Origin of the sequence: Ilumatobacter sp. (genome assembly GCF_046290335.1) — a bacterium.
GTDB lineage: Bacteria > Actinomycetota > Acidimicrobiia > Acidimicrobiales > Ilumatobacteraceae > Ilumatobacter_A.
The window spans coordinates 631417-689087 of record NZ_JBKAGH010000002.1; the positions used below are offsets into that span (position 1 = coordinate 631417).

Annotated in this window: 57 protein-coding genes and 4 pseudogenes (2 of these 61 only partly in view); 23 read left to right on the top strand and 38 right to left on the bottom strand. The window is 63.4% G+C overall.

What is annotated here, in order from left to right:
- A protein-coding gene (locus ACE37B_RS11375; protein WP_409923437.1) for a type IV secretory system conjugative DNA transfer family protein crosses the window boundary here: on the bottom strand, positions 1-1055 show its 5' portion. The gene continues 1048 nt to the left of window position 1, outside the view; 1055 of the gene's 2103 nt are visible here — the first part of the coding sequence; the start codon lies at positions 1053-1055; its stop codon lies off the left edge, out of view.
- Between the two features lie 393 nt (positions 1056-1448).
- Here ACE37B_RS11375 and ACE37B_RS11380 point away from each other — a divergent pair, with 393 nt between their 5' ends.
- The 3 genes from ACE37B_RS11380 to ACE37B_RS11390 are packed head-to-tail and all read left to right on the top strand — an operon-like array spanning position 1449 to position 3776.
- The gene (locus tag ACE37B_RS11380) at positions 1449-2231 is read left to right on the top strand and encodes a hypothetical protein (protein WP_409923438.1); all 783 of its coding nucleotides are present in this window, start codon (positions 1449-1451) and stop codon (positions 2229-2231) included.
- Positions 2221-3228 (top strand): hypothetical protein, encoded by a 1008-nt coding sequence (locus ACE37B_RS11385; protein WP_409923439.1) that lies wholly within the window; start codon positions 2221-2223, stop codon positions 3226-3228. Before ACE37B_RS11380 ends, ACE37B_RS11385 begins: the two co-directional genes overlap by 11 nt.
- Positions 3225-3776 carry a hypothetical protein gene (locus tag ACE37B_RS11390; protein ID WP_409923440.1) on the top strand — a complete coding sequence of 184 codons (552 nt, stop codon included), beginning with the start codon at positions 3225-3227 and terminating at the stop codon, positions 3774-3776. Before ACE37B_RS11385 ends, ACE37B_RS11390 begins: the two co-directional genes overlap by 4 nt.
- 1 nt (position 3777) lies before the next feature.
- Here the strand turns inward: ACE37B_RS11390 and ACE37B_RS11395 are convergent, their stop codons facing one another.
- The 6 genes from ACE37B_RS11395 to ACE37B_RS11420 form a co-directional block, all read right to left on the bottom strand.
- A complete protein-coding gene (locus ACE37B_RS11395) occupies positions 3778-4605 on the bottom strand; it encodes a toprim domain-containing protein (RefSeq protein WP_409923441.1) in 828 nt (275 codons plus the stop codon).
- A gap of 369 nt (positions 4606-4974) precedes the next feature.
- Entirely contained in the window at positions 4975-6366 is a 1392-nt protein-coding gene (locus ACE37B_RS11400; RefSeq protein WP_409923442.1) for a hypothetical protein, read from the bottom strand.
- On the bottom strand, positions 6366-7874 hold the full coding sequence (locus tag ACE37B_RS11405) for an SCO6880 family protein (protein WP_409923443.1): 1509 nt from the start codon (positions 7872-7874) through the stop codon (positions 6366-6368). Before ACE37B_RS11405 ends, ACE37B_RS11400 begins: the two co-directional genes overlap by 1 nt.
- Positions 7874-9259: a hypothetical protein gene (locus ACE37B_RS11410; RefSeq protein WP_409923444.1), complete on the bottom strand. Its 1386-nt coding sequence runs from the start codon at positions 9257-9259 to the stop codon at positions 7874-7876. The genes ACE37B_RS11405 and ACE37B_RS11410 overlap by 1 nt, the downstream gene beginning before the upstream one ends.
- Entirely contained in the window at positions 9259-9969 is a 711-nt protein-coding gene (locus tag ACE37B_RS11415) for a hypothetical protein (protein ID WP_409923445.1), read from the bottom strand. The genes ACE37B_RS11410 and ACE37B_RS11415 overlap by 1 nt, the downstream gene beginning before the upstream one ends.
- A 6-nt stretch (positions 9970-9975) precedes the next feature.
- On the bottom strand, positions 9976-10392 hold the full coding sequence (locus ACE37B_RS11420; RefSeq protein WP_409923446.1) for a hypothetical protein: 417 nt from the start codon (positions 10390-10392) through the stop codon (positions 9976-9978).
- A 133-nt stretch (positions 10393-10525) separates the two neighbouring features.
- Here ACE37B_RS11420 and ACE37B_RS11425 point away from each other — a divergent pair, with 133 nt between their 5' ends.
- The 4 genes from ACE37B_RS11425 (at position 10526) to ACE37B_RS11440 (ending at position 13462) form a co-directional block, all read left to right on the top strand.
- Positions 10526-11641: a M23 family metallopeptidase gene (locus tag ACE37B_RS11425; RefSeq protein WP_409923447.1), complete on the top strand. Its 1116-nt coding sequence runs from the start codon at positions 10526-10528 to the stop codon at positions 11639-11641.
- A 118-nt stretch (positions 11642-11759) separates the two neighbouring features.
- A complete protein-coding gene (locus ACE37B_RS11430) occupies positions 11760-11975 on the top strand; it encodes a hypothetical protein (RefSeq protein ID WP_409923448.1) in 216 nt (71 codons plus the stop codon).
- Positions 11976-12403: 428 nt separating this feature from the next.
- On the top strand, positions 12404-13201 hold the full coding sequence (locus ACE37B_RS11435; protein ID WP_409923449.1) for an IS1380 family transposase: 798 nt from the start codon (positions 12404-12406) through the stop codon (positions 13199-13201).
- Between the two features lie 42 nt (positions 13202-13243).
- Positions 13244-13462 (top strand): hypothetical protein, encoded by a 219-nt coding sequence (locus ACE37B_RS11440; RefSeq protein ID WP_409923450.1) that lies wholly within the window; start codon positions 13244-13246, stop codon positions 13460-13462.
- 76 nt (positions 13463-13538) lie between these two features.
- On the opposite strand, the gene istB is transcribed toward ACE37B_RS11440, so the two are convergent.
- Positions 13539-14327 (bottom strand): IS21-like element helper ATPase IstB, encoded by a 789-nt coding sequence (gene istB, locus ACE37B_RS11445; RefSeq protein WP_409923451.1) that lies wholly within the window; start codon positions 14325-14327, stop codon positions 13539-13541.
- Positions 14324-15637, bottom strand: a complete 1314-nt coding sequence (gene istA, locus ACE37B_RS11450) for an IS21 family transposase (RefSeq protein WP_409923452.1) — start codon at positions 15635-15637, stop codon at positions 14324-14326. The genes istB and istA overlap by 4 nt, the downstream gene beginning before the upstream one ends.
- A gap of 122 nt (positions 15638-15759) precedes the next feature.
- Between istA and ACE37B_RS11455 the strand changes: the two genes are divergently transcribed.
- From ACE37B_RS11455 to ACE37B_RS11465, 3 genes and pseudogenes are all read left to right on the top strand, one after another.
- Positions 15760-16044, top strand: a complete 285-nt coding sequence (locus ACE37B_RS11455; protein WP_409923453.1) for a transposase — start codon at positions 15760-15762, stop codon at positions 16042-16044.
- Between the two features lie 331 nt (positions 16045-16375).
- A pseudogene (locus ACE37B_RS11460) lies at positions 16376-16873 on the top strand (hypothetical protein); the annotation flags it as partial.
- 252 nt (positions 16874-17125) lie between these two features.
- Positions 17126-18391, top strand: a complete 1266-nt coding sequence (locus tag ACE37B_RS11465; RefSeq protein WP_409923454.1) for an ISL3 family transposase — start codon at positions 17126-17128, stop codon at positions 18389-18391.
- 886 nt (positions 18392-19277) lie between these two features.
- On the opposite strand, the gene ACE37B_RS11470 is transcribed toward ACE37B_RS11465, so the two are convergent.
- From ACE37B_RS11470 to ACE37B_RS11500, 7 genes are all read right to left on the bottom strand, one after another.
- Positions 19278-20513 (bottom strand): MFS transporter, encoded by a 1236-nt coding sequence (locus tag ACE37B_RS11470; RefSeq protein ID WP_409923455.1) that lies wholly within the window; start codon positions 20511-20513, stop codon positions 19278-19280.
- A gap of 67 nt (positions 20514-20580) precedes the next feature.
- Positions 20581-21231 (bottom strand): TetR/AcrR family transcriptional regulator, encoded by a 651-nt coding sequence (locus ACE37B_RS11475; RefSeq protein ID WP_409923456.1) that lies wholly within the window; start codon positions 21229-21231, stop codon positions 20581-20583.
- Between the two features lie 62 nt (positions 21232-21293).
- The gene (locus ACE37B_RS11480; RefSeq protein WP_409923454.1) at positions 21294-22559 is read right to left on the bottom strand and encodes an ISL3 family transposase; all 1266 of its coding nucleotides are present in this window, start codon (positions 22557-22559) and stop codon (positions 21294-21296) included.
- A gap of 207 nt (positions 22560-22766) precedes the next feature.
- Positions 22767-24065 (bottom strand): ABC transporter substrate-binding protein, encoded by a 1299-nt coding sequence (locus ACE37B_RS11485; RefSeq protein ID WP_409923457.1) that lies wholly within the window; start codon positions 24063-24065, stop codon positions 22767-22769.
- Positions 24062-24826 (bottom strand): ABC transporter ATP-binding protein, encoded by a 765-nt coding sequence (locus tag ACE37B_RS11490; protein WP_409923458.1) that lies wholly within the window; start codon positions 24824-24826, stop codon positions 24062-24064. Before ACE37B_RS11490 ends, ACE37B_RS11485 begins: the two co-directional genes overlap by 4 nt.
- A gap of 55 nt (positions 24827-24881) precedes the next feature.
- Complete coding sequence (locus tag ACE37B_RS11495; protein ID WP_409923459.1) at positions 24882-27665, bottom strand: ABC transporter permease subunit; 2784 nt, start codon at positions 27663-27665, stop codon at positions 24882-24884.
- 211 nt (positions 27666-27876) lie between these two features.
- Positions 27877-29142: an ISL3 family transposase gene (locus ACE37B_RS11500; RefSeq protein ID WP_409923454.1), complete on the bottom strand. Its 1266-nt coding sequence runs from the start codon at positions 29140-29142 to the stop codon at positions 27877-27879.
- Positions 29143-29216: 74 nt separating this feature from the next.
- Here ACE37B_RS11500 and ACE37B_RS11505 point away from each other — a divergent pair, with 74 nt between their 5' ends.
- Positions 29217-29744 carry a transposase gene (locus tag ACE37B_RS11505; protein ID WP_409923460.1) on the top strand — a complete coding sequence of 176 codons (528 nt, stop codon included), beginning with the start codon at positions 29217-29219 and terminating at the stop codon, positions 29742-29744.
- 153 nt (positions 29745-29897) lie between these two features.
- On the opposite strand, the gene ACE37B_RS11510 is transcribed toward ACE37B_RS11505, so the two are convergent.
- From ACE37B_RS11510 to ACE37B_RS11575, 14 genes and pseudogenes are all read right to left on the bottom strand, one after another.
- A complete protein-coding gene (locus ACE37B_RS11510) occupies positions 29898-30092 on the bottom strand; it encodes a hypothetical protein (protein WP_409923461.1) in 195 nt (64 codons plus the stop codon).
- A gap of 150 nt (positions 30093-30242) precedes the next feature.
- A complete protein-coding gene (locus ACE37B_RS11515; RefSeq protein ID WP_409923462.1) occupies positions 30243-30533 on the bottom strand; it encodes a hypothetical protein in 291 nt (96 codons plus the stop codon).
- Between the two features lie 49 nt (positions 30534-30582).
- Positions 30583-31302 (bottom strand): Phenylacetic acid catabolic protein, encoded by a 720-nt coding sequence (locus tag ACE37B_RS11520; RefSeq protein WP_409923463.1) that lies wholly within the window; start codon positions 31300-31302, stop codon positions 30583-30585.
- Positions 31303-31605: 303 nt separating this feature from the next.
- Positions 31606-32446, bottom strand: a pseudogene (locus ACE37B_RS11525) (IS256 family transposase).
- Between the two features lie 27 nt (positions 32447-32473).
- A complete protein-coding gene (locus tag ACE37B_RS11530; protein WP_409923454.1) occupies positions 32474-33739 on the bottom strand; it encodes an ISL3 family transposase in 1266 nt (421 codons plus the stop codon).
- A gap of 137 nt (positions 33740-33876) precedes the next feature.
- Positions 33877-34255, bottom strand: a pseudogene (locus ACE37B_RS11535) (transposase); the annotation flags it as partial.
- 479 nt (positions 34256-34734) lie between these two features.
- A complete protein-coding gene (locus ACE37B_RS11540; protein ID WP_409923464.1) occupies positions 34735-35376 on the bottom strand; it encodes a TetR/AcrR family transcriptional regulator in 642 nt (213 codons plus the stop codon).
- 399 nt (positions 35377-35775) lie between these two features.
- Entirely contained in the window at positions 35776-36774 is a 999-nt protein-coding gene (locus ACE37B_RS11545; RefSeq protein WP_409923465.1) for a phosphotransferase family protein, read from the bottom strand.
- Positions 36771-37814: a TIGR03857 family LLM class F420-dependent oxidoreductase gene (locus ACE37B_RS11550; RefSeq protein ID WP_409923466.1), complete on the bottom strand. Its 1044-nt coding sequence runs from the start codon at positions 37812-37814 to the stop codon at positions 36771-36773. The genes ACE37B_RS11545 and ACE37B_RS11550 overlap by 4 nt, the downstream gene beginning before the upstream one ends.
- Entirely contained in the window at positions 37811-38023 is a 213-nt protein-coding gene (locus ACE37B_RS11555) for a hypothetical protein (protein ID WP_409923467.1), read from the bottom strand. Before ACE37B_RS11555 ends, ACE37B_RS11550 begins: the two co-directional genes overlap by 4 nt.
- Positions 38020-39378, bottom strand: coding sequence for a phenylacetate--CoA ligase family protein (locus tag ACE37B_RS11560; RefSeq protein WP_409923468.1), 1359 nt, complete (start codon positions 39376-39378; stop codon positions 38020-38022). Before ACE37B_RS11560 ends, ACE37B_RS11555 begins: the two co-directional genes overlap by 4 nt.
- Before the next feature lie 30 nt (positions 39379-39408).
- Positions 39409-40200 (bottom strand): enoyl-CoA hydratase/isomerase family protein, encoded by a 792-nt coding sequence (locus tag ACE37B_RS11565; RefSeq protein WP_409923469.1) that lies wholly within the window; start codon positions 40198-40200, stop codon positions 39409-39411.
- Positions 40197-40550 carry a MaoC/PaaZ C-terminal domain-containing protein gene (locus tag ACE37B_RS11570; protein ID WP_409923470.1) on the bottom strand — a complete coding sequence of 118 codons (354 nt, stop codon included), beginning with the start codon at positions 40548-40550 and terminating at the stop codon, positions 40197-40199. The genes ACE37B_RS11565 and ACE37B_RS11570 overlap by 4 nt, the downstream gene beginning before the upstream one ends.
- Positions 40547-40921: a MaoC family dehydratase N-terminal domain-containing protein gene (locus ACE37B_RS11575; protein ID WP_409923471.1), complete on the bottom strand. Its 375-nt coding sequence runs from the start codon at positions 40919-40921 to the stop codon at positions 40547-40549. The genes ACE37B_RS11570 and ACE37B_RS11575 overlap by 4 nt, the downstream gene beginning before the upstream one ends.
- A 163-nt stretch (positions 40922-41084) precedes the next feature.
- Here ACE37B_RS11575 and ACE37B_RS11580 point away from each other — a divergent pair, with 163 nt between their 5' ends.
- Entirely contained in the window at positions 41085-41861 is a 777-nt protein-coding gene (locus ACE37B_RS11580; protein WP_409923472.1) for an alpha/beta fold hydrolase, read from the top strand.
- 2 nt (positions 41862-41863) lie between these two features.
- Positions 41864-42919 carry an alpha/beta fold hydrolase gene (locus tag ACE37B_RS11585; RefSeq protein ID WP_409923473.1) on the top strand — a complete coding sequence of 352 codons (1056 nt, stop codon included), beginning with the start codon at positions 41864-41866 and terminating at the stop codon, positions 42917-42919.
- Positions 42920-43443: 524 nt separating this feature from the next.
- Here the strand turns inward: ACE37B_RS11585 and ACE37B_RS11590 are convergent.
- Positions 43444-44118 (bottom strand): annotated as a pseudogene (locus ACE37B_RS11590) (transposase); the annotation flags it as partial.
- A gap of 54 nt (positions 44119-44172) precedes the next feature.
- Between ACE37B_RS11590 and ACE37B_RS11595 the strand changes: the two are divergent.
- Positions 44173-45519, top strand: a complete 1347-nt coding sequence (locus ACE37B_RS11595) for an IS256 family transposase (protein ID WP_409923670.1) — start codon at positions 44173-44175, stop codon at positions 45517-45519.
- On the opposite strand, the gene ACE37B_RS11600 is transcribed toward ACE37B_RS11595, so the two are convergent.
- Positions 45485-45991, bottom strand: a complete 507-nt coding sequence (locus tag ACE37B_RS11600) for a transposase (RefSeq protein ID WP_409923474.1) — start codon at positions 45989-45991, stop codon at positions 45485-45487. The two genes, ACE37B_RS11595 and ACE37B_RS11600, sit on opposite strands and share 35 nt — an antisense overlap.
- Before the next feature lie 376 nt (positions 45992-46367).
- Between ACE37B_RS11600 and ACE37B_RS11605 the strand changes: the two genes are divergently transcribed.
- The 3 genes from ACE37B_RS11605 to ACE37B_RS11615 are packed head-to-tail and all read left to right on the top strand — an operon-like array spanning position 46368 to position 48271.
- Positions 46368-46622, top strand: coding sequence for a hypothetical protein (locus tag ACE37B_RS11605; RefSeq protein ID WP_409923475.1), 255 nt, complete (start codon positions 46368-46370; stop codon positions 46620-46622).
- Positions 46619-47431, top strand: a complete 813-nt coding sequence (locus ACE37B_RS11610) for a transposase (protein ID WP_409923476.1) — start codon at positions 46619-46621, stop codon at positions 47429-47431. The genes ACE37B_RS11605 and ACE37B_RS11610 overlap by 4 nt, the downstream gene beginning before the upstream one ends.
- Before the next feature lie 51 nt (positions 47432-47482).
- On the top strand, positions 47483-48271 hold the full coding sequence (locus ACE37B_RS11615) for an inositol monophosphatase family protein (protein ID WP_409923477.1): 789 nt from the start codon (positions 47483-47485) through the stop codon (positions 48269-48271).
- Between the two features lie 19 nt (positions 48272-48290).
- On the opposite strand, the gene ACE37B_RS11620 is transcribed toward ACE37B_RS11615, so the two are convergent.
- Complete coding sequence (locus tag ACE37B_RS11620) at positions 48291-49088, bottom strand: inositol monophosphatase family protein (protein WP_409923478.1); 798 nt, start codon at positions 49086-49088, stop codon at positions 48291-48293.
- Between the two features lie 337 nt (positions 49089-49425).
- A complete protein-coding gene (locus tag ACE37B_RS11625) occupies positions 49426-49863 on the bottom strand; it encodes a VOC family protein (RefSeq protein WP_348479356.1) in 438 nt (145 codons plus the stop codon).
- Between the two features lie 96 nt (positions 49864-49959).
- Between ACE37B_RS11625 and ACE37B_RS11630 the strand changes: the two genes are divergently transcribed.
- From ACE37B_RS11630 to ACE37B_RS11655, 6 genes are all read left to right on the top strand, one after another.
- The gene (locus ACE37B_RS11630) at positions 49960-50364 is read left to right on the top strand and encodes an Rrf2 family transcriptional regulator (protein ID WP_348479355.1); all 405 of its coding nucleotides are present in this window, start codon (positions 49960-49962) and stop codon (positions 50362-50364) included.
- A 181-nt stretch (positions 50365-50545) separates the two neighbouring features.
- Positions 50546-51256 carry an iron-sulfur cluster repair di-iron protein gene (gene ric, locus ACE37B_RS11635; protein ID WP_348479354.1) on the top strand — a complete coding sequence of 237 codons (711 nt, stop codon included), beginning with the start codon at positions 50546-50548 and terminating at the stop codon, positions 51254-51256.
- The gene (locus ACE37B_RS11640; protein ID WP_348479353.1) at positions 51253-51738 is read left to right on the top strand and encodes a group III truncated hemoglobin; all 486 of its coding nucleotides are present in this window, start codon (positions 51253-51255) and stop codon (positions 51736-51738) included. The genes ric and ACE37B_RS11640 overlap by 4 nt, the downstream gene beginning before the upstream one ends.
- Before the next feature lie 36 nt (positions 51739-51774).
- On the top strand, positions 51775-52527 hold the full coding sequence (locus ACE37B_RS11645) for a DUF1971 domain-containing protein (protein WP_409923479.1): 753 nt from the start codon (positions 51775-51777) through the stop codon (positions 52525-52527).
- A gap of 44 nt (positions 52528-52571) precedes the next feature.
- The gene (locus tag ACE37B_RS11650) at positions 52572-52868 is read left to right on the top strand and encodes a hypothetical protein (RefSeq protein WP_348479351.1); all 297 of its coding nucleotides are present in this window, start codon (positions 52572-52574) and stop codon (positions 52866-52868) included.
- A gap of 121 nt (positions 52869-52989) precedes the next feature.
- Entirely contained in the window at positions 52990-53304 is a 315-nt protein-coding gene (locus ACE37B_RS11655) for a hypothetical protein (protein ID WP_348479350.1), read from the top strand.
- A 168-nt stretch (positions 53305-53472) separates the two neighbouring features.
- On the opposite strand, the gene ACE37B_RS11660 is transcribed toward ACE37B_RS11655, so the two are convergent.
- The 4 genes from ACE37B_RS11660 to ACE37B_RS11675 all read right to left on the bottom strand — a co-directional run.
- The gene (locus ACE37B_RS11660) at positions 53473-54753 is read right to left on the bottom strand and encodes an IS256 family transposase (RefSeq protein ID WP_409923480.1); all 1281 of its coding nucleotides are present in this window, start codon (positions 54751-54753) and stop codon (positions 53473-53475) included.
- A 390-nt stretch (positions 54754-55143) separates the two neighbouring features.
- Positions 55144-55560 (bottom strand): MarR family winged helix-turn-helix transcriptional regulator, encoded by a 417-nt coding sequence (locus ACE37B_RS11665; protein WP_409923481.1) that lies wholly within the window; start codon positions 55558-55560, stop codon positions 55144-55146.
- A complete protein-coding gene (locus ACE37B_RS11670; protein WP_409923482.1) occupies positions 55557-56816 on the bottom strand; it encodes a chloride channel protein in 1260 nt (419 codons plus the stop codon). The genes ACE37B_RS11665 and ACE37B_RS11670 overlap by 4 nt, the downstream gene beginning before the upstream one ends.
- A gap of 214 nt (positions 56817-57030) precedes the next feature.
- A protein-coding gene (locus ACE37B_RS11675; protein ID WP_409923483.1) for an HPP family protein crosses the window boundary here: on the bottom strand, positions 57031-57671 show its 3' portion. The gene runs 67 nt beyond the window's last position; 641 of the gene's 708 nt are visible here — the last part of the coding sequence; its start codon lies off the right edge, out of view; it ends in the stop codon at positions 57031-57033.

Below are 57671 nucleotides of genomic sequence, written 5' to 3' on the forward strand. Positions count from 1 at the left end.
CGGAGGATCTCTTCGGGTGGGCACCCGGTGTCGGACTCGGGCATTGCCATGTCGAAGACCCACTCAGCAACGTCTTTCATTGACGGCTTCCGACTGAGAGCCGACGAGCCGAGCAGACCGGTGAACAGCAACTTGCCTTGAGTCGACCAGAAGTCCATGCCGCCCTCGACACCTGCCTGAGGTGTCCACGCCGCCATTGCTTCGCCGGCCTTCTTCGCACCCGAGGGGGTGTGCGCCATCCGCAACGGAGACCACTTGCCGACCTCGGTGTCGCTGACCTTGATGTGGGAACTCGACGTCGCCAAGAAGCCGCCAGGATCAAAGACCCGGACTTCGCCCAGCGATCGGCGTTGCTCGATCGTGATGTCCATCAGGTCGCGTTTGACCGACAGCACGATCGCCGGTCCGTTCCACTGCAACAGGCCCGGAATCGCGCACTGCGACGTCTTGCCGCACCGGGTCGGTCCGGTGATCGCGATCGACGTCACGTCACCCTGCTGGCCGCCGCGAAGCTCTCCGGTGATCCGCGCCCACAGCCACTTGAAACCGCGCGGATCGGGACCGGCCCAACGACGGTTCTCTGTAGCGAGGAGACGGCCTCCCCACGTCCCGAAAATGAAGCGCCCGGGCGACGCACCCGAGACCATCAACGGTCGAATCTCGCGCTTGGTTGCGAACCGTGCGTGAGCGTCCACACCGAGGCGTCGGCGTGTTGACGACAGTGCCATCCAGATGCGCCGACCGATCACCAGAAGGGCAATGAGAGCGACCGCGATCAGGACTGTGGACAGCCAATAGATGACCGGTCCCGGCAGCAGTTCGGACACGGTCTCGGGCCATGCTTCGGCCGGTCGGCCGGGGTCACTGACGAGTCCGGGGATGGCTCCGAGCGAGTCGCCAAACCCAGCGCCGACTATGCCGTGGCCGGATACCGCTGCGGCGAGTGCGGCACCGGCCCACACGATTGCGCCGACGGCTGCGGCGCCCACCGTGAGGACGATGAGGATCTGTTCGAGCGGCGACATTTGCCCGCCGGAGGGAGTGGTGTCTGGCATGAACACCACTCAGCACGAGACGCCTCCCGGATCTGTCCCGATTCTGAGGTAGCGCCACAGAAATCTTTGGGAGCGCCGTTTCAGACTCCGCTCAACGCCTGCTCGGCGGCTCAAAAAGGGGCGGGTCGTCGACCGGCAGAAATCTCTGTGCGCCCGCCCGTTCCCGGACCTACGTCCCAACAACATTTTCCGAGATTTCGTCTCCCAGTTCTCTCCCGACTTCGCGTTGGGGCTCTCCCAGGTTTTGGGTTACCCCAGCTCACGGCCTGTTTCGGGTCGGGCTGCGACGTGCAGTTCACCGTTCTTGGCGATCGCTGAATCGGGACAGATCCGGGAGGCCACAAGCAGAAAGTGAGTGTCGACCAACCACCACGAGAGACAGAGGTCGACACCATGTTCACCACCCGCATCGTCAGCGAACTCAACCGAGAACTCGAACGCTGCTGCTCCCCGATTCGACACGCGCGAATCGTCTGCCGATGGGTTCGGACCGAGCCCGAACTGGCCCATCTCACCATTCGCGAGATCCTCACTCTCGCCACCGTCCCCACCGCCGAACAGAACCCACCGTTGCGCTCACTGCTGCGACTCCACCAGGCCGGTGACCCCGACGCCGGGACCGTCCTCATGGCGGCTGCCACGCCGATGCTCACGCGCATCGCTGCCATCCGCAAACCGCAAGGTTTCAGCCAAGTCACGAGTACAGAGCTGAACAACTTGTGGGGTGCGTTCGCGCACCTCATCGCGACGATTGACCCCAACGTCGAGCTTCGCCAAGAGCCGTCAAAAGACGAGCGGCCGATGATCGCCTACCTCGGCCCCCGGGTCGGCACGAGCCACGACATCATCGACCCTGACGAGCGTCGCCACCGTCGTCGCAACAGACAATCTCGAGAGACCTCCCTGCAGACGAACGACTCGCACGCGGACGACTGCTCAGTGCGCTTCCAGGACCACAAGACCAACGTCGCCGAGACCGCAATCGCTTCGCTCGAACTCGCCCGAATCGTCGAAGTTTTCCACTCCGGACAGATCAGCGAAACGCGTTGGAGAGCCCTCATCGAGCACCGCCTCGATCGCACGCCACCACCCGAAGGATCGAGCGCTGTCGGCCGCCGACTCCAAGCCATGCGCGCCGGACAACAGCTCTCAGAACTGGTCGGCCATGCGGCCTGACAATCACATCGTCCTGATGTGGGGATCCAAGGGAGGCGCCGGCACCAGCGTCACCGCGGCCGCCGCCGCTTTGCACGAAACGAAGCCCGTCCTGCTCGTGGACCTCGACGGCGACGCCGCGTCGATCCTCGGCGCTGATCGCTCTCGCAGCGCGATTGGAGCAAACGACTGGCTCGCCCACAATGACGTCGAAGGCGCACGGCTCACCGAACTCGTTGATCACATCGACGACACGACCAGCGTCCTGCCCAGCGGTGTCAGCGGGGATGTCCGACACGCCAATCCGCAACGCCTGGAACAACTCGCGAAGTGGATCGCCGATCAGCCCGGCATCGTCATCATCGACGCCGGTACCGGACCGCCACCACAAGCACTCGTCGACATTGCGGACCGCAATGTCATGGTCACCCGCGCCGACTACCTCGCACTCTCAAACCCCGGCGTCCTTGCGTCCAACCCCGACGAGATCGTTCTCGTGAAGGAACCCGGTCGGGCCCTCAACCAACGCGACATCGAACGGGCCATGAACGCTCCCGTCAACACCGTCATCGAACTCGACCCAGTCATCGCGCGAAGCGTCGACGCCGGAATGTTCCTCGGCCACCGCGGCCTCGAACGAGCGACCAGCAAGATCACGAACGCCGACATCACACCTGACCGTCTCCCCGAACCAGAAATCGACTACGGCATGCGGTGGACCTCGAACACCACCGACGGCAGCTTCCGCGTCAGCTACAACCCCGGCACCCACCAACTCACCGCCACGAACAACGTGACACACAGCACCGAGATACTCGGCCGCTACGACGACATTGCGTCGGTCGACCGTGCCCTTGAGGGATGGGTCGACAAGCACAACGATGCAGGTGGCCTCGACTGGCTCGAAGAACAAGTCGGCGTCGACGCACCCGACTTCGCCGGTCCCCGCACCACACCGGTAGCGGCTCGCCTCGCGCCGCCGCCCCCAACTCACGACCTTGGAATCAGCCTCGCATGAACGACGCAAACGACGACTTCGACCGTCTCGCCATCAGCGCCGGAATCCCCGACATCCCGCGCACATGTCGGCCGCTGCGCGCAGACGACGTCATGCAGCGATCCAGCGAGCTGGTTCTCGTTGACCAAGACGACGCAGACCCCGGACCGAGCACGATGGTGTGCGGTTTCGGGACCGGCTTGTGCAAAGCGAGAAGCGGCTGGAGCGAGACGCTCATTCTCGTGCTGGACCGCACACCCGAAGTCGCCAAGGTGTTCGACCCAGGTCCCGGCCGAACACTCGAGACCAGCTGGTCGCTCGGCACCGTTTCCGTCAACGGTCCGGTGGTCGTGTTCTGCTCCATCGCCACACAAAGCGACAGCGACCGTTCGCCCCGACGGTTCACGATCATCTTTCCGCCCATCGCAACCTTCGTCGCCGAGTTCGCCGACGCCGGTGTCTTCGCGCTGACCCTCCTCGACGAAGACGACGACGGAGAAGACGGCAACCTGATGTGGTTCGTCGAGAACGATCCAGGTACGTGGGCGGCGTTGCCACCCCACGCGTGAGTCAGAGACCCAGGTCCATAACGGACCCGGCGTCGAGGTTCGTCAGCGGCGCAGCATCGACGCCAACAACAGCACACCGGTCGAACACCGACGTCCACTCGTCAGTGACTGCCGCCCAGTCAGACAGATCCATCCCGTCCGGTGGAACCACGTTGTCGACATCGACGATGCCACGCTGGGCGAGCAGCCCGATCAGCTTCGTTGCGCCCTTCGCTCCCGACTCCGACACGTCGCAGTCGAAACACACTGCCACTGCGACCTCGTTGTCACGCACGAACCCGGCAATCGCATCGGCCACTCGGCCGTCGGGATACATCGACCCCAACACCGCGACGGACGCGAACCCGGCCTGCGCCGCGGTGAGCGCATCTGGTGCTCCCTCGGCAACGACGAGAACACCGCGGCGGGCCTCGACCGATTCGGGCACCGACGTCCACGCGACACGCGGGTTCGCGGCGTGTCGGCGCGACGGGTTGTCGTACTTGTCGCGACCCGCCGGCGGGTCAAGGAATCGGGCCTGGAAGTAGGCAACGTTGCCGGCACGGTCAAGGGCCGGGAACACCGCTGCCGGCCACCCGCCTGGCAGCCCCTTCGGCCGCGGCAAGAACCGCCGGCCCGGATCTGCGCCGACCTTGTTGGCCCGCAACACGTCGTCACCCAAGCCCCGTTGGTTCAACCATTCGTGCACGGCCCGTCCCGATCCAGTCCACAGCAGCTTCTCGCAGCGCTGCACGTACTCGACCGCCTCGCGGGCAGGCTGGCCGACAGGACGCGACTCCGGTGCGGCACGGCGCGGCAGCACTTCAAGATGCGCGTGGTTGTCGTTCAACCAGCGGATCGCTTCACCTACCGGCATTGACCGTGCCGCCATCACCGCGTCGATCGCCGTGCCCGACTCGCCACCTGACCAACACCGCCACCGCTGCGTCCCCGACGAATCAACCGACACCTTCACCGACGGACGCGCATCTTCATGCGTTGGTGACGGGCAACGCCACTGCCGACCCCGCCCCTGGCCCTCCCCGGGCGACAACCCGTCCAACACCGCAACCAAGTCGACCCTGGCCAACAAATCGTCACGCCCGATTGCGAACCGTTGGTCACTCACGGCCCGGTCCACGTTGAGGGTTCTTCATCCAGACCGACGAAACGTCGACAATCCTGACGAAACCTCAGCGCACGATACGAAACCATGGGATTACGCAGCCATTGCGTGGTCTGTGTTGCAGATGTCGAACTCGTGTGCCGCGATCACGTGTTGAACCACGGCCCAGCGGCCGGCCACGTTCCACACGGCTCGTCCACGGGTCAGGCGGGGCAGCAACTCGACCAGACGGTCATTCATCTGCATCGCTCTACCGGTGAGCGCCAACTGGTCGGTGGCTTGGCGGAACACCACGCGGGTCTGCACGTCACCCAACAAACCCTCGGCGACCTTGGCCGCCGACGTACCCGTGTCGGCTTGTGCCTGGAAGTCCGACAGGCGGTGCGTGATGAGCGTGTTCCACACACCCAAGTCGCGGCACAGCTTCAGCCGAGCCTGCAGTGCTTTCGCAGCCCGCTCCGATGCCATCGTTGCCCACACCTCGTCGTCGACGAGGATCCCGCGGCGACCCTGGTCTTTCATCGTGGCCATCTGCCCGGCGAGCGTTGCCGCGGTCGCCATCTGCACGAGCGGCAACGCGTCGAGGTTCGAGAACACCGCTGACAGGTCGACCACGACGCCTTGGCCATCCATCTGATCGATCGACACCGTCGATTGACCGTCGAACATGCCCCGCAACGTCTTTTGCAGCAGCTTCGACAACGCCAACCGAAGCGCCGTGACGGCTGTGTTGACATCGCGTGCTTCCATCAGCTTCAACTCGTCGAGCGACATCAACTCAGCCGGGAGCTCACCGAGTAACGCGGCGAGGTCGACCAGGGTCGGAGGAAGCCGCAACACAACGTGCTTGTCGTCGAGCACCTCGATTGCGGTGGTCAGCAGCGCCTCTTCCACTGGGTCGAGGTCGCGGCGCATCACCGTCGACAACAGTCCCGTCACCAGTTCTTGACGGTTGCGCAACGAGTCCGAGCGATTACCTGGGCCGGGCGCGAGCGGATTGAGCCGGTCGAATCCGCCAGGGAACAGCTTCACCACGGGCATGTCCAGCGCCCGTGCAAGCGGTCCGTACTCGCCTTTCGGATCCGAGATCGACAAGAACCGGCGGCGCCCGTAGAACGCGGCCTGCCGGTATAGCATCGTCTTGACGGCCGACGACTTTCCGTTGCCCGGCTCGCCCAGGATCAACATGTTCGAGTTCGTCAGGATCGTCCCGCCCCCGAGGTCCTTGCCGTACAGTTCGAAGGGGTCATAGGACCAGGCCGAGTTGCCATCGGTGACGTTGATCCCGACATACGGCGACGCCGACGACTGCAACGCACGGCCGCCGTGGAACGGGTAAATCGACGCGATGTGCGCTGTCGTTCCGGTGTGTCGAGGAATGCGCAGTCCGCCGCCCGCACCCGACACCTTCGCGACACCAGGAATTGTCGGGGTCGGGTCGACCACAGACGACTGGTCGTCGGTCTTGTTGAACCAGCGACCCATCACGACTCTCCGAATCGGCGAGCGACACTGCGCCCGAGCGGGAGCGAGGACACCCACCCATCGGCTTGGCGTCCCCACAGCGGTTGCAACTCGACGCCCGCATTCGCCGCCGCCTGCTCGAGGTCGGCGCCCTGTGAGTCGAGCGCATCGCCGGTTGGTGCCGTCAGCGTGACGAGGCCCGTGTACCGGCATTCCACGAACCCAGCCGACAACTCCATCTCACGTGACTCGACCTCGGTGACCGCCTTGGTGTCGGCGCGGCGAATGATGTTGCCCTTGCGCCGGCGTGACTCGATGTTCGCTTCGCGCTGGGTGCGTTCCCGATCGACGTCGGAGTCGGACTTGGACGGTGCGACCGGTTCGAACACGGTCGTCAACGAACGGGTACATCCCGATTCGAACATGAGCGAATCCATCCACGACGCTGCGACCTCGCGGCGCGGCCATGATGCGAACCACCACGACCGATGAAACGCGCCGTCGATCGTTGCTGAGCCCAGTTGGTCTTCGACGTGCATTGGCCCGAACGTGGGAGCTGCGACTCCCGTTGCCGACGCAAGGGAGCGCTTGAGTGTCGTGAGGTGTTCGACCACGGCGGGGTTCGCCCGCACTCGTGTCGCGGTCACCACATCAGACGCCGACAACACACCTTCGACGCGAAGCCCGGAGCCGTTCAGTCGCCCGGCGAACAGTCGTGTCTGTTCGGCCACGAGACGCAGGCCGGTTGCCAGCACCGACTCACCGCGGGCCTTGGACACACGACGCAGATCGACAGTGACCTCGACCAACACTTCGTGGTTGACCACGTGGGCCGAGGTGTCGCTCAACAACTGCAAGTAGCCAGCACGAGCAGGGTGAGGAGCCTCGTCGGCCCACTGGTTCTCCAACTGCGCAACGGTGTCGCGAATCGCGACGGGTGACGTCCAGTCGTGAAACGTCACCCTCGACACCGTCGAGTTCTCGCGAGCGAACCCACCAATCGCCGCGCCCCACTCGTCGATCCGCATGTCCTGACCAGCGGCATCGACAAGGGCAAATTGTCCATCACCCGAGACCCGCAGAATCGCCGTCAGCGAACCGGCCTGATGATCCCGCACGACGCCGATCGCCACGTTCTGGCCGGGTGTGATCCACGCGACCTCGAACTCGAACAAGTCGATCCCCGACAGCACAGGCGGCAACGCACCCGGTTGGTCGTCATCGGTCACCAGAGCGACCGGCCGATACCAGGTGTTTCGCGAACGCAGCTTGCGCCACCACCAGATCACCAACGCCGGCAGGATCTCGTGAGCTGGGCGGTTCCGGATTCGGCCGAACCACAACGACCCCGAACCGACGGCGACGATGATCGCAACGGGGATTGGAATGAACCCCGAAACCGCCAGCCACGCCGACAGCAGCGTGACCGCGGCAACGGCCACCATCGTCGGTGGCACGGTGCCGAACAAACCGGAACGGCGACGCTCACCGAACCGGTAGCCGCGCAACACGCTTGCTTCTGAACTCATCACGATCCTCCACTCACATCACGACCCGACCCAGCTGGAGGCGGCGTCGGAGAACCCGACGACCCGCCACCCGCTGAATCCGATACCGAACTTGCTGTCGATTGCGCCGTCGACTTGACGGCCTGCCCCGCTGACTTCGCCGCAGCAGCAGCCACCACCAACGGCGCGGCTGGGCCCGCTGCAGGCGCCGCTGCAGCGGTACTCGCACCACCTGCCGCTGCTCCGCCACCGACCGCGGCAGCGCCTCCACCGGCAAGAGCCGACCCGCCTCCTCCACCAGCTGGCCCACCCGCGAGCGACGACGCGCCGTTTGCAGAGCCGCCACCACCGATGCCGAAACCGGCCGAGCTGCCGCCCCCACCGGACCCACCAGCGGCCCTACCTGACAGGCGCTTCACCGTCTGGCCTCCGTAGTAGGAAAGCTGAGCTGTCTGCATCGCTCCCCGCATCGGCGCCGACGCAATTCCCTGGGCCACGACGGCCGCAGCAACGACGGGCATCAACTTCCACGTCAGCATCGGCATGAACGCCGCCAGCATGAACAGCACGATCCCCGACACGAGAGTGCCCAGCTCGGCTGCGAGGTTGTCGCCCACGCCCTCGCCCGGCTGGCCAGTTGCACCGAGTCCATCGAGCGCCGACACCGACACGGCCATCGCCAGCACCATGATCGGCTTTGCGATGATCAGAGCGACGAGCAGCTCCAGGACCTTCTTTGCCGTGTCACGCAATGGCGGGAACAGCATCGCCGGGAAGCCGAACGCGACTGCGTAGATGATGACGAGGTAGATCAGCGATTCACGGACGAACAGCACGATCCACATGAACAGCATCGCGACCAACAAGAAGAGACCGAGGAGAGGACCGGCGAAGGCGAGGTTGCCACCACCCGAGAACACGGCCATCTCCATGATGTTGCCGAACGCGCTCTCGGCGGAATCCCGGCTTTGGAGCCACACGTAGTCGGAGATGCCGTCGGCAATGTCGATGGCGAGCTTCGAGAACCCCACCACCGAGAACGCAGCGAACGCTGCCATCGGCAGGTCGCGACCGACGGTCTGAACGACAGCCCGAGGTGATCCGCCGACGACGGCTTTGATCACGGCGAGCAGCACCAGGATCGCAACCATGGCGACCCCGATACTGAATGCGGTGTCGAACGGTGTTCCACCATCGATGACCGGCGCGCGGTCCCCCGAGAACCATTCGGCCTCAGGGTTCGGCGACGACGCGGTGTCCATGAAGTTCCACAGCGCCATGAGTAACGCCATGACGCCTTTGGCAATCCAGTCCGAGATTCCGCCGACGACGGTGTCCCACGCCCACCCGGCCGCGGCTGCGAACGGTGTGCTCAGGATTCCGATGACGTCTCCGAAAATGCCCATCAGTCCTTGCTCCTTGTGGTGTCAGCGAAGACCGCCGGGTCCCACGTGTTGATCTCGATGAATTCGCTCGGGCTCGAGGGCAGAGCGCCGTCGGACCCGGTCGGAGTCGGGCCTTCGGTCACGACGACCTCGTCGATCTTCCAATCGCCGCGCTCCCACACCAGATCGATCCGGTGGGTGCGGAACAGCGACACGACGGCAGCGTTCTCTTCGCCGCCCGTCACGACCACCGACCACACCCCCACGGTCGCTGAGGTGTCGGTCGAGGAGTGGACCGTTGCTTGCAACGGCGATTCGATCCAGACGCGCTCACGCAACGCTGGACCGAGTTCTTCGATCAGCACCATGTAGTCCTGAACGGCGTCGTCGATGAACCTCACCGCCCCGCGCTCCGACATCAACTCGACCAACGCGTTCTGCAGGCTCAACGGGTTCAGCTCCATCAACTGGGGAAACGACGCAACCCAATTCACTGCCGACGTCGATGCTCCGCTGCGTGTTTGTGGATACCCGACCGGGATGCCGCGAACGGCGGCCACGGCCACAGGTCGATCATCGGCTTGCGGGACTTCGGTCGACCCGTTGCCCGCTGCGACCACGACGTCACTGGTGACGCTGGCCGAGTTGTCGTCCACCACGAACGATCGAACTGACCAGACGACCAACAGCAGTGCCGCAACAGCGGCCGCAGCGAGCTTTGGAGCCGACATCGCCGATCAGCCCCCGGCGTTTCCGGCGCCGTACAGGGTGTTCACTGCAACGACTGCGAGGCCGATGATCATCGCGCCGAGCATCCCGGCACCGACGTACGCCTTGCCTTCGACACCTCGCCCCGAGTTGCCGCCCATGCCGCGCCACGTCGCTGCGCCGAAGACGATGGCGAGCACGCACACAGCGAGCCCGACCCACTTGCCCCAGCCGATCACCTGGGCAATCAATGCCCCGCCGGGGAGGCCAGCATTTGTGGGTGCCGGGTCAGCGATCTGAGCGAACGCTCGACCCGGCATGGCCGCGACCGCTGCGAACAGCAAGGTTCCCCTCATTGCTTTGCGGCAGCGATCTCGGCGCCGGGGCTTGGTGGAGACGACGGGCCACTCGCGCCCGGTCTCTTCACGTTCGACGGTCTGGGACATGGTGATCTCCTCCAAGAGACTCAGTCGCCCCGAGGTGTTTCGGGGAACTATTGGCCTATGGGGAATCGCTCACCGGATCGTTTCAAAGAAAGCTGTGCTGAAACGCCCGCCGCGCTGACACCCATACATCGAGGTGAAAGTCGTCCTTGCTCCCGTCGTCCTCGCGGTCTTCTTGCTCATGTCGATCCCATTGGTGTTCGCCAACGGCGGCAATGCCGCCGCGCCGTACGCATGCGGGCAGATCGGTGTCATCCTCGACACGATCCGGACACTCGAATCAGGTGGCGACTACACCGTGCGCAACTCAAGCGCATCGGCCGCCGGCGCCTATCAGTACGTCACCGGAACCTGGCTGTACTGGGCCAACCAAGCCGACGTCGACACCGATCAGTACCCGACAGCTGACACCGCACCGCCCGAAGTGCAGGACCGCGTCGCTGCAACGAACGTCGTGTCGATCCTCGAAGACCACGACGACCTTGTCGAGGCAGTACCGGTCATCTGGTACTACCCGATCGCGTGGGACAACACGACCATCATGAACCAGATCCCGCCCTACCCCGGCAACACCCTCACCGTCCGCGGCTACCAGACCAAATGGATGGGGATCTACAGCGAGAAACTCATTGAAGCCGGAAACCCCGAGCCACTCACACCAACAGCCGTACCCACAGAAATCGCCGCCGTCGCTCCGCCGCCAAGTGACCCCGACCTGTTAGATCCTGGCTCTCCGCCAGTCACGACCGGCGGATGTTCCGGTGTGCTCGACTCCACCGGCAACTGGGCACTCCCCGCAGCACGTGACACCATGAACCCTCAAAAGATCATGGCGCCGCACGGCTACCCCGCCTGGGACCTCATCGTCCCCACCGGCACCCCCATCTTCGCCGTCACCGGCGGCGTCGTGGCCAACGTCCAGACATGGCCCGAGAACTGGTGGCGCTACGGATGCGGAATCAACGAACGCCCCGAATGCTCATCCTGCGGTATCGGCGTCACCATCCAACACCCTGGCGGTCTCCGCCACACCTACTGCCACGGCGTCTCATCCCACGTCTCGGTCGGCGACCAGATCGCACCCGGCCAACTCGTCATCACCTCCGGTGACTCAGGACGGTCCGGCACACCGCACCTGCACCTCGAGTTCCGGATCAACAACATCCGGTACTGCCCCCAACCTCTCGTGCTCGCCCTCTACGAGGGTCTTCCAGTACCCGACCCGGCCACGCTCCCAACCTCCGGTTGCTGACCACAGCTCGTGCGACGCCATGACATTCGCGAACCAACCCACAGCCCCAACTACGAACGAGATCCGCAGCGCCGTGGCGGCGATCCAGCATGCCGTCTACGACCCTGACGCCTGCCCCGTGACAATCACAGCAGCACACGACACGCTCGTGCGAGCTAGCACCACCGCCACCGCTCCCGTCAATGACTGGATCATCGCCTACCTCGACAAGAGCACCACTTCGAACGGACACCGCGGGGTGCGAGACGCCGTGAATCGCCTCGCCCAGAACTTCAAGCTTCCACCAGAGCGAAACGCTCCGCCCGTCGGCCAACAAGGCACCCTCTTCGACTGAGAACGAGTCTTTCGACCCCTTCTAAAGTTCCCGGAGTGCTGGGAACTCGCGCCCCGACGATGACACGCCATCAGCGGGGGCGCTTGCGAGGACGTGTGTCCAAGGGTGGCCGTCCGCGCGTTATGGGCCGGTCGGCCGTTCGCGTATTGCCGGATCCCGGACGAGTGTCCGCCCACGCTGGCGGCGTTGATATGCGCTATCTATCAGCCCGGTCCTGATGGCGGCGTTCAGAACCAGACGTCGTCGAGGAGCTGGCGTTGCTCGCCGGTCCGTTCCTTTCTATTTAGCCTCGATCCACCGATGGTGGCCTTGTGAGGTAGGCCGCGTATCCGCGTGAGAGGTCTCCTGAGCTGGGACGATGTTGGTTCCTGCACCGCATCGAAGAACCAACCCAGGAGACACTTTCAGTGAGCCGAGTATCGCAGACCTTGGATCGGATTCACGCGACCTTCGACGACGACAACCTCGTCGCAAACGCGGGACTGTTGCTGCCCGCGACGCTGGTTCAACGCCTCGATGTCGAAGCACTGATCAACACCATGGTGCGTCTCGATGGTCGGGTGGGTGGGGCAGCACCGGGGCGCAAGGTGTTGACGCTGCTGAACACGATGTTGGCGGGTGGGTCGCACATCGACCACGCCGACATGTTGCGCGCCGGTGCGTCCGAGGTCGTGGTGTCGCATCGGGTGATGGCACCGTCCACGCTGGGCACGTTCTTGCGGTCGTTCACGTTCGGTCACGTCCGCCAACTCGAAGCTGTCAACGACGTCGTGCGCCAGCGCGCTTGGTCGGCGGGCACAGCGCCAGGTGCGTTGGTGATCGATGTCGACTCGACGATCTGCGAGGTGGCCGGCAAACAAAAGCAGGGCGCCGGGTTCGGCTACACCCATCAGCTCGGCTATCACCCGTTGCTCGCGACGATTGCGGGCACCGGCGAGATCTTGCACGGCCGACTACGGAAGGGATCGGCGAACACCCAGCGCGGCACGAAACGCTTCGTCAACGAACTCGTTGCCCGCTCCCGACGCGACGACAAGACCCGCAAGTTGACCCTCCGGTTCGACTCCGGGTTCTGGAACGGCGAGACCATTGCGAACTTGGGGCGGCTCGATGTGCGCTACACGATGGCGATCAGAACCAACGTGGGCGCAGTCCAAACAGCAATCGCCGGCATCGACGAGCAGGCGTGGCAGCCGATCGACTACACCTGCGACGGCGAAGCCTAAGTCGCCGAATGCGACTACACCTCCGGCCAAGGCACCAAACGAGTGACCCGGCGTCTCGTGGTTCGCCGCACCCGTCTGACTGGCAAGAACCAGCAGAAGCTGTGGCCCGACTGGCGCCACCACGCGTTCCTCACCGACCTGACCGGTGACGTGGTCGAGGTCGACCGGTTCCATCGCGAGCACGCCACCGTCGAGTTGGCGATCAAGGACCTCAAGGCCGGCGCCGGGCTCGAACACCTCCCGTCGGAGGTGTTCTTGTGAGCGATCAGGGAAATCCGTCATCGGCGATCATCGAAAACCGACATGGAGTCGGTGCTTCGGCCGGCGGGTGGTGAGGTTAGCTGGGCCTCCGTTCGGTGGGGTTGGTGGTGGCGATCTCGAGGCCGTTGTGCTCGCGTAGACGCCAGGACGGACCTTTGATGTTGAAGACGATTGCGTTGTGCATGAGGCGGTCGAGGACGGCTGCGGCGACGACGGTGTCACCGAAGATGGTGCCCCAGTACGGGAGCCCGCGGTTCGTCGTGACGATGGTGAGGTGGCCTTTCTCGTAGCGGCTGTTCACGACTTGGAAGAACACCGCTGAGGCTTCGGTGCCGCCGATCGGCAAGAGTCCGACGTCGTCGATGACGAGAACCGTGGGTGCGGTGAAGGTCTTCATCTTCGACGCCAGGTTGCCTTCGATGGACGCCCTGACGAGGGTGCGGCAGAGGTTGTCGGCGGTGGTGAAGTAGCCGCGGTAGCCGGCCTCGACCGCCAACGTGGCGAGCGCGACGGCGAGGTGTGTTTTGCCGCAACCCGGTTGGCCCAAGAAGAGGATGGGCCGGTTCTCGTCGATGAACCGCAGGGTGGCGAGATCTTCGACCAGCTTGCGGTCGACGCTCGGCTGGAACTCGTAGTCGAAGTCGTCGATGCTGCGCCGGTGCGGGAACCTCGCGTAACGCAGCCGGGCAGCGAGGCGACGGTCCCGGTCGGCGGTGGCCTGCTCGGCGACGAGTCGGGCGAGGAACTCGATGTGGGACCAGTCCTCGAGTTTGGCTTCCTCGGCGAGGGTGGCGAACACGCCCGCAGCAGCGTCCAACTTGAGGTAGCCGAGGTCGGCTTTGATCTGTTCGTAGAGGCTGCTCATCCGACGTTCTCCGCGTCGATGCCGAGCGGGTAGCGGGCCTCGAGATCGACCGGGTCGACATCGAAGTCACCATCGAGTTCCAGCCGCTCGACAACCGGCTGGTCGTCGTGGTCAGCGATCACTCGCAAGTCGGGTCGGTCGGTGTGCCAGCCGAGCGCGAGTGCCTCGGCGGCGGCGCGATGCTCGGGGTTCCACACGTCGACACGTCGCCCGGCGACGAGGCGGTGGGTGGCGATCAGTCGCCCGGCGAGGCGGATCTCGACGGTGACGCCGTTGACCTTGCGGCGGATCTCGACCTTGTGCCCCAACGCTGAAGGTGGCACCGAGTAGCGGTTGGCGTCGATGGCCACGAACGGCAACACGTTGTGCACGCGGCGCACCTCGACGTAGTCGGTGTCGAACCGCACCCTCGGCAACGGCCCGAGAAAGTCACGCTCGATCGCGAGTCGGTCCGCCGGTGTTTCGCCGGTCGTGCGTGACTCGACGCCATGGACTCGTTCGTTCAGCCACACGACTGCTCGCCGGTTCAGATCGTCGAGATCGACGGGGATGCCGTCGTATTCGACCTCGGGCAGGAACGTCTCTTGCAACGACCGGAACGGACGCTCGACCTTGCCTTTGCGTTTCGCGTCGCCGGCCTGACACGAGGTGATCTTCGTGCCGTGATGCGCCGCGAAACCGATCGCCGGCGGGTGCAGCTCGAAGCGCCGGCCCTGGGATCGGCCGAGTGCTCCCATCCGATCGGTGCGACACGCCGTCGGCACACCGTTGATCTGGTCGAAGAACCGGGCGATGCCTCCGAAGGTGTGATGCCGATCCTCGGCGGTGGTGAACCACCACATCCGCCACCGCGACCACGACAAGATCATCCCGAAGCAGACCATGTTGATCTTCCAACCGATGCCCGCCGCCCACGACGACAGGTCGCAGAAGTCGAACTGGGCTTCCTCGCCCGGGTCGGTGTCGATCGGCACCGAGACCGCGTCCGCGGCCTGGAACCGTGGGCCGCGGATGTCGCGGACCGCGCGCACCACGGTCGGATACGAACCGTCGAAGCCGGTCGCCGCAAGCTTGTTGTGGATGCTCACCGACTGCATCCTCGGCCACGACTCGAGCATCGACTTGATGCGGGCCTGCCAGTGCTCGGTCATCACCGTCGCCGCGGTTTCGCGCGTCGCCGGCGGCGGACCGTTCTTCAGATAGTTGCTGACCGTGGTGCGATGCCAACCGGTCGCTTCGGCGATCTCGTTGATCGTCCATCCCTGCGCGTGCAGGTCGTTGAAATTCACGTAGTTCTCCTGGGACATCATGGAGAGCGGCTCCTTCAGCTGTGTCGTGCTTGGTCGCTTGACACGCTGGAGGAGCCAACCGAACGGGTGGTGGATGCCGGCCAGAAGACCCCGACACCCATGTCGGTTTTCAATGATCGTGAATGTCAGCCTTCAGTGATCGCTCACAGTTCTGGGCGAACTCGGCGTGGTTCCAGATCGCGATCCTCGCGCACAACATGTGCCGTTGGACCGCCCGCCTCGGCGGGCACGACACCGACCGCCTGATCGTCGGGCGCACCATCCGCACACGACTCCTCGCATTGCCCGGCCGTCTCATCAACCGCGCCGGCCAACCCACCCTGCGGTTGCCGTCCCGTTGGCCCTGGGCTGACACGTTCACGAAGATCCTTGACGCGCTCCGCGCGCTCGAACCCGTCCCGACCTGACCTTCGGCTCCCGCGGTCAGGCGCGCCGCAGAACCCGACCCAGCGCCAACAACCCGAACCCGTCCGGAACGGCTTCGCCATGCGCTGTCCACGACAGGATCCACCTCACGCAGCCACTCCAAGATCACCGCCTACCGGCGGCCACCCACCGAAGCCGACTCGGTGGATCGAGGTTTAGGGATCTGACCGAGTACGTGCTGTGTGTGTTGCCCGAATTGGCGCATTGGGCCCACGGGGCCGATCTCGATGAATACGAGGTCTTCGTCGATGATCGCGCTGTGTCCGGCGGGCCAGTGGTACACCTCGCCGGCGCGGGTAGTTCGACGGCGACAATCTCGTCGCGAATGCCAGGCTGTTGCTGCCCTCGACGCTGATCGAACGTCTCGGTGTCGAAGCGGTGATCGACGCGACTGTGCGTCTCGATGGCCGCGTGGGTGGAGCGGCACCGAGGCGCAAAGTGTTGACGTTGATGAACACGATGCTCGCCGGCGGGTCCCACATCGATCACACCGACATGTTGCGCGCGGGTGCGTCCGAGGTCGTGGTGTCGCATCGCCTGATGGCACCCTCCACGCTCGGCACGTGCCTGGGCTCTTTCACGTTCGGTCATGTCCGACAGTTGGAAGCCGTCAACGACATCATGGTGCAGCGCGCCTGGGCGGCCGGCACGGCCCCGGGTGCTCTCGTGATCGATGTCGACTCCACGATCTGCGAGGTGGCCGGCAAACAGATGCAGGGTGCCAGCTACGGCTACACCCATGCGCTCGGCTACCACCCCCGTTGCTCGCGACGATCGCCGGGACCGGTGAGATCTTGCATGGTCGTTTGAGGAAGGCTCCGCGAACACCCAGCGCGGCACAACACGCTTCGTCAACGAACTCGTCGCCCGCGCACGGCGCGACGACCCGACCCGCGACTTGACGCTCCGGTTCGACTCGGGCTTTTGGGGCGCTTCGGATCTGGGCGTGAGTTCGGCCTGATCGGGTAGGTGATCCCGGGCGCGACACAGGGGCCCTGCGAGTCTGACGGTGTCTAACGTCGTCGAACTCGGGAGCCCCTGTTGGAGACCAATCCTACGCGCATGTGCGAACTGCTGATCGGCTTGCCCGACGTCAACATCGAAGGCGTCGGTGACTGGCCAAGATGGGTGCGAATCGCGATCACCACACGCGCTCAACGGCCGACGTGTCCGACCTGCGTCGGTGCGGTGTGGCGTCACGACGACCTCGAGGTCGAACTCGTTGACCTGCCGTGCTTCGAACGGCGAACCCGGCTTGTCTGGTCGAAGTCGAGGTGGCGATGCCCGAACCCGAACTGCGACATCGTCACCTTCGTCGAGTCCGACGCTCGGATCGCTGCGGAACGCGCTGGGATCACCGACCGGGCAGGTCGATGGGCGACGTTCCAAGTCGGCCATCACGGCCGAGCAGTGTCCGAAGTAGCGGCCGACCTCGGCTGCGACTGGCACACGGTGATGGACGCCGTGAACCACCACGGTCGAGCGTTGATCGACGACCCGAACCGGATCGGCACGACAACAGCGGTTGGGCTCGACGAGGTGCTGTTCTGTCGCGACGGACCGTTCAAGCATCGGCTCTGGTCGACCCAGGTCGTCGACGTCGCCCGAGGCCAACTCCTCGATGTTGTGCCTGGTCGTGACGCTGCGAGCAGCTGCAGATGGTTCGCCGAGCAGCCTGTGGAGTGGATGGCGCGGATTCGTTGGGCGACGTTGGATCTGTCGGGTTCGTATCGGTCGGTGTTCGACACGATGCTGCCCGACGCGATCCAGATCGCTGATCCGTTTCATGTCGTGAAGCTTGCGAACTTCGTGCTCGACGAGGTCCGGCGGCGGGTGCAGAACGACACGCTCGGCCATCGCGGTCGCAAGACCGATCCGCTCTACCGATCCCGCAAGTTGATGACACTCGCGCACGAACGCCTCGACGACACAGCGAACGCGAAGCTGGCTGGGCTGCTTGAGGCGGGCGATCCGAAAGGCGAGGTCCGCAACGCCTGGCACGCGAAGGAAGTCGTGCGTTCGATCTACGCGATCGACAACGCCGAGCTGGCTGTCGAGTTCGTCACTCAGCTCGGCATCGATCTCCAAGACGAGTCGTGTCCGCCAGAGATCCGCCGCCTCGGGCGCACCATCAGCAAATGGCGCCACCAGATCGCCGCGTGGCATCAGGCGAGGTTCACGAACGGCCCGACCGAGGCCGTCAACAACCTCATCAAGCGCGTGAAGCGGGTGGCGTTCGGGATCACAAACTGGACCAACTACCGCACACGATCACTGCTCTACGCCGGCAAACCGAACTGGTCGCTCCTCGACCTCAACTCACGCTGAAATCCGAAGCACCGCTTTTGGAACGGCGACACGATCACCAACTTGGGGCGTCCCGACGCGCGCTACACGATGGCGATCAGAACCAACGTGGGAGCGGTCCAAACAGCGATCTCCGGCATCGACGAAACCGCTTGGCAGCCGATCGAGTACACCTGCGACGACGAAGCCCAAGTCGCCGAATGCGACTACACCGCCGGCGCAGGCACCAGACGAGTGACCCGGCGCCTCGTGGTTCGCAGGACCCGCCTGACCGGCACCACCCAGCAGAAGCTCTGGCCCGACTGGCGGCACCACGCGCTCCTCACCGACCTGACCGGCGACGTCGTTGCCGTCGATTGGTTCCACCGCCAACACGCCACCGTCGAACTCGCCATCAAGGACCTGAAGGCCAGCGCCGGGCTCGAACACCTCCCGTCGGGTGTGTTCTCAGCGAACTCGGCATGGTTCCAAATCGCGATCCTGGCGCACAACATGTGCCGCTGGACCGTCCGTCTCGTCGGTCACGACACCGACCGCTTGATCGTCGCCAGGACCATCCGCACCCGACCCGTTGCGGTTGCCCGGCCGGCTCGTCAACCACGCCGGTCAACCAACCCTGCGCCTGCCGTCGCGCTGGCCCTGGGCAGACACGTTCACGAAGATCCTCGATGCACTCCGCGCGCTCGAACCCGTCCCGACCTGACTTCAGATACGCGGCCCGGCGCGCCGCAGAACCGACCCAACGCCACCAAACCCGAGCACCCCAAGTCCTGCTTCGCCACGCCCCGACAACAGCATCACCGCCACGAACGGCAACAACGACGACACCGCCTACCGACAGCCGCTCACCGAAGCCGACTCGGTGGATCGAGGCTTAGGCCAGGGCACGCCCAGTTCACTTCTCACTTCATTGGCCTTCACCGATCGTGCCGGGCGCACGGGGCTGCACCAACTCACCCGCTTCACTCAAAAGTTCGCGTGATGGGGACCTGTCTGGGATCATCCAGCCCAAAACACAGGCGATAACGGCGACCACTAGTGCCAGGGCAATCGTGGCAGCGCTGCTCGTTTCGTCCGCAAGCCATCCTGCGAACGGCGGCCCAATGAGGCCACCGAGTCCGAAGCCGAGAAACAACAGGCCCATGATGCTTCCTACCCCAACCGTTCCGAAAAGGAGTGCCATGACCTCTGGCCCGAGGGACACGAAACCCCCGTAGGAGATTCCCATCAGCAGTGCAAATACGACCAGGAGCGGATAGGAGTCGTCCGCTGCGAGCCACGTGCCAAAGGCCACAGGTTGCGCGAGAAGACACCATTGAAGGAGTCGGATCGCCGAGACCCGGCTCGCGAGGGCCGTGAGCCCGAGTCGACCCACCACGCTCGACGCGCCAATGAGTCCGACGAGTAGGGCGGCGCCACCGGGGTCAACCCCTGCCCCTGTCGCAAAGTCGACCACGAATCCGAACGCAATGAAAAGAGAGATCGAGAACAGCACGCTCGTGCCGAAGAGCAGCCGGAACTCCGGTCGGTGAACCACCCGGCCAATCACGGTTCGGGCTGGAACGTGATGGGGTTGGATCGGGCGCGTCATTGCGAGCCCGGCTAGAACCAGAGCGACTAGAACGAACGCGGCAAGGATGGCATACGCATTGCGCCAGCCATGCCTGTCGATCAGGTACTGGGACGTCGGCACCAAAAGGAGCGTGCCGAGCCCGTTTCCAGTCGCGACGACTCCCATTGCTAGCGCTCGGTGACGCTCGAATCCCATCCCCACTGTGGCCCACACCGGGGTGCCGACCATGCTTCCGCCGACACCGACGCCCAGACCATAGGTGACGTAGCCAACCCCAACGCTGGTGACGTTTGACGTAAGCCAGAGCGCACACGCCATGACAAGGCCACCCGTAATGACTAGTGGGGTTGGGCCGACACGGTCCGTTAGCGGTCCAGTAATAAGACCAAATCCGAAAAAACACATCAGCGTGATGCCGAAGACCAAAGCGGTTGCGCCACGGCCAGCCCCGAAGTCCTCTGCCATCGCCTCGAAAAACGCCCCGAACGTGTAAACGGTGCCAAAGGCGACGCCAGATGCCACTGCGCCCGCGATCGCAACGATCCAACTCCGGCCTGAGTCCACTGTCATTGCTCGTCGACGGATCACGAGATCACGTCATCCCATACTGCTGCCACCAGATCAACCCGTTCTGCGATCAATCGATCTCGGTCCGGTCCCTGGAATCGGAGAAGATCAGAGCGACACATATATCGGCGAAGGCCTCCGGGTCGTCCCGGTCGGGATCGAACCACTTGTACGACCAGTTGGTCATGCCGAGCAGGATGTCCGCAAGCGTGCGTGGATCTGCGTCAGGCAGGATCCCTGCATCGCGCCCCAATTGAGCGGCATCGGCAAAGGCACGAACGTAGGCACGTTCCTTTGCCAATATTTTATTGTAATCAGCGGCATTCAAGCTCGGACGCTGGTCGAAGAAGACCGTGAACAGGGACGGCTCGCTGGCGACGCGGATCGCCTGGTGGCGAATGAGGGCTTCAAGTCGATCTCTCGGGTCCTTGATGATCGCAATCGATGCGATGCGCTGGAGAGCATCGTCGATTGCTCTTTCGAAGATGAGATGAAGCAGAGCACTCTTGCTCTCGAAATAATAGTACAGGCTGGCCTTTCGCAGGCCGAGCTCCTTCGCCACATCTTCGAGCGAACCAGCGTCGTAGCCCTTCTGGCGGAACACCTCTGTCGCTAGGGCGACGATCTCGTCGAGTCGCGCCCGATACTCCGGGCTGGGCTCAGTATGACGCGGTCGTCCACGACGGCGTAGCGAAGGGTCGAGATTCCTTTTCTTGTCCATGGCAGGTCGCTTTCTGCGGTTGCACCGACATTGGCCGCACCACTAGAGCGGTGCTTCGGATTTCAGCGTGAGTTGAGGTCGAGGAGCGACCAGTTCGGTTTGCCGGCGTAGAGCAGTGATCGTGTGCGGTAGTTGGTCCAGTTTGTGATCCCGAACGCCACCCGCTTCACGCGCTTGATGAGGTTGTTGACGGCCTCGGTCGGGCCGTTCGTGAACCTCGCCTGATGCCACGCGGCGATCTGGTGGCGCCATTTGCTGATGGTGCGCCCGAGGCGGCGGATCTCTGGCGGACACGACTCGTCTTGGAGATCGATGCCGAGCTGAGTGACGAACTCGACAGCCAGCTCGGCGTTGTCGATCGCGTAGATCGAACGCACGACTTCCTTCGCGTGCCAGGCGTTGCGGACCTCGCCTTTCGGATCGCCCGCCTCAAGCAGCCCAGCCAGCTTCGCGTTCGCTGTGTCGTCGAGGCGTTCGTGCGCGAGTGTCATCAACTTGCGGGATCGGTAGAGCGGATCGGTCTTGCGACCGCGATGGCCGAGCGTGTCGTTCTGCACCCGCCGCCGGACCTCGTCGAGCACGAAGTTCGCAAGCTTCACGACATGAAACGGATCAGCGATCTGGATCGCGTCGGGCAGCATCGTGTCGAACACCGACCGATACGAACCCGACAGATCCAACGTCGCCCAACGAATCCGCGCCATCCACTCCACAGGCTGCTCGGCGAACCATCTGCAGCTGCTCGCAGCGTCACGACCAGGCACAACATCGAGGAGTTGGCCTCGGGCGACGTCGACGACCTGGGTCGACCAGAGCCGATGCTTGAACGGTCCGTCGCGACAGAACAGCACCTCGTCGAGCCCAACCGCTGTTGTCGTGCCGATCCGGTTCGGGTCGTCGATCAACGCTCGACCGTGGTGGTTCACGGCGTCCATCACCGTGTGCCAGTCGCAGCCGAGGTCGGCCGCTACTTCGGACACTGCTCGGCCGTGATGGCCGACTTGGAACGTCGCCCATCGACCTGCCCGGTCGGTGATCCCAGCGCGTTCCGCAGCGATCCGAGCGTCGGACTCGACGAAGGTGACGATGTCGCAGTTCGGGTTCGGGCATCGCCACCTCGACTTCGACCAGACAAGCCGGGTTCGCCGTTCGAAGCACGGCAGGTCAACGAGTTCGACCTCGAGGTCGTCGTGACGCCACACCGCACCGACGCAGGTCGGACACGTCGGCCGTTGAGCGCGTGTGGTGATCGCGATTCGCACCCATCTTGGCCAGTCACCGACGCCTTCGATGTTGACGTCGGGCAAGCCGATCAGCAGTTCGCACATGCGCGTAGGATTGGTCTCCAACAGGGGCTCCCGAGTTCGACGACGTTAGACACCGTCAGACTCGCAGGGCCCCTGTGTCGCGCCCGGGATCACCTACCCGATCAGGCCGAACTCACGCCCAGATCCGAAGCGCCACTAGAGCCGTCGCCCGTCAACCAGCGCGGCCGACCCACCAAGGGGGGGTGGGCCGGCCGCGACGCGATGACGTCAGTCGGCCAAGGACCAGGAACCGCTGTCCGGGTCGTAGCGCATCATGACGTAGTTGCCCGACTCGCTGCCGAGACGGTTCGTCTCGGAGTAGCTGAGCAGCCAGTTCAGGCCTTGGAAGTCCGTCAGGCCCTCGATGTACTCGACGATTGCTTCGCTGTCGCCACCGACGTTCAACAGAGCAGCCGCAATCAACTGGAACGCGTCATATGCACCCTGCACCACGAACGACGGCGGAACGCCGGCCTCTGCTTCGAATGCCTCCTGGAAATCACGGATGAGTTGTGCGCGCTCTGGGTCATCGATGTTCTCCGGTAGCCAAGATGGTGCGACTCCGTACAGCGTCTCGGTGGGCATCAACGGACCGGCGGCATCGAGAAACCCCTTCGTCGTGTTCGACCAGATAAGGGCGGTCGGCAGGTCGGAACCGGCCTGCGAGAAGCCCTGTAGCGCGACCCCGACAGCTGCACCGGAGGCGCCGATGTATACGTACTCGGGGTCGGTCTCGAGTAGGCGGTTGATCTGTGATGAAACGTCCACGTCGCCCGGCCCCATCCGCTCGATCGCAATATCCAATCCCAGATCCTCGTTTGCTGCCTGAATGTTCTGCACCGCAGTCTCACCCGTGGTGTCGGTGGTGGCCAGCAGAGCAACCCTCTCAAACCCGCGCTCAGCGGCGTACTCGAGCGTCACACGGTCGAGGTCGCTCGCTCGGCCCGCCGCCGAGAAGATCGGGTCGCCCTCTTCCACCGAGACGTATGGGGAAGGCGTCACCGACGGTGGCCCGCCAGCCAACACCGGTGTGGCACCCGCATGCATTCCCGAGATGACCGGTCCATAGATCATGTCGACGTTGTCCTGTTGGCTGAGCCGAAGTGCACACGAGGAAGCGCCATCGGGCGTCGTCTCGTCATCGCACACGACGAATTCGATGTCCATCTGCGCTGCAGTGGGGTCGATTTCCCCGAAGACCTTGAGCCCAGCTTCGAAGTCCGCCCCGATGGATGCGGCGGGCCCAGTGAGGGGCAGGATCACACCGACGGTGAAACTCTCGCCGGCTCCCGGCAGGTTCTCGGCTGGCTCGGTGGAGGCAACCGAGTCGTCACTTTCGGGCGCTTCCGTGTCTGGCGCTTCCGTGTCTGGCGCTGCCGTGTCTGGCGCTTCCGTGTCTGGCGCTTCCGTGTCGGCCGCAGCGTCCGTGCTTGGCGTTGCGTCGTCGTCGCTACCGCACGCACTGGCTGTGAGCGACACGACGGCGACAAGAGCCATCGCCTTCGCGAGTCGATTGTTGTATTTCATTTGTGGTCCCCCTCATGGTGATGTGTTGGTATTGACTGGTTGACGGCGTCGGAACAGCTTCCAGCGATCGCCGAATCGGGTTCCGAACCATTCTTCGAGGTGCCGAGGAACATCGCTCGCAGCTCGTCGGAGTCCCGGAGTGAATCCGCCGTTCCTTCGCGAACAATCCGACCGCCCGCCATGACAAGTGAGCGCTCGGCGACACGTAGTGCCGCTGCGGCGTTCTGTTCTGCAACGAGAATTGTCAATCCGTCCCGGTTGGCTGCGGCCAGATCGTCAAAGACCTGTCGGACGAGGAGCGGCGCAAGTCCAAGCGATGGCTCATCCAACACCAGAAGTCGCGGGCGAGACATCAGTGCACGTCCGATCGCGAGCATTTGTTGCTCGCCACCCGACAGATGACCTGCGAGTTGATACTTGCGCTGTCCAAGTATCGGAAATCGATCGAAGATCTCGTCCATCGAGGTGGTGAGCTCAACAGAGGAGTATTTCCGATTCCAGGGAATCGACCCGAGCAGGAGGTTGTCTCGAACGGAAATGTCGCCGACCAGGGCCCGGCCCTCGGGAACGATGGCTATCCCAGCCCGGGTCGCCAGGTGCGAAGAGGTTCCAGTCAGTTCACGGTCGTCGAAGGTGACAGTCCCGTCGCTGACGTCGGCGTCGCCGACGATCGCCCGGAGGAGCGTCGTCTTTCCCACGCCATTGGCGCCGAGGAGACAGACGAACTCACCGCGATCAACCCGCAGGTTCACGTCGCGCACGACGGTGACCTGGCCATAGCCCGCTGTGAGCCCTGTGACGTCGAGTCGGCCATCGTCAGACGCCGAGATAGGCATCGAGCACCTCCTGGTTGGACCGGACGACCTTCGGGGTGCCGATCGCGATCACATGCCCCTCGTTGAGCACAACGATCTCGGAGCAGGCGCTCATCACCAACTCCATGTGGTGCTCGACGAGCACTATGCTGAGGCCCTGGGAAGCAAGCTTCTGGAGTAGTTCCTCGAGCCGGGCGACTTCATCGTCGAAGAGACCGCCGGCCGGCTCGTCGGCGAGCAGTACCTGCGGGGCACTGGCTAGCGCTCGGGCCAGTTCGAGCATCTTCTGCTCACCCGTGCTCAGACGGTCCGCTTCGAGGTGGCTTAGATGAGCGATACCGGTCAGTTCGAGCGCCTCCATCGCCGCTGCTTCCATCGCCCGCTGCTCGCCCGAGGTAGCCCCGAGCACCGAGCGAAACACGCCGATATGCCCGCGGCGATAGGTGCCGAGCATTGCGACGTCGAGCACGGTCATCTGATGGGGGATGCGCGGGAGCTGGAACGTCCGTGCGAGTCCGTAGCGGGCACGCGCGTCAGCGGAGAACCCGGTAATGTCCCGACCCGACATCGTGACCTGGCCGCTGTCGGCCTGCAAACTACCGGCGAGTGCGCTGAGGAACGTGCTCTTGCCGGCTCCATTCGGCCCGATTAGGCCGACGATCCGTCCCGGACTCACTGCCAGGTGGACGTTATCAAGGGCCCTAATCCCTCCAAATTTCTTGCTCAACCCTTCAGCCTGCAGAACAGGACCGCTGGTCTGGGCGGCGTCTCCAGCCGGAGTCGCATGGAAAGCGATTTGGCCGTTGCTGGCGGACTTCACCGCAGACACCTCCGTTGTCGATGAGCCATCGTGCGGTACTGCAATGGTTGCGCAACCTTTGTCCGCCAGGTCGGACGGCGCCGAGGTTCCACGGCGGACGCGTCCATACGCCTTCGACGATGCACCGACAAGGCCGTCGGGCAACAGCACGACAAGGGTGACGACGAGTAGACCGTAAATCAGCTCCTGGAACTCCGCGAAGCGTTCGATGAACTGCGGGGCGAGCCGGATGATTGGGATACCCACGACTGCCCCCCACACCGTGCCAAAGCCTCCTAGCAGGAGCCCGACGACCGCATCGAAGCCTCCGAGCAGTCCTAGTGAGCTAGGCGAGACGTACATCAGGATGTGGGCGTACAACACCCCGGCCACGCCTGCGAAGAAACCTGAGACGATGAAGATCTTGAGCTTGGTGGTGAACGGCGTGATCGCCGCTGCCGAAGCGAGCGCTTCATCGGCACCGACGGCCTTCATCGCCAGGCCCACACGAGATCTCGTTAGGCGCAATGCCACCACCAAGGCGATACCGACGGCTATCCACGTCGCAGTGAACAACCGAGTCGACGTGTCGAGCACGAATCCGGGCAAGGACAGAGTCGTGCGGACTCGCAGTCCGGAGGGACCACCGAGCTGTGCAGGCAGACCGCTGACAAGAGCCTCGGCTGCGATCGCAATCGCGAGCGTGGCCAGGGTGAAGTAGTAGTTGCGCAGACGGAGCACGACAGCTCCGAGCCCTGCTGCCAACGAGACCGTGAACGCAACGGCGATCAGCGCCGCGGGCCACGCGGACAGACCCCACCATTCCGCGCTGAGTGCAACCATGTAGGCTGAGACACCCATGAAGGCGGTCTGTCCGAGCGAGAGTTGGCCGGTGTAGCCGAGGAGCAGGTCGAGGCCGATGCCGACGATCACAAAGACCCCGGCGAAGCTCAACAGCGAGACCCAGTAGGGCGACAATACGACGGGTCCTGCAACAGCGAACAGGGCGACCAGAGCCACGCCTATCGCGTTAGCTCGGAGACCGGTGAGTCGGAGCAGCATGGCTGGTGGAGCGACTCGCGGCAGCGCCGCCATCGACCGGGCACGAGTCCTGGCCGACCGGACCGCCGAAAGCACGCCCGCGCTATCGCTCTCCCGCGATGCCCGGTAGACGAGGATCAGTACGAGCAGGACGAATGCCATCGGCGTCTTCAGGGCGGAATCGCCGTAGTACGCCATCAGTGACTCGAGAACGCCAATGAGCAGCCCGCCAGCGACAGTGCCGCGGATCGAACGCATCCCTCCGAACGCGGCGGCGATAAAGCCGTAGATCGTTAGCAGCAGACCAGAGTGGTACGTGACGAAGACCAGCGGGGTCACCACGATGCCAGCTGCGGCGCCTGCGGCGCCGGCCAGTGCAAAGGCCACGGTCGTTACCATCGTGACGTTGACCGAGAGCAGCCCTGCCCGGCCCGACAACGTCGCGACGGCACGCATCATGGTACCGAGCATCGTTCGATGAAGCAGAAGCCACAGTAGAAGCCACAGCACACCTAGTGTCGCCAGAAGGGCGAGGACCTGCATGCTGACACGTGCACCGAGAACCTCGATTGGGTCTCGATCCCAAAAGGCTGGCAGCGTCCGTTCCTGCGTACCCCAGAAGACTCGGGCAGCCCCGGCCAAAGCGAAGGCGACGCCAATACCGGCCAGCAGCTGTGCGGCATGTGGGGCGTCAACGAGTCGCGAGAAGACAATGCGCTCGAGGGCTGCGGACATGATCGCTACGGCACCGACGGCGACAAGGGCGCTGATCCAAATGGGGACACCGGCGGCTACCAACGTTGTGGAGAGAAGCGCGCCGTACACGTAGTACTCGCCCTGGGCGAGGTTCACGAATCGTGACACCCCGTAAACGATCACGATTCCAAGGCCGAGCAAGGCGTAAATGGCGCCAGAAGTGAGACCCCCCACGATTGCCTGCGTCATGGGTTGCGCTCCGCGCTCAAGCGGCCCATCGATGCTCGCAGGAGTAACCGGCGCGACAAAGTTTTCCCCATTTCGGCACCCCCGGCCCGTTGATTTCTATCGACTGCTAGGTAGAAAGATATACGAAAGTGAATTGCGCGTCAAGAGATAGGTTCATCTTGAGAAGAAGGACCATGAGGGCCGCAGCGGCGGCAATGCGGTGCTTCGGATTTCAGCGTGAGTTGAGGTCGAGGAGCGACCAGTTCGGTTTGCCGGCGTAGAGCAGTGATCGTGTGCGGTAGTTGGTCCAGTTTGTGATCCCGAACGCCACCCGCTTCACGCGCTTGATGAGGTTGTTGACGGCCTCGGTCGGGCCGTTCGTGAACCTCGCCTGATGCCACGCGGCGATCTGGTGGCGCCATTTGCTGATGGTGCGCCCGAGGCGGCGGATCTCTGGCGGACACGACTCGTCTTGGAGATCGATGCCGAGCTGAGTGACGAACTCGACAGCCAGCTCGGCGTTGTCGATCGCGTAGATCGAACGCACGACTTCCTTCGCGTGCCAGGCGTTGCGGACCTCGCCTTTCGGATCGCCCGCCTCAAGCAGCCCAGCCAGCTTCGCGTTCGCTGTGTCGTCGAGGCGTTCGTGCGCGAGTGTCATCAACTTGCGGGATCGGTAGAGCGGATCGGTCTTGCGACCGCGATGGCCGAGCGTGTCGTTCTGCACCCGCCGCCGGACCTCGTCGAGCACGAAGTTCGCAAGCTTCACGACATGAAACGGATCAGCGATCTGGATCGCGTCGGGCAGCATCGTGTCGAACACCGACCGATACGAACCCGACAGATCCAACGTCGCCCAACGAATCCGCGCCATCCACTCCACAGGCTGCTCGGCGAACCATCTGCAGCTGCTCGCAGCGTCACGACCAGGCACAACATCGAGGAGTTGGCCTCGGGCGACGTCGACGACCTGGGTCGACCAGAGCCGATGCTTGAACGGTCCGTCGCGACAGAACAGCACCTCGTCGAGCCCAACCGCTGTTGTCGTGCCGATCCGGTTCGGGTCGTCGATCAACGCTCGACCGTGGTGGTTCACGGCGTCCATCACCGTGTGCCAGTCGCAGCCGAGGTCGGCCGCTACTTCGGACACTGCTCGGCCGTGATGGCCGACTTGGAACGTCGCCCATCGACCTGCCCGGTCGGTGATCCCAGCGCGTTCCGCAGCGATCCGAGCGTCGGACTCGACGAAGGTGACGATGTCGCAGTTCGGGTTCGGGCATCGCCACCTCGACTTCGACCAGACAAGCCGGGTTCGCCGTTCGAAGCACGGCAGGTCAACGAGTTCGACCTCGAGGTCGTCGTGACGCCACACCGCACCGACGCAGGTCGGACACGTCGGCCGTTGAGCGCGTGTGGTGATCGCGATTCGCACCCATCTTGGCCAGTCACCGACGCCTTCGATGTTGACGTCGGGCAAGCCGATCAGCAGTTCGCACATGCGCGTAGGATTGGTCTCCAACAGGGGCTCCCGAGTTCGACGACGTTAGACACCGTCAGACTCGCAGGGCCCCTGTGTCGCGCCCGGGATCACCTACCCGATCAGGCCGAACTCACGCCCAGATCCGAAGCGCCGGCAATGCGGGCGTTCGCCCGAAGGATCCGAGACCTGCGGGTCGAGGCGAAGCCCACCAGACCCGCATCGCCGACCTGGTCACCTCGACCCGACCCGACCTCCTCGAGTTGGTCGGCGTCGGACCCATCATCGCGGCCACCGCGCTCGTCGTGTGGTCGCACCCGGGACGCATACACAGCGACAGAGCGTTCGCAATGATGGACAGTGTCGCACCCCTGCCCGCCTCTTCCGGACCACCCGACATCGGCTCAACCGGTGCGGGCGACCGACACCTCAACAGCGCGCTCCACGTCGTAGCGATCCAGCGGCAACGCCACGACCCAGCGACCAAGGCCTACTTCGAAGACCGCTGCGCCGAAGGCCGCTGCGCCGAAGGCAAGACCGACCGAGAAATCCGGCGATGCCTCAAGCGCTACATCGCCCTCCAGATCTACCGCACTCTTGAATCAGGACTTGACAGACAGTAGGAGCGTCCTCGTTTTACAAGGTCAGGAGCCTCCAACCATCCCAGGGCGACTCATGCAGCCCGGTCACGCTGCTGGGGACAGGTCAACTGAACCGCTACAGCGCGCTCACCTCAACCACGCGACGGTGATTAAGCTCAAACTGTGCGGCAAAGACTAGTCGAGTGCGTTCGACTCGACCCGCAGTGCAGTAGCGAGTTCATCTGGAGAGATGTCCGAAACGCGATCGATCACATGGCAAACTAGCAAGGCGGCGCTCAACACGTCGGCGAGCGGATCCTTCGCCGCCATCGAGGTCGTACGCTGCGCCATACGATCATCAGCACTGAACGAAGCGATCTCGGCCTCCACCTCAATAGCGTCGACCGTCGGAGGATCTCCGCTCAACTCACCATTTGTCCACGTAACGTGCACAAGGCTGCCGTTCCGATGACCTCGCACGGTGAAGGTCTCGATTGAGATCTGTTCGTTTCCTATCACTCAACTGCCCCCAACTCACCGTTACCGCTGCACACCAGTCGCCTGCCAGATCTGGACCATTAATTCATCATCGTCGAGGTCGAGGGACCATTGATATGGTTTTGGAAAGACGAACACTGCCGGCTCCGGATGAGTCGGATCCGTTTCGTCAAAAGAACTAATCGCCACACTGCGCTCACCGACCAGCACGAAGAAAACCTCGCGGTATTCACCAAGCCCGACCTCCATGGCCAGCGCATGTTCACTATGTCTCGTGAACTTGACGACATGACTGCGACCAGACGGGGGTCCTCCCGTCGAATTGTCTTCCACCTTGGCTACCATTCGTTCGTCACCCGGCTTACGCCAACTGGAAAGCCGACTAAAGGAATCGCCTATTATCGGTATCGGCTGGAACGGTGATGCCGAGCTGTTCAAGCAGAGGCCGCGTCTCGGCGATGTACTGCTGGCGGAGGTCCTCGTTGTTCATCTCGCGAAGACCCCAGCGCACGTAGGCTTCGGAAAAGTCAGAGTCCGAGCGGCCGAACATATCAAGCGCCGCTGGCCACCAGATTTTAATCTTCTCATTCGCTTCGGCCAGTCCCTCGGGAGTGGAACAGACCCGTCGAAGGTTGCTGAGTCCGAACGTTGCGTGAAACACCTCGTCCTTATGCAGCCGGTCAGCGACGGATAGCAACGGCTCGTACGGCACGCCCTGCCACGTCTCGCCGATGTAGCAGCCGACGCGATCGCCGAGGGCATTGAACATCGACAGGTCGCAGAAGGTGTCGATCGGCAAGTGGAAGAGATACTGGCGTATCGGGGCATCGATCGGTCCGACGCCAAGGCCTGCGAGAATCCTTGAGGTAATGACGCCGTGCTCGACTTCCTGCTGCATTAGCTTGGCAAACGTTGTCTTGAGCTTCTCATCTGGGGCCAGCGTCATGCAACGGTCCCACAGATGGCTCAAGAGCTTTGTGTAGTGCGGATTCGTCGAGTTCTCAAGGTGATGCGTCAGCATCCTGGTCAGTAGTTCGGTGAACTCTTCGGGGATGTCCGTATCGCCCTCTTGGTACACCCGTCGATCCATGGTCACACTCATGTCATACCGTCCTTTCAAAAGAGATCGTAGTGGACAAATTCATTTCTGTCAACCAGTGAGTCGAACAAATTCCGCCCAGCACGCGGACGCGACGCTGACACCGTTCGGTCGCCGCAAGATGGTGAGGTTGGTGATCGATGGCTGGACCATCGAGGCCGCACCCGACAAATTCAGGTCGACGCGAAGACCGTCACGAAATGGCGCGACCGATTCCTCGACGCAGGCGAACAGGGCCTGTTCGACCGACCGAGTCGACCGGCAGCGCCCCGCTGAGTGGTGGGGTTTCGAGGTTGATCCTCGGTGTCAGTCGCCGTTGTTGAGTTCGGCGATGTTCTCAGTCTCGCGCGTCGGGTAGAGCTTGGCCATGGAGCCTTCGGAGAGGTAGCGCCGGTCCGATGCTTGCCATTCGTCGTGCATGTCGGCGAGCACGGCGCCGACGAGTCGGATCACCGATGTTTCGTTGGGGAAGATGCCGACGACGCGAGAGCGTCGTTTCACTTCTTTGTTGATTCGCTCGAGCGGGTTCGTCGACCAGATCTTCTGCCAGTGCGCCTTCGGGAACGCTCGGAACGCGAGGACCTCGTCCTTGGCGTCATCCATCCGTGGACCGATCTTGGGGAACCGCTCGGCGAGCTGATCTCGGACCTGGTCCCACGTCGCCGACACGTTGTCGGCGTCGGGTTGGACGAAGATCGTGCGGAACAACGCGGCGACCATGTCGGTGTGCGACCGAGGCACGAGGGCGAGCAGGTTGCGGGCGAAAGTGAACCCGACACCGCTGATGGCTCGATCCCTGGAACGACTTGGGTAGTGCTGCGACGAGCCCGGAGTGCTGGTCGGAGATCACGAGCTTCACCCCGCCGAGGCCCCGCTGCTTGAGCGAGCGCATGAAGCCCTTCCAGAAGACCTCGTCTTCGGAGTCGCCGATGTCGCATCCCAGGATCTCCCGGTTCCCATCAGCGGTGATGCCAGTTGCAATCACGACGGCCATCGAGGTGACCTGCGAGGTCTGGTTGCGGACGTGGAGGTAGGTGGCGTCGAGGTAGACGTAGGGGAACTCGACATGATCCAGCGGCCGGGTGCGGAACGCTCCGACGACTTCGTCGAGACCCGCGCAGATGCGTGAGACCTCGGACTTCGAGATGCCCGAATCAATGCGGTGCTTCGGATTTCAGCGTGAGTTGAGGTCGAGGAGCGACCAGTTCGGTTTGCCGGCGTAGAGCAGTGATCGTGTGCGGTAGTTGGTCCAGTTTGTGATCCCGAACGCCACCCGCTTCACGCGCTTGATGAGGTTGTTGACGGCCTCGGTCGGGCCGTTCGTGAACCTCGCCTGATGCCACGCGGCGATCTGGTGGCGCCATTTGCTGATGGTGCGCCCGAGGCGGCGGATCTCTGGCGGACACGACTCGTCTTGGAGATCGATGCCGAGCTGAGTGACGAACTCGACAGCCAGCTCGGCGTTGTCGATCGCGTAGATCGAACGCACGACTTCCTTCGCGTGCCAGGCGTTGCGGACCTCGCCTTTCGGATCGCCCGCCTCAAGCAGCCCAGCCAGCTTCGCGTTCGCTGTGTCGTCGAGGCGTTCGTGCGCGAGTGTCATCAACTTGCGGGATCGGTAGAGCGGATCGGTCTTGCGACCGCGATGGCCGAGCGTGTCGTTCTGCACCCGCCGCCGGACCTCGTCGAGCACGAAGTTCGCAAGCTTCACGACATGAAACGGATCAGCGATCTGGATCGCGTCGGGCAGCATCGTGTCGAACACCGACCGATACGAACCCGACAGATCCAACGTCGCCCAACGAATCCGCGCCATCCACTCCACAGGCTGCTCGGCGAACCATCTGCAGCTGCTCGCAGCGTCACGACCAGGCACAACATCGAGGAGTTGGCCTCGGGCGACGTCGACGACCTGGGTCGACCAGAGCCGATGCTTGAACGGTCCGTCGCGACAGAACAGCACCTCGTCGAGCCCAACCGCTGTTGTCGTGCCGATCCGGTTCGGGTCGTCGATCAACGCTCGACCGTGGTGGTTCACGGCGTCCATCACCGTGTGCCAGTCGCAGCCGAGGTCGGCCGCTACTTCGGACACTGCTCGGCCGTGATGGCCGACTTGGAACGTCGCCCATCGACCTGCCCGGTCGGTGATCCCAGCGCGTTCCGCAGCGATCCGAGCGTCGGACTCGACGAAGGTGACGATGTCGCAGTTCGGGTTCGGGCATCGCCACCTCGACTTCGACCAGACAAGCCGGGTTCGCCGTTCGAAGCACGGCAGGTCAACGAGTTCGACCTCGAGGTCGTCGTGACGCCACACCGCACCGACGCAGGTCGGACACGTCGGCCGTTGAGCGCGTGTGGTGATCGCGATTCGCACCCATCTTGGCCAGTCACCGACGCCTTCGATGTTGACGTCGGGCAAGCCGATCAGCAGTTCGCACATGCGCGTAGGATTGGTCTCCAACAGGGGCTCCCGAGTTCGACGACGTTAGACACCGTCAGACTCGCAGGGCCCCTGTGTCGCGCCCGGGATCACCTACCCGATCAGGCCGAACTCACGCCCAGATCCGAAGCGCCATCAATGCCCAACGCGGCGACGAGATCGTCGACCGAGCGAGTGGAGACGCCTGCGACGTAGGCCTCCATCACGACCGCGTAGAGGGCCTGGTCGATACGACGCCGAGGTTCCAGGATTGACGGAAAGAACGATCCTTTGCGGAGGCGGGATCGCGAGTTCGACATCGCCAGCCTTCGTTGCCAACAAGCGCGGACGGCTCCCGTTGCGCTCACCGGTTCGTTGCTCGCTGCGTTCGAATCGGGCGGCACCGATCGTTTCGGTGAGTTCGGTCTCGATCAGCTCTTGGAGCACGAGCCGCACGGACTCGCGGATCAGATCGATGCCATCGCCGGCGCGGAATGCATCCAGCAGGTCAGATACGTCAGACTGGGACAGGGTCATTGGGGTGTTCTCCTCTTGTGTGCTCTTGAAGGAACACACCGAGAATCACGCCGATGACCCCACCTGGTGGTGGACCCCTCAGCTCACCTCGAAACCCCACCGCGTCGCGGGACGCATACAGTCGAGACCGAAGGTCTCGCCCGAGTGAGACGCCACCGGAATGTCGCCGGCGGGTCATTGAGATACGTCAGCAGCGTCGCTGGGGAGCGAGTTTCATTGGTCACGAGGTCGGCCGCGCTGATTCTGCTGTTCAACGAGTCCTGGTCGCCGAGTGACTCGTTCGACTCGATTCGGGCGATCGCGCGTGATTGCTCCGAAGAGGTGCGACTCTCGGCACGCACGCGTCGACGAAGTGGGGCGCGGCAGTTTTCAGCAGCTCTGCCAGACTTCGTCCACCGCTACAACCACCATCGGTGACACCACGCCCTCGGAGGTCACCCACATCAGCCAGCTGTCATCAACCTGACGGCCGAGCACGTCTAGTCCCTTGGACGAAGGATCAGCTGCACACACAGGTCTGCGAAGACGACGGGATCATCGCGAACCGGATCCATCCACTTGTAGACCCAGCTCGACATCCCGATCAAAGTGGCCGCCACCATGCGCGGGTCGGCCTTCGGCAGCACGTTGGCATCCATTGCGTCTTCGACAGCTACGATGAAGTAGCGAAGGTACCGCCGCTCCTTAGCGGCAATGTCCGCCACATCGTCACCCTCCAGGCCGGCGCGGTGGTCGAAGAAAACTGCGAAGAGGGCCGGATCGTTGGCCACCGTTCTCGCTTGATGACGGATCAGCGCTTCAAGCCGATTACGTGGATCCTCAATGGCTGAGTACTCCTCAATCTGCTCCAGCGATCTGTCGATGGCGCGATCAAAGATCAGCCGCAGTAGGTCTGCTTTGGACTTGACGTAGTAGTAGAGACTCGCCTTTCGCAGGTTCATTGCTGCGGCGACCTCATCGAGGGTGCCGGCGTCGTAGCCCTGCATTCGAAAGACCTCACTCGCGACGCTGACAACCTCGCGACGCTTCGTCTCGTACTCCTGGCTAGGTTGCTCGTGCCGAGGCCGGCCCCGCTTCCGCGCTGCACCTGCCGAAGTGCTTGCCCTCTGCTCACTGCTCACTTTGTGTCGCAGCTCCGAGTTCGAGAGTGTGAATGAAGCGAACGGAATACTACTCTGGTCAACGTCCAAGCTGGGGCGCAACTGGACAGACTCCCCTGCGATTCAGATTTCTCCCATCCGGCACTAGGCATGTCGCCGAAAACGATACCGCTGTCACCCGGCTCGTCCGGCCAGTTTCTTTTTTCGTCAGCCGGGAATGAGAGAGATGGGATCAGAACGTAGGAGCCAATGATCCCGCACTGGCCCCGTCGACGACGTTGCGCATCAAAGGTCTTATCTCGGTTGAGCAGACCTTCCGAGGGATCCATGTCATCGCCACTTGATCCTGCGAGGGTGGATACGAGACGCACCAGCAAGCAACCTCAGGCATCAGCACCTTGCTGACTGGACAGACGTGGGCTAGTTGGCCACTCGCATAGCCAGTTCGTGGGCGAGGTCGGCGCGCAGTTGCTCGAGAAGCGACCGTTCTTTGCCATTGGCCGTGACTTGAATGGCACGCCACGCGAGGATAGACATTTTCAAGGATCCAAGTACCTCCCAGAAACAGAGAGACGCTCGGTCGATCCGCTGGCCCGACGCCCGCTCGTACTGAATCGCCCAGGCGTTGCGGTTGACGAGCCCGCCGACTCTGCCGGTGCCGAGTTGCCAGCAGATGAGTTGCGCCCACGCCACATCCTCGAGCGCATCGCCAAGGTGTGCCATCTCCCAATCGAGAACGGACACAAACCCGGTGTGGTCGTATATCAGGTTGCCGGTTCGGAAGTCGCCGTGCACAAGGACCGGTAGCGCGCTGATGGTGGGCCTGTTCCGATCCAACCAATCGAAGACCGCGCCGAAGACAGGAAGCTGCGCATCGGGCGTTGCGATGGCGGCCCCCCGCCACCGTTCCATCTCGTCGTCGGCGGGCGAAACCGGAGCGTCAAGAAAGCCGGCTGGGAAGTGGGCAGCATGAATCGCTGCGAGCATGTCAGCCATTTGGTGGGCGAGGAACTCATGGCGCTCCACGAAATGCTGATCTCGCGCGAGCGGGCCTACCGCTGTCGAGCCAGCAACGCGCTCCATAAGGACGAAGGGCCGCCCCAATGCACTATCTGCGTCACCCCACGCCAAGGCGTCGGGTACTGGCAACCCAGCAGCATGAAGAGACCGCAGCAATCGCCCTTCGCTCGCGCGATCGAGGGTCTGCTCACCTCCCTTCACAACTCCTTCCGGCGAGTCAACGCACAACACGAGCTCGTGGATCCGACCCGAAATGTCCCGCAGATCGACAGCCCACATTTGCCGCGAGTAGCCGCCCTTTAGCCGCTGGAGACGGTGCAGCGTCGTTGTACCAATATCCGCTTCGACTGCCCTTGGTAGGGCCGATGCAATCGAGTGGTCTGCCGCTGATCCGATCACGGTTCCATAGCCCAGAGCGGCACCATGGCGGCCGCCTCGGCGGGTGACGCCCCGTGGATGAGCACCTCGTCAGCGCCCGCAGCAAGGTACTGACGACCTCGGTCCACGCACAGTCGGGCGGTGCCTACGGCGGCGGCAGCCTCGAACCACTCGTCCGGAAGGCTCTCCGACGCCGCAACCAGGCCGTCACGCGTCAGCGAAGTGTCCGCGATGCCCTGCCCGCTTAAGGTCGGATGATTGCGAAGCGCATCGAGAACGGCGGGGTCCCAGCCGTTCCACTCGACGAGCTGCTCGCCGAGGCCACGTACCTGGAAATAGCTCACCGCTCGTGAACGCACAGCCAAATCGGTCCGTTCGGACGGCAGGTCGGGACTGGCCACGAGCGTCGTGATCACGTGGACCGACGAGGGGTCTCGGCCCGCACGTTCGGCGCTCTCCCTTACGATGGTCACGGACCTGTTCACGGCTTCGGTGGTGAGGAACGGGTGCAGGATCACACCGTCGAATTCCCGGCCAGCTAACTCCAGACCCCGTGGTCCAATCGTGCCGAATAGCACTGGGGGAGCCGACTCGGGGATGTCGGCGAAACGCATCCCCCGGAAACTTCCGGCGGGACCTGTCTCCGTGATGCGATCACCGGCCCAGAGCCGACGCAGCGTCCTGACGAGGTGCTCGATGCTGGCAAGCGTCGATCTGGGCACTCCCAGCGACGGCGTGAGCGCACCGAGGCCTCGCCCTATGCCGAGGACAAACCGTCCGCCACTCATGGTTTGCAGCGTCGCCGACATGGCAGCGATCGTCAGGGGATGGCGCGTGCCTTGATGGATCAGCGCGGTGCCCACCGTTACGCGTTCAGTGACCGCGACGAGGCCACCGCAGGTGACCGCTGCCTCCTTAAGATCAAGGCGTTCGCTGACATAGACCGCGCCGAAGCCAGCTCGCTCCGCCTCACGTGCCTCGTCGAGTCCTGCTGCCGGATCCGTCGTCCGACCTGGCAGCACGTAGATCCCGAGCCCAGGCGCTGACTTTGGCGGAGTCATTTCTCATGTGGGAAGAGTTCGTCGGAGTAGCCAAGACACGTCAGGCCGAGAAAGAGCTCAATCTCCGCCAGTTCCAACGCCCTCGCAACTGCCGGCGACACCGCAGCAGCACGTTCCTCGCGGAGCTGGCCGCGCAGGGCCGCTAGGCGCTCCAGTTGTGCGTCGACGTCGTCCCCAAAACTGGTAACTGCATCATTGGTCACGGTCATGCCCTTCCCAGACTGAACTCCGGACGGTCCTTCTCAGAACGACTGTCGAAAATGCGCTTAGTCTTCAACTCGTAGCGAGGCATCGTGCCGGTTTGCTGAACCTCGGTCTCGAGACGCACACCGAGATTGTTGCGGAGGTGACTTGCGAGCTCGGTACTGAGCACGTCGAGATCGGCACCACCTTCTACGGCTTCGACCTTTACCAGCATCCTGTCCATGCCGTCTCGACGGCTGATGTGCAACTCATAGATGTTGCTCAGGCCGCGCACCTCACCGATCAGGTTCTCGACCGCCGTCGGATAGACGTTGACGCCTCGGATAGTGACCATGAAGTCGGTGCGTCCGAGGACAACGCCCGGCATGTGTTTCCAGCTCCAACCACAGCCGTGATCTGGTGCCTCATCGATGCGGACAAGGTCGTGAGTGCGGTACTTGATGAACGGTTGAGCAAAGTGTGTGTAGCTGGTGATGACGTGCTCGCCGACTTGCGCTGCGTCGGTTACGGGATCACCAGTGCTCGGGTCGACCGAATAGGAGTGGCAGACATCTTCGATGACGTGGACTCCGCCGGCCCACTCCTGACAGGACTGGCCGATGACCAGCGCCTCTCCGACGCCGTATGCGTCGTAGAGGTCCTTCACGCCCCATGCCTCTTGAAGCCGGTCCCGGGTAACGGGCACCGACAACCCGGGCTCACCACCTCCGGCCAGCACCCGGACGCCAGCTTTCCTGATGTCCAGGCCCTCTCGATCTGCTATCTCAGCAAGGTGAAGGAGATAGGTGGGTGTTCCGATGACCATCGTGGGCCGACGATCGAGTATCTGACGGACCCGCTCCACGCCGGAGACACCTCCGCCCGAAACAACAGTCATGCCTAGGTTACGTACTCCCCAGTAATAGCTCCACAATCCGATCCACATGCCGAAGTCGAAGCAGAAATACGCCGAATCGCCCGGGCGCAGGCCGTGGTCCCACATGCCGTAGCAGTACTGTGAACCGGCCTTGTTCTGCTCGTAGCGCGAGAAGACCTCGTTCAGGAAGTGTCCGGTAGTTCCCGTCGTGTGGAAGTACTGCTGCCATTGCTCGGCGCCTAGCGCCAGGCCACCGTAAGTGCCGCTCGCCTCTTGGTCGGCAACGTAGTCGGGCTTGTCAGTGAAGGGCAAACGGTGGTGGTAATCGTCCCAGGTTCGTATGTCGGCAGGTTTGATTCCGGCCTCGTCGTAGATGCGCCGGTGGAGCGGCGAGTGATCATACGCCCAGCCCACGAGGTGCCTGATCTTTGTGAGATGCATGGCATCAAGCACCTCACGCGGCGCAGTCTGCGTGCATCGGTTCCAGAATTGATCGTCATTCATGGAGTCCATATTCCCCTCATCTCCGTCCTTTCAACGCGCTCGCCATACGGGCGGGCGCTTCTCAACGAAGGCTTGCGCCCCTTCTCGATGGTCTTCGGTCGTCTTCAAAATACTTTGCCCGAGCCGTTCGAGTCGACGACCAGTCTCAGAGTCGACGTCGGTGCAGGTATTCAGGACAAGCTTTGCCATGCCGACTGCAAGTGGGGCAAGTTGACCGATGCGGCCAGCGAGAGCGACAGCCGTCTCGACAGCCTCGCCCTGCGGGCATGTCTCCGTCGCGAGCCCCAGCAGCAGCGCTTGCTGAGCGTCGAGCCTTCCGCCCAACATGACCAACTCCTTGGCCCGACCGAGACCGATGTATCGCACGAGCCGCGAACACCCGCCACTGCCAGGGATCAGGCCAACCTTGGCTTCGGGCATAACGAACCGCCCGGCTTCTGAAACCACCCTGAAGTCGCACGACAGAGCGAGTTCGAATCCTCCGCCCGCAGCAACCCCATCGATAGCCGCGATCACAGGGACCTCCATGGCCTCAACGGTGTCGAAAACATCATGGATACCGCGGGCAGTCGCTCTGAACGCACGGGTGCCGATATCGGCCAGTTCCCCCATGCCCCGCACATCTTCCCCAGCGGAGAACGCTCGCCCTGCTCCTGCGATTACGAGGCATCTCAGTTCAGGGTCGGCCGCAGCGGCACCGATCGCCTCGCCCATCTCCCGACGCATCTGACTGTTCCACGAGTTCAAGTTGTCCGGCCGGTTCAGCGTGAGCACGCGAACCCCATCCCCACGGTCATCCTCCAGAAGAAATTCGTAGGTCATTGGGCTGACGCTCCGTCAGTCGTCTCGAGTTGAACAATGGCGACCACGGCACCGCTTGAGTTGCGGACTTCCAGACCGTCGTCGATCGAAACAATCTCAAGAGAGTCGCCGGGGAAGACCGGGGCTCGCAGTCGCGCATCGAAACTCTTGAGCTGTGCAACACCGAGTTGCGCCACAAGTGCATCGATCACGAGTGTCAAAGTGAGCGGGCCATGAGCGATGATTGAGGGAAGTCCAGCCGCTTGGGCAAAGTCGTCGTCGATGTGCATCGGGTTGAAGTCCCCAACTGCTCCGGCGTATCGAGCAATCTGGACCCTCGTGATCGCGTTGGTCGTAGCGCTGTCAATCATGCGACTCCCCTCTCGATGAAGGTCGTGGTCTGCGTCTGCACGAGTTCGTTCGCTGCGTCGCGGAACTCGGTGGTCAACACGGCAAAGTCGTTGTCTCCCTTGCTGAAAACCTGATCGACGGTGACCCGCGCTTGGATTTCCTCGCCCGGCTCGACTGGCCGGTGCCAGTCGTACCGGTGGCCAGCCAAAAGTGCTCGACTGAGATCCATGTCCAGGGTGTCAACCAGGCGCTGATCTCCACCTATTGTCACACCGAACCACGGGACTATCCGGGCGGTCTCGGACGCGGTTTCAGTCCCGATGGCGGCAGATAGTTCCGCGAGCTTGACCGGTTCAACTCTCATTGTCGCCTCGTAGACGACGTCTCCCACAGCATCTTTACGCACTTGTGCCCCCTCATGGCCTACTACTGGATGTTGATGTCGATCATTGATTTTTCTATCGACTAGCGGGTAGAATACTCATGGTTAGGGGGTCGACGTCAAGTAATTTGCGATGCGGCCGCTTGCGAAACGGCTTCTGGGGGAGGTGGACATGGCTGCTGAACAGGGACTTCAGCTCCACATCGAAGAATTCGAATCGGCAAACACGTTGGGGCGATCCCCCATCGTGCTGCTTCATGAGGGCCTTGGCTCTGTGGCCGGCTGGGGTCTGTTCCCTACCGCTCTCGCCCGTGCTACCCGCCGCAAAGTGATCGCCTACGACAGGCTCGGCTACGGACGATCACCGGACCGTCGGGCCCCATGGCCCACGACGTTCCTAATCGACGAAGCTCGAACACTCGCATCACTCATCACCGAACGGGTGGACGCCGCGCCGATTCTGGTCGGGCACAGTGATGGAGCCTCGATCGCTCTGGCCTACCCCCATGCCCGAGGTGACGCCCTGGCACCGCTCGGCATCGTGTCGATTGCTGCGCACGTCTTCGTGGAGCAGCTATCGATTGACGAAATCGCCAGGTTGATGGCCAATCGCGGGAAGTTGCTCGAGAGTCTCCGCCGACAGCATCGTCATGCCGAGGCGCTGCTGGAGAACTGGGCTGCGGTGTGGACTGCTGCTGGATCGGTGGACTGGAATCTGGATGCGGAACTGGCAGCGGTGACGTGCCCTGTTCTTGCGGTTCAAGGTGTGCTCGACAGGTTCGGCTCCGACGAGCAACTCCAACGCATTGCGGCCAAAGCTTCGGGCTCCGTCGAATTGAAGCGCATCGCCGAGGTCGACCACTGGCCCCATCGAGAGGCCACGGAGGATCTCCTTGGGATGATCACCGCATTCTGTGACTCTGTGGACAGCTCAGGAAAAGGCATCTAGTCGTGGAACCGGTCATCTTCCTCGACGACGAAAGCGACACGATCGTTCACCGTTCGCAGACTGTCGGCATGCTGTATCCGCTCGCCGTGATCGGGTTACCGGACATCGACGATCTGTATAGGGTTGTCTCGATCGAGAAGTCTGGGTCTACGTCGATCATTCATGTCGTTCGTCACGACGGCTCCGAGTACCTAAACGCCGCCGAGTGGCGAATTCGAGACGACCCCAACGCACGCATGGTCCGATCTGCGGATGGCACAGCGATCGTGATGCATCACCTTGGTGGTGATGGTCCCCCACTCGTCATCAGCCATGCCACGGGCTTCCATGGTCGATGCTACGGACCACTCGGAGCCGCTCTCGCTTCACACTTCAGTGTGTGGGCCATCGACTACCGGGGTCACGGTGACTCGGAGGCACCGAACTCAGGAGACTTCTCCTGGTCTCGCATGGCCGAAGATCTGCTCGCCGTTGTGGATGCACTCGGCGATGGGCCTGTGCGCGCCTTCGGCCATTCGATGGGTGGGAGCTCGGTGCTCCTGCTGGAAGCCATGCGGGCCGGAACCGTCTCAGGTGCCTTCCTTTTCGAGCCGATCGTCTTCCCTGCCGGTCCCGTTGACAGCCATCCCGGTGGGCGCCTAATCGAGGCAGCGCGGAATCGAAGGGAGATTTTCAACTCTCGGGCGGAGGCCCTACATCGCTATGCGGGCCGAGCACCGCTCAATTCGCTGCGCGCCGACTCGCTCGCCGAATACGTGCAATACGGTTTTCGCGACTTGGCCGACGGAAGAGTGCGCCTCGCGTGCCGGGCGCAACATGAAGCGGCGTCGTTCGAGGACGGAGTGAACATGACCCTCGATCGCTTCGCCGATGTGATGTCCGAGGTCACCGTAGCCGCCGGAAAAGCCACGACGTCTCCCGGTCCGGCCGACAACGCCGCAACGCTTGTTGAGGCACTGCCATCGGCGCGGCTCGTCGAATACGACCATCTGCGCCACTTTGGACCCCTTCAAGTACCAGAACAGCTGGCAGCGGACATCATCCGTCTACTGTTGTGACGACCCGCCCCGGAATCTTCATGTCCCGCCTTTGTGGGCTTAAGTGTTGCTGAGCCAGCGAATCGATTTGCCGACGCTGAGGTGTCGGGCAGCGACGACGGCGTCGATAGCCGTGCCGCCGTGACCACCGGACCAGCACCGCCACCGGTCGACACAGCGTTGGTCGCACGAGACAGTGACCGAAGGAGGTTCGTCGGGGTGGCTGGGTTCGGGACATCCCACCGTCGCGTGCGGCCGGACCCGGTGGCCGGAGTGAAGGCGTCCAGGACTGCGACGAGATCCACTCGCGCAGGGAGTTCATCACGATCGATGCGATGGCGCGGTTCGGACCGTCTTCGTTTCATATCTCGAGCTGTTCGTCAAGCCGGACGATTCGCCCTGTGTTGGCGAGTTCAATGAGCGCCCAGCGTGGAACGCGTCGACACCCGGTGCTGAGTCGGATGTTGGGGAGCCCTGCGGTTCCACCGGTGGCTTCGTATTGTCGCGCAAGGTCGTAGGCGAGCGAGCGTCCGAGGGCGCTGGGTTCAGGCTGGTGCTGCGTCGAGGGCGGTGATTCGGATGAGGTTGTAGACGGCGGCTTCAATCTTGAACCAGGCCCGGTTGCGTTGTCGGCCGATGTAGCGCAGCTTGCGTCCTCCGCCGATGGTCTTGATTCATCCGAAGGGTTCCTCGACCCGTTTACGTATCCGCTGCGAGACGACGTGGCCGGGATGTCGGGTGGTGCGACCATCGATCGCGGATCTTCGGTTCGTGGTGTTCTGCGCAACGTGCGGTGTGAAACCGAGACCGCGGCTCTTGGCGACGAAGTCGCGGGTGTCATAGCCCTTGTCGGCGGCGATGGTGCGCCGCCGTTTCGATGCCGGCAACCGAGCGAGCATCTCGACTGCGGTGTCGCGCTCTGCGTAGCCGGTGGCGGCGGTGAGTTCTGCGTCGACGATCAATGCGTTGCGGTTCTCCATCAACAGATGCCCCGCATAGGACATCTTCGCCGCGGTCGCGAACGACTTGCGCGCCAGCCGCGCCTCGGGATCCGTGGTCGACTGATGCGTCGCGTTGGACCGTTTCTCGCCGTGCCAGGCGACCTCGGCATTGCGCCCGACCGGTGGCTCTGAGGGTGGGCCGTCTTTGGGTTTGAAGCTCTTGTGTGACGCCCACGCCTCCAACAGGGTGCCGTCGACGGTGAAATGAGGGGGTGTCAGATGGTTTGTGTAGTGGTCGGGTCTCGACCCGAATGGAGAACACTGATGACCATGATGAAGCAAGATCCCGAGCGCGAGGAGCGCCGTCGGGAACAGAAAGAGATCGCTGACTCCTTGACCGAGTCCGGCGCGCTGGACGAGATCTTCGCCCGTATCGACGCTGGCGAGTCCTTGACCGGCCACGCAGGCCTGTTGAAAGGCATGCTGAAGGCCTCGCTCGAACGAGGCCTGGAAGCCGAGTTGGGCGGCCACGTCGGTTACGAGCGCGGCGATCCCGATGCTTGCCGGTTCGAGAACTCCCGCAACGGCAGCTTCGCGAAGACCGTGGCGACCGAGATCGGCGATGTCGAGTTGGCGGTCCCTCGTGATCGCAACGGAACATTCTCCCCGATGCTGGTGCCGACCGGTGTGCGCCGACTCGATGGCCTCGACGCGATGATCGTGTCGCTCTACGCGGGCGGGATGACGATCCGCGACATCGGCCATCATCTCGCGTCGACGATCGGCACCGAGCTGTCTCATGAGACGATCTCGAAGATCACCGACGCCGTCGCCGATGAGGTCCTGGCCTGGCAGCAACGCCCGCTCGAGGCGCTCTACCCGGTCATCTACCTCGACGCGATCATCGTCAAAGTCCGCGATGGCGGCCACGTGCGCAACAAGGCTGCCCACATCGCTGTCGGGGTCGACATGGACGGCGTCAAGCATGTGCTGGGGATCTGGGTGCAAGCCACCGAGGGCGCCAAGTTCTGGGCGTCGGTGTGCGCGGAACTCGCCAACCGGGGTGTTGCTGATGTGCTCATCGTGTGCTGCGACGGGCTCACCGGGTTCCCCGAAGCCATCGAGGCGACCTGGCCCCAAGCAACCGTGCAGACCTGTGTGGTTCATCTCATCCGGGCAGCGATGCGCTTCGTGAACTACAAGGACCGCAAAGCAGTCGCCGCGGCGTTGAAGCCGATCTATCAGGCCGCGAACGCCGACGGGGCCCTGATCGAACTCGAAGCGTTCGAGGCAACCGAGCTGGGCAAACGATATCCGTCAGCGGTCAACGCGTTTCGCAACGCATGGGAACGGTTCATCCCGTTCCTGGCGTTCCCGCCGGCGCTGCGGCGGGTGATCTACACGACGAACTCGATCGAGTCGCTGAACTATCAGCTCCGCAAAGTCACCAAGAACCGCGGCCACTTCCCCAACGACGCCGCCGCCGTCAAACTGCTCTGGCTCGCGATCTGCAACATCGAAGACAAACGAGCACGAGAACGAGCCAAGGAACAAGGCATGCCCGCCACGAAACGCCGAGCAGCCGGACGACTCGTCGAGGGCCAGATCACCACGAACTGGAAACAAGCCCTCGAGCAACTACTGATCACCTACCCCGACCGCATCGACCCCCACCTCTGAACACCCCGACCAGACCACTTACACACACAACTTGACACGCTCTGAAATGATCCGACGAGATGTAGCGGCGCAGCTTCGCCTGGCGCACCACCGCCGCAAAGAACTCATCCGCGACGTCGTGGTCCAACAGTCGTTGGCGGTTCTTGGAGAACGTCGACGCGTCAAAGGCCGACTGATCGATACGCAGATCGAGGAACCACTTGAACAACAAGTCGTAGTTCAGTCGCTCGCAGAACGCCCGCTCCGACCGGATCGAGTACATCGCCATCAGAATCGTCGCCTTCAACAGACTCTCCGGCGGCACACTCGAGCGACCCGACGTCGAGTACATCGCGTCGAACACGTCATCGAGCTCGGCCAGGACCGCATCGACAATGACGCGGATCCGACGGATCGGATGATCGACCGGGATCAAATCCTCGGTGCTCAACGTCGTCAACATCGCCAACTGAGGATCAGGCGCTCCACGCATGCACCCATTCTTTTCGATTTCCGCGCCGAACGCGAGCACCTCAACCGAATTTCAGCACCCTGCTAACTTGCCCGCGCTTGGGCAATGCCGTTGTGTCATTCTGAGCTGTGAGTGTTGTCTTGCCGGTCGGCTGAGGTCGGCCAGTGTTGGTGGCGGTGATCCAGCGTGACCCAGTTCTGAGCTTGCCCGTTCGTTTCGATCGGTGCCATTCACCCGACTTGTCCGCTGGATTGCCGGTGCCGGCCTGGCCCGCTGTTGCTGTCCTGATCAGAAGCCTGTCCACCGCATCGCGGTGTGACTCATCACAGTCCTGTCGTCGCAGTTCTCTCCCAGGCCGGCACTGACCATTCAGTACCTACGAGGAGGCACACCCACCATGCTTGCAGAACTTGTCGATCACGTCATCGGCGTCGACCCCGACCGAGATTGGATCACCGCCGCAGTCGTCGACGCCCACACCACCGGCGTCATCGCAACAGAGAAGTTCCCGGCGGATTCGGCCGGCTACGACGACGCGCTCAGCTGGGCCGAAGCTCTCACCGTCACGGGTGAACGCGCCTGGGCCATCGAGGGGACCGCAGCTACGGCCGCGGTCTCACCGCCGCACTCGGCCGTGCTGGCGAGTGGGTGATCGAGTTCGATCGGCCACGCGAGAAAGCAAGCAAGGACGGCGCCAAGACCGACGAACTCGACGCCATTCGCGCCGCCAGAGAAGCACTTGGCCGCGACCGACTCCACGTCCCGCGTGCACACGACGGACACCGAGAAGCCCTGCGTGTGCACACCGTGACTCGCGCCGGCGTGGTCCGGGCCCGCACGGCTGCGATCAACGAACTCAAAGCCCTCGTGCTCACCGCTCCCGACGAACTTCGACAAGAACTGCGACATCTCACGACCAGAACTCTGGTGAAGCGTTGCGCTTCGTTCCGTGACACGCCGCAGCGGCCGATCGCTGAGCGCTGCATGCGCAACACGATGCGCTCGATCGCGCGCCGGATCGGCCACCTCACCGACGAGATCGCCGTTCACGACGACGCTATGAAGCTGCTCATCGATGAAGCCGCACCGCAACTCGTTGCCGAGCCGGGCATCGGATACGTCACCGCCGCGATGTTCTACATCGCCTGGTCACACCCAGGCCGCTGTCGCAACGAGGCCGCGTTCGCTCGCCTCGCTGGTGTTGCACCGCTCCCGGCGACGTCAGGTCAACGCCAGGACCGGCACCGCCTCAACCGCAGCGGCGACCGACAGCTCAACAGCGCGCTCTACGTCGTCGCGCTCGCACGCACCCGCACCGACCCGACAACCCGCGACTATCGGGACCGACGACGCTCCGAGGGCAAGACCGATCGCGAGATCCGACGCTGCCTCAAGCGCTACATCGCACGCCGAGTCTGGCGCCTCCTCGAGCACCCACCGGGCCCCAAAATCACCGCTTGACAAACATAGAAGAGTCGGGTGTCATCTCATCTCGCCGATACGGACGTCGACGTGGCGCTCGCCATCAGAGCAGCTCTTGCTGGGGCTTCGATCGGGCTCTCCTACTTCGACCGCGTGGGCGCCCTCGATCAAGACCAGAAGGCTGACGGCTCGATCGTAACCGAGGCGGACCTTGCAGTTGAGAGAGAGGTCCGTCGCGTGATCGCGACCGCACGACCGTCTGACGCCTTCATCGGTGAAGAAACCGGCGTCGCCGGTTCGAGCAATCGGCGCTGGATCCTCGACGGCATCGACGGCACGTTGGTGTTCGTTCTTGGCGACGATCGCTGGCAATCACTCATCGCCCTTGAAATCGATGGGCTCGTCGAAGTTGGAGTTGCGATTGTGCCGTCACAGGCCGAAGTCTGGTTTGCTCAGCGGGGCGCGGGCGCGTTCCGGCAGTCCTTCGACAGCTCAGGGCTGATCGGCGAAGCCAAACAGCTCCGGACGTCGGGTCGAACATCGCTGAACGGTTGCGAAGCCGGCTATCTGCCGCCTCTTCATATGGTGCCGCGTGGCGTGTTTGCCGAGGTTGCGCCGCTCCTCGACCGCACCGCTCCATCGGATTGGTCAGCGCATGCAGCTCTACTCGTCGCAAGCGGAGACTTGGACGCAGCCATTCAGGTAGGCGGCAAGCTGTGGGACTACGCACCACTCGGCCTCATCGTCACCGAAACAGCGGGTGCCTTCTCAGGTGCGGACGGAACAACGCACCCAGTCGAAGGCGCAGGGCTGTTCGCAGCCACTAACGAATTGTTGGACGCCGTCCGGTTCGCGATAGCCGACGCGCACCAGAGGTAGTCCGGCGGCAATCGAGTCGTTAGACGTTGGGCACCTGGGCTCGACGGAGAACGTTGCGCATCTCGTCGACGAGGAACTGGGTCCCCGCTGCGATCACGAGCGGACCTTTCCACGGCGCAACGTCGATGATGTCCACAACACCGCCAGCGGCGGCGACCAGCGCAGCACCGGCCGCGTAGTCCCAGTGGCCAAGTCCAAACTCCACGTATCCGTCGACTGTTCCGTCGGCGACGTGAGCCAGGTCCAGCGCCGGACTTCCAGTGCGCCGCGCGTCTCGTACAGAAGTCATGAGGTGTGAAAAGAACCGCAGTTGCCGTTCTCGGTCGTGCGGGTCGGTCGTAAACCCGGTGGCCCAGATCGAGTCAGCCAAGTTGGAACGCTGCGCGACGCGTATCGGTTCGCCGTCTCGAGCGCACTCCTCCGGGCTACCAACCCAGATTCGGCCAGTTGCGGTCTGCTGAACAACCCCAACGATGTGTTTGCCATCGACGGCTACACCAATTGAGACGGCGAAGTCATCCGAGCGACGAAGGTAGTTCGCCGTGCCGTCGATCGGGTCGACAATCCAGCAGATTCGGGCGAGTTCGGATGGTGCGTCGGACTCTTCACCGATGAGTGAGTCGTCGGGACGAGCGATCTTGAGACATTGGCGAATGGCAGCCTCGGCAGCAATGTCGATGTCGGTTACAGAGTCACCATGGTCACCCTTGGCGTTGACCCTGAACCCGGTTGCCCAACCAGCACGCTGAACCTCTGCGGCGACTGCTGCTGCCTCAATTGCTGTCGTTGTCAGTTCCTCGATCAGCGCGTGTTCCACAGCGCGTGTTCTAGCTCATCACATCCACTCAGGTGGTGCTCGATATCACCCACCAACGGTGACGGCCACGGACCGTCCGAGAACGGCACGTGAGCGCTCGGTCCGGCGCCCGATATTGCTCGTCACCTTCCGACGGGCGCCAGGACGCGACGAGACCGATCGTCGTGCCGGTTCTCCCTGGGGTGCGGAACGCAACTACCGATGGCAATATGCGTGCCCAGATCCGGGGGGTGGGGGATGGTTCTGTCCACCGTCACCGCTGCGTTGGTGGGACACCGAGACATGACGCTCCACGCGGTCGTCGCTGGCTGTCCGCTGTGACAAACTCGGTCGAAGATCAGGGTTGTTCGGACCAGAATTCGATCCGATTGCCAGCGGGGTCGAACACGAAGAACCCGGGTGAGCCCCACCGTCGGTGGATGGTTGATGCTTCGATCTCGTTCGCAACCAGTCGATCCCGTACCGCCACTGCGTCCTCGACGCACCAGCTGAGCGTCAGCCCGGCCCCGTCGCCGCTTGCGATGCTGGCACGGTGTGCGTCGGCGACGCTGAGGTGAACACCTGGGTGCAGCTCGAATTCGATGAACCAGTCTCGTTCCATCGACGTTCGGAGGCCGACACGTGTCCGATAGAAGTCGACGAGTTCGCTCCATCGGTCGGTGTAGAGGATCGTGTTCGTTGCAGCGATTCGCAGCGGTGCAGGATGCTCGTCGAGGTCGCCGACGAGGTGTGCCCAGCACGGTGCTTCGCCGCCGTGGTCAGGATCGTTGGGCATGTCTTCATGATGGCAGGCGTGTCCGGATCGGTGGGACAGAGGTGTGAGGGACTTTGGTCCCTACCGGAGCCGACCTCGATCCATGAGTCTCGTACTATGCGACTTGAGATCACTCAGCGGGCCGACTTGGCCGTGCGGGCACTGGTGCTGTTGAAGCGATCACCATCGCGTCTCAAGAGCGCTGATCTGGCTGCGGCGTTGGGGACGACGGCCGGCTTCGTGCCCCATGTGATGGGGCCGCTGGTGCGTGCGGGGTGGGTTCGTTCGGTTCCCGGCCCGACCGGCGGTTACGAAGCGGTCGTCGCCCTCGACGCATTAAGCGTGTTGGAGATCGTGGAAGAGGTCGACGGGCCGACCGAGAGTGGGCGGTGTGTGGTTGCCGATCGCTCGTGTGACGCAGCCGCACCCTGCGCTCTCCACGTCGCGTGGGCTCGTGCGCGCCGAGAACTCGTCGCGTCACTGGCCGGCTTGCCGTTGGCAGCGGTTGCGGTGACGGCATGACTACGTTCGCTACCTCGCACGCCTTGTGGCTGCTGCGCTCGTCCAAATCGACCACCACGCGTCGAGTGGCATTGCGGCCATCAAGGTCATCGGCCTGGGGCAGATGGCCATCGGCCTTGCCAATGTCGCTGCGCCCGCAACCGGTGCCGCCCGAACCACACCGATTCAAGGAGACCAGTTCATGACCACTTTCACCGAACACACCAAGCTCGCCGAAATCGTCACCGCACAGCCGGGCCTCGCTCGCGAACTCGAGACACGAGGTCTCGACTACTGCTGCGGCGGAGCTGCAACGCTGGCGGACTCGTGCCGATCCAGCGACCTCGACGTCGACACGGTTCTCGCCGAACTCGCCGCGGTCGACGTCGAAGACGTCGCACCAGCGTGGGCGACGATGAGCGTCGCTGAGCTGGTCGACCACCTCGAGAGCACGCACCATCAGTACCTGTGGGCGGAGTTGCCTCGCCTGTCAGCGCTCGCCGACAAAGTCGTGTCGGCGCACGCCCGACGACACCCGGAACTGAACGAGATCGCTGCTTGCTACGCGACCCTGCGAGCCGACCTCGAACCGCACCTCACCAAAGAGGAACGTGTGCTGTTTCCCATGGCCCGTGAACTCGCCGCTGCAGGAACGGCACCGACGATTCGACACGGGACGGTCAGCGACCCGATCTCGGTGCTGCTCGTCGAGCACGACACCGTCGGCGAACTCCTCGCCCGACTCCGTGAACTCACCAGCAGCTACCAGACCCCGGCCGACGGTTGCGCCTCCTACGCGGCATTGTTCTCCGGATTGGCCGAGCTGGAGGCAGACACACACCTCCACGTGCACAAGGAGAACAACATGTTGTTCCCGGCCGTCGTCGCACTCGAACAACAAGTGGCGTCGTGATCGTCCGCCCACTGACCGACCACGACCTCGCCAACCGGGGCGAGCTGGCCACCCGTACCGACGTCGAGCTCCTCGTTCGCTCGTTCTACAGGTATGCGGCGATGGACGAACTCCTCGGCCCGATCTTCAGTGCCGCCCACGTGGCCTGGGACGACCACGTCGCCACCCTGACCGACTTCTGGGCGTGGCAGTTGCTCGGCGAACGGAGCTACATCGGCCAACCCTTGCGCGCTCATGAACCCGTCCACGCCCGCACCCCCTTCGCGGACGCCCACTACGAACGCTGGCTCGACCTCTTCGTCAGCACCGTGGACGAACACTTCATCGGGAACAACGCGGAACTGGCGAAGCACCGCGCGCAGAAGATGGCGACAGCGCTGCGCAAGCTCCTGCGCGGCGAATACAGCGCCGCGAGCGAACCGGTCGAAGCGACGTTCGCGACCTCTTCCGACCAGCGGATCTGCGGTCCTCCACATGGCTGACCAACAGAGACCCCAACGACACATGGATGGACATCGATGAACGAACCAACACTTCCATCGGAACTCGTCGCAGCTCGACGCACCCCGTTGTTCAACGTCGAATCCCTGCCCGATCAGCTCGCCGAGTCGCATCGCACGACGGTCTGGGCGCAGTTGTTCGTCCAGTCCGGCACCGTCCACTACACCGATCACGAGGGCGACACCCCACGCGACGTCGGCCTCGGGCCCGGCGACACCGCCGTGATCGAGCCCGGCATCGAGCACCGAGTCGAACCCGCGACCGACGCCACGTTCTTCATCCAGTTCTACCGAGCCCCCGACGCGCCGATGGTGCCCGGTTCGGTTGCAGTCGACTCACGGCGCCGCTCGGGGCCGTGGGAGCACCGCCACCGCGACCTGGACACGACCGAGGAGGTCCACGAGATGGTCACACGCCAGTACGTCGATGTGGTCCAGGACGAACTCCTCGAGCCGTACTTCGACTTCGAACCCGGCTTCATCGACTGGCAAGCCCACATCGAGTCCGTCACCGACCACTGGTGTCACGTGCTGCTCTACGCTCCCGGCTACGAGATCGATGTGATCGAGGCGCACCGAACACTTCACGACGCCGATCCGTTCACCCCGGAACTCTTCGATCGTTGGCTCGAGATCTTCCATGACGCCGTCGACGGCGGATGGACCGGCCCGCACGCTGAGCACGCGAAGAAGCGGGCGACCGGTATGGCCTGGGCCATGGCCCAGCGATTCCTCGGCAAAGGAACCTGGCGACCCGCGCAACACCGCTGAACCAACCGAACCCTTCAACCGATCGCACCGAAGGAACACGACTCGTGCTCACCTACGTCACCGCCGACATCAACTGTCCCAGCTGCTTCAATCAGGTCATCGAGACGATCACGGCAACACCCGGGGTCCACGCCGTCGACCCCCACGTCGTCGACGGCTGTATCGCCATCACCCACGACCTCGACGAAAGCGTCCTGCTCACCACGATCACCACGATCGGCCACACCCTCGACATTGCCCCGAACGGCGAGATCACCATGGGCCAAGCCCACGCCACCACCGTTCACATCTGCGAAGCCCACCAACCCGGACACGCTGGCAGATCGACCGAGGAGCAGTGACGGACCAGTACTGGGGACCCGAGACCAGCAAGGCGATCGCCAACTTCCCACCCAATGCACAACAGATCGCCGCGGGGAACGATTGCACGGTGAACGAACAGACGAGCGGTACGGTCGAGACATGACCGAAGGTGGCGCGATGGAGACCCTGAGTCAGGCAACCACCCGTCTTGCGCTCGGCGGCTACGTCGAGGACTACCGCGCCCATGACGGACGCCTCGTCTGTGGACAGTGTTCGACGAGCCACAATCCCGCGGAACTGACCATCGATGCGATCGTCCGTTTCGAGGGCGACAGCAACCCTGACGACGAAGCCATCGTCTACGCGCTTGACGCCGGCTGCGGACACCGAGGGCTCTACATCTCCGCATACGGATCCGGGGCCACCGCCGACGACATCGCCGTCGTCGCTGCGCTACCAGATCTCAAACACTGAAGTCCCAAACGACCATCGCGCATTGCGCAGCCGCATCTCAGAGCTGATTTCCTCAGCCTTTGGTGCGCCTCATCCGGGTTCTCCTTCCAAGTGTCGTGAGGTCTGGGACTGTCAGACGATTGGTGTAACTGGTCTGGCGGTGCATGTTGGTTGTTGGGATCGTAGGCCTCAGAAGAGGCGGCCTTCGAAGGTGATGGCGAAGGCGTTGAGGGCGGGCTTCCAGCGGTTCATCCAGCGCTCTTGGCCGGTGCCGGTCGGGTCGAGCGAACGCACGACCATGTAGAGGCATTTCATCGCGGCCTGCTCGTTCGGGAAGTGTCCTCTCGCTCGGGTCGCCCGCCGGAACCGAGCGTTCAACGACTCGATCGCGTTCGTATCAGTCGAGTAGATGACCCGGCGGATCTCGGGCGAGTAGTCCAGGAACGGCACGAACTCGGACCACGCATTCGACCACAGGGTGCGGATCGCCGGATATTGCTCGCCCCATTTGTCGTGGAACTCATCGAGGCGGACCTGGGCGTCGGCTTCGTTGACGGCGGTGTAGACCGGTCGCAGATCGCGGGCCATCTTGTCCCAGTCGCGCCGTGAGGCGAGCCGGAACGTGTTGCGGATCAGGTGCAGCACACAGGTCTGCACGACCGCCAACGGCCAGGTCGCTTCGATCGATTCCGGCAGGCCTTTGAGTCCGTCGCACACGACAATGCAGGCGTCGTCGACGCCACGGTTCTTGATCTCGGTGAGCACCTGCAACCAGTATTTGGCGCCCTCGCCGCCCGTTCCGATCCAGATTCCGAGGATGTCGCGTTGACCGTCAACAGTCACGCCGATCGCGGTGTAGACGGGCCGGTTGGCGACTTGGCCGTCGCGGATCTTCACGACGATCGCGTCGATGAAGATCACCGGATACACGCGGTCGAGAGGCCGGTTCTGCCACTCGGCCAAGTCGTCGAGGACCCGGTCGGTGATCTTCGAGATCGTCTCGCGGCTCACGTCGGTCCCATACGTCTCAGCCAGATGCGCTTGGACCTCACCCGTCGTTAGGCCCTTCGCGGTGAGCGAGATCACCATCGAGTCCACCCCGTTCAGCCGGCGCTGCCGCTTCTTCACCGTGGCTGGTTCGAAGCTGCTGTCACGATCACGAGGCACGTCGATATTGACCGGGCCGATCTCGGTGATCACCGTCTTCGAACGGGTCCCGTTCCGCGAGTTGCCGTGGTTGCGGCCGGCCGAGTCGTGCTTGGTGTAGCCGAGATGCTCATCCATCTCGACCCCCAACCCGGTCTCGAGGATCTGCTTGGTGAGATCACCCAGCAACCCTCCCGGGCCGACCAGATCGACCCCTTCCGATCGGGCCCGCGCGACGAGCTCCTCCGCGATCGACTGATCAAGCCGACCGTCATCGTTGTTGTTGGTGGGCGATGTCGCCACCACCACATCATGGTCTGTCATTGTCTGTCCTTCCGGCCGAACCACGACGGTTCAGCGTTTCAGGCCAGACCAGTTACACCGCGGATCTGACAGTCCCTGAGGTCTCGTTCTCATCCGCTGGCGACAGAAGCGACGACGACGTGAGCGGAGACGACGAGTTCGCTCCTTTGGTCGGCGTAGAAAATCGTGTTCGATCCGACGATTCGCAGCGGTGGAGGATGCTGGTCGACTTCTACCGGACAGTCCCTGCCAGCACGGTGCTTCACCGCCTTCATCAGGACCGTCGGGCATGTCTTCATGATGGCCAGCACGTCTGGATCCGCTGCACCGGCGAGCGTCAGCGGTTGGGGCGTGACGCTCTGGGCTTTGCCGTCGGGACGTGCAGATCCTTACGTCGAGCGATCCGGGCGGTCAGTTGAGTTGGTCGAGGATCGCCGCGAGTTCGGTGCGGAAGGTGCGCAACTCGCTCCGGTGAAGGACGGAAAGTGAGTCCAGGAGTGATTGGCCGTGTTCGGTGAGTGTCAACAGTGTGCGGCGAGCATCGCCAGGGTCGATTCGGCGTTCCACGTACCCGTTCGCCTCGGCGCGATCGATCAACCCGCCCACGGAGTGGAGTCGGAGCTGTAGGGCCTCGGCGAGTTCGCTCGTCGACGGCTGCCGCCCTGAGGCCGATCCGCGGATCGCGAGGAGGAGTTGGTGCTGGGCCGGGGTGATGTCGTGATCTCGGGCAGCGCCCTCGGAGAACGCGAGGAACCGCCGGAGCGCATGGCGGAACTCGGCAAGTGACCGGTAGTCGTCGTCGGTCAGAGGCGTGTCGGGATCGGTCATGTGCTATTCGCTCCGAGGTCGCTGTCCGTGGTCTCGTAGGCGTCGAAGCGGCGTCGCTGGTTCTCGATCAGGGCAATCGGTGAGGTCAGCACCAGACTCGTCAGCGCCCCGATGATCGTGACCGGTCCGAGCGCGAGGCCGGACATCTCGGTGACAACGAGAGTCGACCCGATCGGCGTTTTCGTCACAGCAACGTTGGCGGCAACCATCGTGGCGGCCACGAACATCCACGTGTGATCGATCGCCAGCCAATCTGCCGCCGCCCACCCCAGCGTGTAGCCGGTGAAGAACAGCGGGATGATGAACCCGCCCCGCCACCCGGTGACCAATGCGACTGCGGCAGCAGCGAGCTTGACGATGCCTGCGAGCAGAAGCGTTGTCGTGAGAGGTGCGGACGAAACCAGTTCGAGAATTTGGACCTCGCCATTGGTGAGCGCGTACGGGCTCACCAGAGCGAGCGCGCCGAGCACAACCCCGCCCACAACAGGGCGAGCAGATACAGGAATCAACGACACCACTCGATGGAGCAGATCCACCAGCACCGTGAACACAACTCCGATCGCTGCGCCAAGCACGCCTGCGAGCACCGCCCACAACAGGTCGACTCCCGCAACCAGATCCGAACCCGGCAGGTTCCAGATGGGTTCGAGCCCGTGACCACCCAACACGGTGGAGAGAGCGAACCCGCACACGGAGCCGATCGCTGCGGGTACGAGCGCTTCGTAATACTCGAGTCCACGACGATGCGGGATCTCCAATGCGAACACAGCTGCGCCGAGCGGCGCTCCGAACAGTACGGCGAATCCGGCGGCCATCCCGGTGATGGCGAGTACCCGGAGATCAGCGGCGTCCACCTTCGAGCGACGGGCGACCCGCGTTGCCAACGTGCCCGTCATCGTGACCAGCGGAGCTTCGGGACCAAGCGTCCCCCCGGCGCCAATGCACAACAGAGACACTGGAATCAGCGACCGCAACCGGCCGTCGGTGTCGCGACCATCCGCACCCGACTCTTCGATGTCGCCATCGGTCATTCCCGAGACATGAATGTTGCCGACCAACAGATCGACATCAGCGGGTCGGCCCAACAGCTTGATCAGCACGCTCACCGCCACGCCGGTGACTGCGAGTACCGCGATCTGACCGACGCTCGTCCACCGGCCAGTCCCGATGCGCTCCGACACGACGTGGAGAACCCACAGATACACCGCCCCGGCTGCGCCGCCACCGAAACCCATCGCCACAATCAGTGCCACCATCCGGGACCTGATCCCGAAGAAGTCGTTCAGCCGGTCGCGCGGAAGAGTACCCAACACCGTCGATAGATCGTAACACGATCTATTTGAGATCGTGGCTCGGGGCTCGGAAGACCCGACGTCCTGACCTCATCAAATTCGTCCCACACCACCGGGCGGCGACCCCCAGATTGCGTGACAACTCGTGGAAACCCACGGCTGAGGCGAGCAGTGGCCGTCAGCGTGCTGTGGGGCGCGGTGCGGAAATCCCCACCTGGTCTTCCTCCACCGGATCGCTGAGAAGGGCGACGAGGCGCACGAGATCGGTCTCGGTGATGTCGACGAACGAATCAATCGAGCGCAGCGCAGCCAGCACATCGGCGTGTGAAGGGCCTCCTGCGACCGACCCCGGCGAGGGCTTGTTGGCCGCCGCCGGGTAACGACGCCAAGCGAACATGGCGTTGAACGCAACAGCGAGCATCACCATGGCCACGGCGTTGAGCAGAACTGGCCGGACAACGAACTGAAACCCCAGGTCGTACACCGCAGGGCCGCCCACGACTGCTGTCAGCGCCGTAGCTCCGCCGGGCGGGTGGATGCATTTCAGCACGTGCATCGCGCCGATCGCTGCGCCGACAGCAACGGCTGCGGCGAGCTCGATCGATCCGATCATCTCCGCTGCCGTCACGCCGATCAACGCCGACGTGACGTGACCTGCCACGACCGGCCAAGGTTGCGACAACTGTCCGTGGGGCACGGCGAAAAGCAGCACGGCACTCGCGCCCATCGACGCGATCACCATCGACGCGCCATGCAGATCGAGCGCGTCGCGCGTGATCAACATCAGAATGCCGATGGCAACGAAACCGCCGAGGCCCG

Coding starts and splice junctions, on each gene's coding strand:
- ACE37B_RS11380 (WP_409923438.1), top strand. CDS start 1,449: ATGTTCACCACCCGCATCGTCAGCGAACTCAACCGAGAACTCGAACGC.
- ACE37B_RS11385 (WP_409923439.1), top strand. CDS start 2,221: ATGCGGCCTGACAATCACATCGTCCTGATGTGGGGATCCAAGGGAGGC.
- ACE37B_RS11390 (WP_409923440.1), top strand. CDS start 3,225: ATGAACGACGCAAACGACGACTTCGACCGTCTCGCCATCAGCGCCGGA.
- ACE37B_RS11400 (WP_409923442.1), bottom strand. CDS start 6,366: ATGGGTCGCTGGTTCAACAAGACCGACGACCAGTCGTCTGTGGTCGAC.
- ACE37B_RS11405 (WP_409923443.1), bottom strand. CDS start 7,874: ATGAGTTCAGAAGCAAGCGTGTTGCGCGGCTACCGGTTCGGTGAGCGT.
- ACE37B_RS11410 (WP_409923444.1), bottom strand. CDS start 9,259: ATGGGCATTTTCGGAGACGTCATCGGAATCCTGAGCACACCGTTCGCA.
- ACE37B_RS11415 (WP_409923445.1), bottom strand. CDS start 9,969: ATGTCGGCTCCAAAGCTCGCTGCGGCCGCTGTTGCGGCACTGCTGTTG.
- ACE37B_RS11420 (WP_409923446.1), bottom strand. CDS start 10,392: ATGTCCCAGACCGTCGAACGTGAAGAGACCGGGCGCGAGTGGCCCGTC.
- istB (WP_409923451.1), bottom strand. CDS start 14,327: ATGAGCAGCCTCTACGAACAGATCAAAGCCGACCTCGGCTACCTCAAG.
- istA (WP_409923452.1), bottom strand. CDS start 15,637: ATGATGTCCCAGGAGAACTACGTGAATTTCAACGACCTGCACGCGCAG.
- ACE37B_RS11455 (WP_409923453.1), top strand. CDS start 15,760: ATGTCAGCCTTCAGTGATCGCTCACAGTTCTGGGCGAACTCGGCGTGG.
- ACE37B_RS11465 (WP_409923454.1), top strand. CDS start 17,126: ATGTGCGAACTGCTGATCGGCTTGCCCGACGTCAACATCGAAGGCGTC.
- ACE37B_RS11470 (WP_409923455.1), bottom strand. CDS start 20,513: ATGACAGTGGACTCAGGCCGGAGTTGGATCGTTGCGATCGCGGGCGCA.
- ACE37B_RS11475 (WP_409923456.1), bottom strand. CDS start 21,231: ATGGACAAGAAAAGGAATCTCGACCCTTCGCTACGCCGTCGTGGACGA.
- ACE37B_RS11480 (WP_409923454.1), bottom strand. CDS start 22,559: ATGTGCGAACTGCTGATCGGCTTGCCCGACGTCAACATCGAAGGCGTC.
- ACE37B_RS11485 (WP_409923457.1), bottom strand. CDS start 24,065: ATGAAATACAACAATCGACTCGCGAAGGCGATGGCTCTTGTCGCCGTC.
- ACE37B_RS11495 (WP_409923459.1), bottom strand. CDS start 27,665: ATGACGCAGGCAATCGTGGGGGGTCTCACTTCTGGCGCCATTTACGCC.
- ACE37B_RS11500 (WP_409923454.1), bottom strand. CDS start 29,142: ATGTGCGAACTGCTGATCGGCTTGCCCGACGTCAACATCGAAGGCGTC.
- ACE37B_RS11520 (WP_409923463.1), bottom strand. CDS start 31,302: ATGAGTGTGACCATGGATCGACGGGTGTACCAAGAGGGCGATACGGAC.
- ACE37B_RS11530 (WP_409923454.1), bottom strand. CDS start 33,739: ATGTGCGAACTGCTGATCGGCTTGCCCGACGTCAACATCGAAGGCGTC.
- ACE37B_RS11550 (WP_409923466.1), bottom strand. CDS start 37,814: ATGACTCCGCCAAAGTCAGCGCCTGGGCTCGGGATCTACGTGCTGCCA.
- ACE37B_RS11555 (WP_409923467.1), bottom strand. CDS start 38,023: ATGACCGTGACCAATGATGCAGTTACCAGTTTTGGGGACGACGTCGAC.
- ACE37B_RS11560 (WP_409923468.1), bottom strand. CDS start 39,378: ATGAATGACGATCAATTCTGGAACCGATGCACGCAGACTGCGCCGCGT.
- ACE37B_RS11565 (WP_409923469.1), bottom strand. CDS start 40,200: ATGACCTACGAATTTCTTCTGGAGGATGACCGTGGGGATGGGGTTCGC.
- ACE37B_RS11570 (WP_409923470.1), bottom strand. CDS start 40,550: ATGATTGACAGCGCTACGACCAACGCGATCACGAGGGTCCAGATTGCT.
- ACE37B_RS11580 (WP_409923472.1), top strand. CDS start 41,085: ATGGCTGCTGAACAGGGACTTCAGCTCCACATCGAAGAATTCGAATCG.
- ACE37B_RS11595 (WP_409923670.1), top strand. CDS start 44,173: ATGAAGCAAGATCCCGAGCGCGAGGAGCGCCGTCGGGAACAGAAAGAG.
- ACE37B_RS11600 (WP_409923474.1), bottom strand. CDS start 45,991: ATGCGTGGAGCGCCTGATCCTCAGTTGGCGATGTTGACGACGTTGAGC.
- ACE37B_RS11605 (WP_409923475.1), top strand. CDS start 46,368: ATGCTTGCAGAACTTGTCGATCACGTCATCGGCGTCGACCCCGACCGA.
- ACE37B_RS11625 (WP_348479356.1), bottom strand. CDS start 49,863: ATGCCCAACGATCCTGACCACGGCGGCGAAGCACCGTGCTGGGCACAC.
- ACE37B_RS11630 (WP_348479355.1), top strand. CDS start 49,960: ATGCGACTTGAGATCACTCAGCGGGCCGACTTGGCCGTGCGGGCACTG.
- ric (WP_348479354.1), top strand. CDS start 50,546: ATGACCACTTTCACCGAACACACCAAGCTCGCCGAAATCGTCACCGCA.
- ACE37B_RS11645 (WP_409923479.1), top strand. CDS start 51,775: ATGAACGAACCAACACTTCCATCGGAACTCGTCGCAGCTCGACGCACC.
- ACE37B_RS11655 (WP_348479350.1), top strand. CDS start 52,990: ATGACCGAAGGTGGCGCGATGGAGACCCTGAGTCAGGCAACCACCCGT.
- ACE37B_RS11660 (WP_409923480.1), bottom strand. CDS start 54,753: ATGACAGACCATGATGTGGTGGTGGCGACATCGCCCACCAACAACAAC.
- ACE37B_RS11665 (WP_409923481.1), bottom strand. CDS start 55,560: ATGACCGATCCCGACACGCCTCTGACCGACGACGACTACCGGTCACTT.
- ACE37B_RS11670 (WP_409923482.1), bottom strand. CDS start 56,816: ATGGTGGCACTGATTGTGGCGATGGGTTTCGGTGGCGGCGCAGCCGGG.